The organism is Pseudooceanicola sp. NS-SX9 (assembly GCF_057380705.1).
Genome location: NZ_JBXXRN010000006.1, coordinates 171,664 through 227,442, shown reverse-complemented (window position 1 = coordinate 227,442; position 55,779 = coordinate 171,664). Strand labels below are relative to the sequence as shown.

At 67.4% G+C, this 55,779-nt stretch carries 51 protein-coding genes (2 of these 51 cut by a window edge); 25 read left to right on the top strand and 26 right to left on the bottom strand.

The annotated features are described in order from the left end of the window. The 3 genes in view from AC2ITM_RS23030 to AC2ITM_RS23020 are tightly spaced (at most 24 nt apart) and all read left to right on the top strand, a layout consistent with a single transcriptional unit that may run on beyond the window. Positions 1-170, top strand: the final stretch of a protein-coding gene (locus AC2ITM_RS23030; RefSeq protein WP_486470547.1) for an ABC transporter permease. 850 nt of this gene lie to the left of the window's left edge; 170 of the gene's 1,020 nt are visible here — the last part of the coding sequence; its start codon lies off the left edge, out of view; its stop codon occupies positions 168-170. Beyond that, the gene (locus tag AC2ITM_RS23025) at positions 167-1,066 is read left to right on the top strand and encodes an ABC transporter permease (RefSeq protein ID WP_486470546.1); all 900 of its coding nucleotides are present in this window, start codon (positions 167-169) and stop codon (positions 1,064-1,066) included. Before AC2ITM_RS23030 ends, AC2ITM_RS23025 begins: the two co-directional genes overlap by 4 nt. Positions 1,067-1,090: 24 nt before the next feature. Further along, positions 1,091-2,038 (top strand): nucleoside hydrolase, encoded by a 948-nt coding sequence (locus tag AC2ITM_RS23020; RefSeq protein ID WP_486470545.1) that lies wholly within the window; start codon positions 1,091-1,093, stop codon positions 2,036-2,038. Positions 2,039-2,080: 42 nt separating this feature from the next. Here AC2ITM_RS23020 and AC2ITM_RS23015 read toward each other — a convergent pair whose 3' ends face one another. Beyond that, positions 2,081-3,211 carry an aromatic ring-hydroxylating oxygenase subunit alpha gene (locus AC2ITM_RS23015; RefSeq protein ID WP_486470544.1) on the bottom strand — a complete coding sequence of 377 codons (1,131 nt, stop codon included), beginning with the start codon at positions 3,209-3,211 and terminating at the stop codon, positions 2,081-2,083. Between the two features lie 269 nt (positions 3,212-3,480). On the opposite strand from AC2ITM_RS23015, the gene AC2ITM_RS23010 reads away from it, so the two are divergent. Next, a complete protein-coding gene (locus tag AC2ITM_RS23010; RefSeq protein WP_486470543.1) occupies positions 3,481-4,224 on the top strand; it encodes a class II aldolase/adducin family protein in 744 nt (247 codons plus the stop codon). Positions 4,225-4,254: 30 nt separating this feature from the next. Here the strand turns inward: AC2ITM_RS23010 and AC2ITM_RS23005 are convergent, their stop codons facing one another. The 4 genes from AC2ITM_RS23005 to AC2ITM_RS22990 all read right to left on the bottom strand — a co-directional run bounded on the left by AC2ITM_RS23005 (position 4,255) and on the right by AC2ITM_RS22990 (position 7,741). Then, positions 4,255-5,181: a LysR substrate-binding domain-containing protein gene (locus AC2ITM_RS23005; protein WP_486470542.1), complete on the bottom strand. Its 927-nt coding sequence runs from the start codon at positions 5,179-5,181 to the stop codon at positions 4,255-4,257. 77 nt (positions 5,182-5,258) lie between these two features. Beyond that, positions 5,259-5,936, bottom strand: a complete 678-nt coding sequence (locus tag AC2ITM_RS23000; protein ID WP_486470541.1) for a DUF1028 domain-containing protein — start codon at positions 5,934-5,936, stop codon at positions 5,259-5,261. A gap of 82 nt (positions 5,937-6,018) precedes the next feature. After that, positions 6,019-6,432: a RidA family protein gene (locus AC2ITM_RS22995; protein ID WP_486470540.1), complete on the bottom strand. Its 414-nt coding sequence runs from the start codon at positions 6,430-6,432 to the stop codon at positions 6,019-6,021. A gap of 25 nt (positions 6,433-6,457) precedes the next feature. Further along, positions 6,458-7,741, bottom strand: coding sequence for a flavin-containing monooxygenase (locus AC2ITM_RS22990; protein ID WP_486470648.1), 1,284 nt, complete (start codon positions 7,739-7,741; stop codon positions 6,458-6,460). Positions 7,742-7,976: 235 nt separating this feature from the next. Between AC2ITM_RS22990 and argE (AC2ITM_RS22985) the strand changes: the two genes are divergently transcribed. The 12 genes from argE (AC2ITM_RS22985) to fsa all read left to right on the top strand — a co-directional run bounded on the left by argE (AC2ITM_RS22985) (position 7,977) and on the right by fsa (position 22,618). After that, positions 7,977-9,095 (top strand): acetylornithine deacetylase, encoded by a 1,119-nt coding sequence (argE, locus tag AC2ITM_RS22985; RefSeq protein ID WP_486470539.1) that lies wholly within the window; start codon positions 7,977-7,979, stop codon positions 9,093-9,095. 185 nt (positions 9,096-9,280) lie between these two features. Continuing rightward, positions 9,281-10,621, top strand: coding sequence for an LLM class flavin-dependent oxidoreductase (locus AC2ITM_RS22980; RefSeq protein ID WP_486470538.1), 1,341 nt, complete (start codon positions 9,281-9,283; stop codon positions 10,619-10,621). A 228-nt stretch (positions 10,622-10,849) separates the two neighbouring features. Further along, a complete protein-coding gene (locus AC2ITM_RS22975) occupies positions 10,850-11,887 on the top strand; it encodes an NAD(P)-dependent alcohol dehydrogenase (protein ID WP_486470537.1) in 1,038 nt (345 codons plus the stop codon). 367 nt (positions 11,888-12,254) lie between these two features. Next, complete coding sequence (locus AC2ITM_RS22970; protein ID WP_486470536.1) at positions 12,255-13,139, top strand: AraC family transcriptional regulator; 885 nt, start codon at positions 12,255-12,257, stop codon at positions 13,137-13,139. Positions 13,140-13,233: 94 nt separating this feature from the next. After that, on the top strand, positions 13,234-14,145 hold the full coding sequence (locus AC2ITM_RS22965) for an ABC transporter substrate-binding protein (RefSeq protein WP_486470535.1): 912 nt from the start codon (positions 13,234-13,236) through the stop codon (positions 14,143-14,145). Positions 14,146-14,209: 64 nt separating this feature from the next. Beyond that, positions 14,210-15,712 (top strand): sugar ABC transporter ATP-binding protein, encoded by a 1,503-nt coding sequence (locus tag AC2ITM_RS22960; protein ID WP_486470534.1) that lies wholly within the window; start codon positions 14,210-14,212, stop codon positions 15,710-15,712. Beyond that, positions 15,702-16,679, top strand: coding sequence for an ABC transporter permease (locus AC2ITM_RS22955; protein ID WP_486470533.1), 978 nt, complete (start codon positions 15,702-15,704; stop codon positions 16,677-16,679). The genes AC2ITM_RS22960 and AC2ITM_RS22955 overlap by 11 nt, the downstream gene beginning before the upstream one ends. 81 nt (positions 16,680-16,760) lie before the next feature. After that, positions 16,761-17,492 carry an SDR family oxidoreductase gene (locus tag AC2ITM_RS22950; protein ID WP_486470532.1) on the top strand — a complete coding sequence of 244 codons (732 nt, stop codon included), beginning with the start codon at positions 16,761-16,763 and terminating at the stop codon, positions 17,490-17,492. 54 nt (positions 17,493-17,546) lie between these two features. After that, positions 17,547-19,166, top strand: coding sequence for an FGGY-family carbohydrate kinase (locus AC2ITM_RS22945; RefSeq protein WP_486470531.1), 1,620 nt, complete (start codon positions 17,547-17,549; stop codon positions 19,164-19,166). Continuing rightward, a complete protein-coding gene (gene tkt, locus AC2ITM_RS22940) occupies positions 19,163-21,169 on the top strand; it encodes a transketolase (protein WP_486470530.1) in 2,007 nt (668 codons plus the stop codon). Before AC2ITM_RS22945 ends, tkt begins: the two co-directional genes overlap by 4 nt. Positions 21,170-21,179: 10 nt before the next feature. Further along, positions 21,180-21,905 carry an SDR family oxidoreductase gene (locus tag AC2ITM_RS22935; RefSeq protein WP_486470529.1) on the top strand — a complete coding sequence of 242 codons (726 nt, stop codon included), beginning with the start codon at positions 21,180-21,182 and terminating at the stop codon, positions 21,903-21,905. Between the two features lie 59 nt (positions 21,906-21,964). Then, the gene (fsa, locus tag AC2ITM_RS22930; protein WP_486470528.1) at positions 21,965-22,618 is read left to right on the top strand and encodes a fructose-6-phosphate aldolase; all 654 of its coding nucleotides are present in this window, start codon (positions 21,965-21,967) and stop codon (positions 22,616-22,618) included. A gap of 155 nt (positions 22,619-22,773) precedes the next feature. Here fsa and AC2ITM_RS22925 read toward each other — a convergent pair whose 3' ends face one another. Further along, on the bottom strand, positions 22,774-24,102 hold the full coding sequence (locus AC2ITM_RS22925; RefSeq protein WP_486470527.1) for a dicarboxylate/amino acid:cation symporter: 1,329 nt from the start codon (positions 24,100-24,102) through the stop codon (positions 22,774-22,776). A gap of 196 nt (positions 24,103-24,298) precedes the next feature. Here AC2ITM_RS22925 and AC2ITM_RS22920 point away from each other — a divergent pair, with 196 nt between their 5' ends. Further along, positions 24,299-25,936 carry an ATP-binding protein gene (locus AC2ITM_RS22920; protein ID WP_486470526.1) on the top strand — a complete coding sequence of 546 codons (1,638 nt, stop codon included), beginning with the start codon at positions 24,299-24,301 and terminating at the stop codon, positions 25,934-25,936. Further along, positions 25,933-27,255: a sigma-54-dependent transcriptional regulator gene (locus AC2ITM_RS22915; RefSeq protein WP_486470525.1), complete on the top strand. Its 1,323-nt coding sequence runs from the start codon at positions 25,933-25,935 to the stop codon at positions 27,253-27,255. Before AC2ITM_RS22920 ends, AC2ITM_RS22915 begins: the two co-directional genes overlap by 4 nt. 677 nt (positions 27,256-27,932) lie before the next feature. On the opposite strand, the gene AC2ITM_RS22910 is transcribed toward AC2ITM_RS22915, so the two are convergent. The 3 genes from AC2ITM_RS22910 to AC2ITM_RS22900 are packed head-to-tail and all read right to left on the bottom strand — an operon-like array spanning position 27,933 to position 32,199. Continuing rightward, complete coding sequence (locus AC2ITM_RS22910) at positions 27,933-29,114, bottom strand: M20 aminoacylase family protein (protein ID WP_486470524.1); 1,182 nt, start codon at positions 29,112-29,114, stop codon at positions 27,933-27,935. 33 nt (positions 29,115-29,147) lie between these two features. Continuing rightward, on the bottom strand, positions 29,148-30,311 hold the full coding sequence (gene argE, locus AC2ITM_RS22905; RefSeq protein WP_486470523.1) for an acetylornithine deacetylase: 1,164 nt from the start codon (positions 30,309-30,311) through the stop codon (positions 29,148-29,150). A gap of 25 nt (positions 30,312-30,336) precedes the next feature. Then, the gene (locus tag AC2ITM_RS22900) at positions 30,337-32,199 is read right to left on the bottom strand and encodes an ABC transporter ATP-binding protein (protein WP_486470522.1); all 1,863 of its coding nucleotides are present in this window, start codon (positions 32,197-32,199) and stop codon (positions 30,337-30,339) included. Between the two features lie 438 nt (positions 32,200-32,637). Between AC2ITM_RS22900 and AC2ITM_RS22895 the strand changes: the two genes are divergently transcribed. From AC2ITM_RS22895 to AC2ITM_RS22885, 3 genes are all read left to right on the top strand, one after another. Next, positions 32,638-34,341 (top strand): peptide ABC transporter substrate-binding protein, encoded by a 1,704-nt coding sequence (locus AC2ITM_RS22895; protein ID WP_486470521.1) that lies wholly within the window; start codon positions 32,638-32,640, stop codon positions 34,339-34,341. Between the two features lie 100 nt (positions 34,342-34,441). After that, positions 34,442-35,449: an ABC transporter permease gene (locus AC2ITM_RS22890; protein WP_486470520.1), complete on the top strand. Its 1,008-nt coding sequence runs from the start codon at positions 34,442-34,444 to the stop codon at positions 35,447-35,449. Beyond that, positions 35,442-36,359 carry an ABC transporter permease gene (locus AC2ITM_RS22885; protein WP_486470519.1) on the top strand — a complete coding sequence of 306 codons (918 nt, stop codon included), beginning with the start codon at positions 35,442-35,444 and terminating at the stop codon, positions 36,357-36,359. The genes AC2ITM_RS22890 and AC2ITM_RS22885 overlap by 8 nt, the downstream gene beginning before the upstream one ends. A 51-nt stretch (positions 36,360-36,410) precedes the next feature. Here AC2ITM_RS22885 and AC2ITM_RS22880 read toward each other — a convergent pair whose 3' ends face one another. The 9 genes from AC2ITM_RS22880 to AC2ITM_RS22840 all read right to left on the bottom strand — a co-directional run bounded on the left by AC2ITM_RS22880 (position 36,411) and on the right by AC2ITM_RS22840 (position 44,578). Further along, positions 36,411-37,082 (bottom strand): amino acid ABC transporter permease, encoded by a 672-nt coding sequence (locus AC2ITM_RS22880; protein WP_486470518.1) that lies wholly within the window; start codon positions 37,080-37,082, stop codon positions 36,411-36,413. Beyond that, positions 37,079-37,762 carry an amino acid ABC transporter permease gene (locus AC2ITM_RS22875; protein ID WP_486470517.1) on the bottom strand — a complete coding sequence of 228 codons (684 nt, stop codon included), beginning with the start codon at positions 37,760-37,762 and terminating at the stop codon, positions 37,079-37,081. The genes AC2ITM_RS22880 and AC2ITM_RS22875 overlap by 4 nt, the downstream gene beginning before the upstream one ends. 3 nt (positions 37,763-37,765) lie before the next feature. Continuing rightward, positions 37,766-38,494 (bottom strand): amino acid ABC transporter ATP-binding protein, encoded by a 729-nt coding sequence (locus AC2ITM_RS22870; protein WP_486470516.1) that lies wholly within the window; start codon positions 38,492-38,494, stop codon positions 37,766-37,768. Positions 38,495-38,548: 54 nt separating this feature from the next. After that, positions 38,549-39,388 carry a transporter substrate-binding domain-containing protein gene (locus AC2ITM_RS22865; protein ID WP_486470515.1) on the bottom strand — a complete coding sequence of 280 codons (840 nt, stop codon included), beginning with the start codon at positions 39,386-39,388 and terminating at the stop codon, positions 38,549-38,551. A 117-nt stretch (positions 39,389-39,505) separates the two neighbouring features. After that, on the bottom strand, positions 39,506-39,718 hold the full coding sequence (locus tag AC2ITM_RS22860) for a hypothetical protein (protein ID WP_486470514.1): 213 nt from the start codon (positions 39,716-39,718) through the stop codon (positions 39,506-39,508). A gap of 2 nt (positions 39,719-39,720) precedes the next feature. After that, a complete protein-coding gene (locus AC2ITM_RS22855) occupies positions 39,721-41,196 on the bottom strand; it encodes an amidase (RefSeq protein WP_486470513.1) in 1,476 nt (491 codons plus the stop codon). A 19-nt stretch (positions 41,197-41,215) separates the two neighbouring features. Beyond that, on the bottom strand, positions 41,216-42,631 hold the full coding sequence (locus AC2ITM_RS22850; protein WP_486470512.1) for an MFS transporter: 1,416 nt from the start codon (positions 42,629-42,631) through the stop codon (positions 41,216-41,218). Positions 42,632-42,686: 55 nt separating this feature from the next. Continuing rightward, positions 42,687-43,637 (bottom strand): polysaccharide deacetylase family protein, encoded by a 951-nt coding sequence (locus tag AC2ITM_RS22845; protein WP_486470511.1) that lies wholly within the window; start codon positions 43,635-43,637, stop codon positions 42,687-42,689. After that, positions 43,637-44,578, bottom strand: coding sequence for a polysaccharide deacetylase family protein (locus AC2ITM_RS22840; protein WP_486470510.1), 942 nt, complete (start codon positions 44,576-44,578; stop codon positions 43,637-43,639). The genes AC2ITM_RS22845 and AC2ITM_RS22840 overlap by 1 nt, the downstream gene beginning before the upstream one ends. Before the next feature lie 120 nt (positions 44,579-44,698). On the opposite strand from AC2ITM_RS22840, the gene AC2ITM_RS22835 reads away from it, so the two are divergent. Continuing rightward, the gene (locus AC2ITM_RS22835) at positions 44,699-45,394 is read left to right on the top strand and encodes a TetR/AcrR family transcriptional regulator (RefSeq protein WP_486470509.1); all 696 of its coding nucleotides are present in this window, start codon (positions 44,699-44,701) and stop codon (positions 45,392-45,394) included. Positions 45,395-45,458: 64 nt separating this feature from the next. Here AC2ITM_RS22835 and AC2ITM_RS22830 read toward each other — a convergent pair whose 3' ends face one another. The 5 genes from AC2ITM_RS22830 to AC2ITM_RS22810 all read right to left on the bottom strand — a co-directional run bounded on the left by AC2ITM_RS22830 (position 45,459) and on the right by AC2ITM_RS22810 (position 50,094). Beyond that, positions 45,459-46,715, bottom strand: coding sequence for an FAD-dependent oxidoreductase (locus tag AC2ITM_RS22830; RefSeq protein WP_486470508.1), 1,257 nt, complete (start codon positions 46,713-46,715; stop codon positions 45,459-45,461). Further along, positions 46,712-47,524 (bottom strand): ABC transporter permease, encoded by an 813-nt coding sequence (locus tag AC2ITM_RS22825; RefSeq protein ID WP_486470507.1) that lies wholly within the window; start codon positions 47,522-47,524, stop codon positions 46,712-46,714. Before AC2ITM_RS22825 ends, AC2ITM_RS22830 begins: the two co-directional genes overlap by 4 nt. Next, complete coding sequence (locus AC2ITM_RS22820; protein ID WP_486470506.1) at positions 47,517-48,284, bottom strand: ABC transporter ATP-binding protein; 768 nt, start codon at positions 48,282-48,284, stop codon at positions 47,517-47,519. Before AC2ITM_RS22820 ends, AC2ITM_RS22825 begins: the two co-directional genes overlap by 8 nt. Before the next feature lie 54 nt (positions 48,285-48,338). Next, the gene (locus AC2ITM_RS22815; protein WP_486470505.1) at positions 48,339-49,355 is read right to left on the bottom strand and encodes an ABC transporter substrate-binding protein; all 1,017 of its coding nucleotides are present in this window, start codon (positions 49,353-49,355) and stop codon (positions 48,339-48,341) included. A 61-nt stretch (positions 49,356-49,416) separates the two neighbouring features. Beyond that, positions 49,417-50,094 carry a GntR family transcriptional regulator gene (locus AC2ITM_RS22810; RefSeq protein WP_486470504.1) on the bottom strand — a complete coding sequence of 226 codons (678 nt, stop codon included), beginning with the start codon at positions 50,092-50,094 and terminating at the stop codon, positions 49,417-49,419. Between the two features lie 103 nt (positions 50,095-50,197). Here AC2ITM_RS22810 and AC2ITM_RS22805 point away from each other — a divergent pair, with 103 nt between their 5' ends. Next, on the top strand, positions 50,198-50,989 hold the full coding sequence (locus AC2ITM_RS22805; RefSeq protein ID WP_486470503.1) for a shikimate dehydrogenase family protein: 792 nt from the start codon (positions 50,198-50,200) through the stop codon (positions 50,987-50,989). Between the two features lie 94 nt (positions 50,990-51,083). On the opposite strand, the gene AC2ITM_RS22800 is transcribed toward AC2ITM_RS22805, so the two are convergent. The 3 genes from AC2ITM_RS22800 to AC2ITM_RS22790 are packed head-to-tail and all read right to left on the bottom strand — an operon-like array spanning position 51,084 to position 54,293. Beyond that, positions 51,084-52,430, bottom strand: a complete 1,347-nt coding sequence (locus AC2ITM_RS22800) for an NAD(P)/FAD-dependent oxidoreductase (RefSeq protein WP_486470502.1) — start codon at positions 52,428-52,430, stop codon at positions 51,084-51,086. Further along, positions 52,427-53,614, bottom strand: a complete 1,188-nt coding sequence (locus AC2ITM_RS22795; protein WP_486470501.1) for a pyridoxal phosphate-dependent aminotransferase — start codon at positions 53,612-53,614, stop codon at positions 52,427-52,429. Before AC2ITM_RS22795 ends, AC2ITM_RS22800 begins: the two co-directional genes overlap by 4 nt. A gap of 19 nt (positions 53,615-53,633) precedes the next feature. Beyond that, positions 53,634-54,293, bottom strand: coding sequence for a TetR family transcriptional regulator C-terminal domain-containing protein (locus AC2ITM_RS22790; RefSeq protein ID WP_486470500.1), 660 nt, complete (start codon positions 54,291-54,293; stop codon positions 53,634-53,636). Positions 54,294-54,557: 264 nt separating this feature from the next. On the opposite strand from AC2ITM_RS22790, the gene AC2ITM_RS22785 reads away from it, so the two are divergent. Then, positions 54,558-55,328, top strand: a complete 771-nt coding sequence (locus tag AC2ITM_RS22785; protein ID WP_486470499.1) for an ABC transporter ATP-binding protein — start codon at positions 54,558-54,560, stop codon at positions 55,326-55,328. A gap of 50 nt (positions 55,329-55,378) precedes the next feature. Continuing rightward, a protein-coding gene (locus AC2ITM_RS22780; RefSeq protein WP_486470498.1) for a transporter substrate-binding domain-containing protein crosses the window boundary here: on the top strand, positions 55,379-55,779 show its 5' portion. The gene runs 385 nt beyond the window's last position; the window shows 401 of its 786 coding nt (coding positions 1-401); it begins with the start codon at positions 55,379-55,381; the stop codon falls past the right edge of the window.

Sequence of the window (55,779 nt, the reverse complement as noted above, 5' to 3'; positions counted from 1 at the left end):
CGGCGATCCTGGCGGGCTTCTTCTTTGCGGCGTTGCAGACGGGCGGCTTTGCCATGCAGCGCGACACCCAGATCCCCCGGGTGCTGGCCATGGTGCTGCAATCGGTGATCATCCTGTTCGTGGCGCTGCGCCACGGCATCCGCCCCGGACGTCAGGGGGACCGGACATGAGCCTGATCAACGCCTTCACCGTCAATTCCACCATCGCCGGGATGACGCCGATCCTGCTGGCCGCGCAGGCAGGCGTGCTGTGCAATCGCGTGGGGATCTTCAACATCGCGCTGGAAGGGCAGATCCTGGTCGGGGCCTTTGCCGCCGTGGCGGGCAGCTATTTCACCGGCAGCGCCGGGCTGGGGGTGGCCTCGGCCGTGGTCTTCAGCATGCTCTTCTCGGCCATCCTGGCGCTTGGGACGACGCGGCTGAAGGGCGATCCCATCGTGATCTCGGTCGGGATGAACCTGCTGGCGGGCGGCCTGACCGCCTACCTGCTGAGAGAGCTGTTCGGCACCGCGGGCACGTTCTCGTCGCCGCAGATCGCCGAGGTGCCGCGGATCGTGCTGCGCTCGATCAACACCACGCCCTGGCTGGGCTGGATCCTGTCGCGGCAGACGGCGATCACCTGGGCAGCCTGGGCGATTGTGGTGGCGGTGACGGTGGTGCTGTTCCGCACGCCTCTGGGGCTGCGGCTGCGCGGCATCGGCCAGAACCCGCAGGCGGCGCGCACGCTTGGCGTCGATGTCGACCGGCTGCGCATCGCGACGGTGCTGGCGGCGGGCGGGCTGACGGGGCTTGCCGGTGCGCAGCTCTCGATCGGGACGGTCGGCGTCTTTGCCGAGGGCATGAGCGCCGGGCGCGGCTGGATCGCGGTTGTCGCCGTCATGCTGGCACGCGACCATCCGGCCTGGGCGGCGCTGGTCTGCCTGGTCTTCGCCATGGCCGACACGGCCTCGGTCCAGTTGCAGGCGCAGGGGCTGCCGAACCAGCTGACCGATGCGCTGCCCTATGTGATCACATTGCTGGCCCTGGTGCTGGGGGCGCTGCGCACGCGCCGCCGGGCGCTGGCCTGACCCCCCTTCGCGAAAGGATATCCCATGCCCAAGGCCCGCATCATCCTGGATGTCGATACCGGCGTCGACGACGCCCTGGCCATCTATTATGCGCTGCGCCACCCGGAGGTGCAGCTTGAGGCCCTGACCTGCGTCTTCGGCAATACCGACGTGACGATCGCCACCGACAACACCCTGAAGGTGCTGGAACTGGCGGGGCGCCCGGATGTGCCGGTGGCGATGGGGGCGGCCAGGTCGCTTCTCTATCCCTTCACGCGCGAGGCCGATTATGTCCATGGTACCAATGGTCTGGGCGACGTGGACCTGCCCGCGCCCCGGATCCGCCCGGTGGCGGAACATGCCAGCGACCTGATCATCCGCCTGGTCAGGGAAAACCCCGGCCAGATCACCCTGTGTCCCGTGGGGCCGATGACCAACGTGGGCCTGGCGCTGGCCAAGGCACCCGACATCGCCCCCTTGATCCGAGAGATCGTCGTCATGGGATCGACCTTCCAGCACCCGGGGATCCACGGCGTGGCGCGTCCCATGGTCGATGCCAATATCCACAACGACCCCGAGGCCGCGCATATCATGATGACCTCGGGGGCGAAGATCACCCTGATCGGCATGGATGTGACGATGAAGACGCTGATGTCGCGGGCGATGATGGCGCAGATCACCTCGCAGGGCAGCGCCGCCGGCGCCACGCTGATGCAGATCGCCGATTTCTACGTCCGCAGCTACGAGGCGATGCATCCCGGCATCGACGGCTGCCCGCTGCATGATCCGCTGGCGGTGGCGGCCTGCCATGCGCCCGATATCGTCACCCGAGAGGCGATGCGCGTGGATATCGAGCTGTCGGGCCCTCTGACCCGGGGCCAGTGCATTCCCGACCGCCGCCCGATGGGCCTGGCGCGCGCCAATTGCGAGGTGGCGGTGGATGTCGAACGCGCCCGCTTCGAGGCGATGTTCCGCGATACGATGCTGCTTTAGGGCAGGGGGCCCGGGGGGGGATCGTCCCCCGGGCGCGGACCTTCAGGCGGCCTGGATCTTGTCCAGGATCCAGCGGGCGAATTCGTAGTTCGGCCGCTCCAGATGCGACAGCGCGCCGGGGGCGGCGAACTTGCTTTGCATGCCTTTCCAGACCTTTTCGGTGCAGCCCTTGTCCTCTTCGTTGACATGGTCCAGCAGACCCTTCAGCGCCTCGAAATACTCGGGCGCCTTCGGATCGGCGATGAATTCGGGCGAGAGGCCGCCACCATAGAGGATCTTCACGTGGTCGGGCCCGTCCGGCATCAGCGACAGGTACCAGAAATAGCCCGGCGTCAGCGTGATCAGCAGCGACGGATAGATCGCCAGCAGCCAGGTGCGCTTGCGGTCATCGCCCTCCAGCACCGTGTTGGTGGGATGCGCCAGCGCCAGCGGTACCGTCTCGTCCTTGAGGATGTGGTGGTAGTTGAAGGTCTCGAACCCCTCGGGGCAGACCATGTCCTTCAGCTTGGACGCCCCGCCGATGGTGCCCGAATGGCAGACCGGCAGGTGGTAGCTTTCCATGAAGTTCTCGGCCAGGATCTTCCAGTTGGTGTTCCAGCGGTGCTCTTCGCGGAACAGTTCGGTGTAGCGCCCCATGTCCAGATAGCCGACCAGGGTGTCGACATCCTTCAGCGCTTCGGCCGGTTCCGGCAGCGTGGGGTCCAGTGTCACCATGATCCAGCCGTTCCAGTCGACGCAGCGGATCTGCGGCAGGGCGATGTGCTCTTTGCAGAAGGACCCGTTCAGCTCCATCGCGGGGGCGCCGCGCAGGCTGCCGTCCAGCGAATAGGTCCAGGCATGGTAGGGGCAGACGATGGCGCGGGCATTGCCGCGGCCTTCCAGCAGCGTCGACATGCGGTGACGGCAGACGTTCGACAGTGCCCGCAGCACGCCCTCGCGGTCGCGCAGCACGATCACCGGTTCGCCCGAGATCTCCATCGTCAGATAATCGCCCTTGGCCTTCAGCCCGTCGGCGCGGCCGGCGCAGACCCAGCTTTTGGCAAAGACCTTCTCTTCTTCGGCGGCCAGGAAATCGGCCGAGGTATAGACCGATTTCGGCATCGCCTGTGCCTGTTCGAACGGCGCCGCCATCGTCGTGGCGAGCTCTGCCAGGGGGGGGGAAAGCTCTGTCATCTGGGATCTGTCCTGTAGCAGTGATGCGCAGATCCTGCGCCGCAGCGGGCGCTTGCGAAAGTACGTTCTGTCTCAGCATGAGGTAGGACAGGGCTAACCAAAGGGCATCTGGCTTCGGCAATTCTGAAACTGCCCGGGTTTGCAGCCTTAGCCATGGACTAAGCAAAGCTGCGATAGATTGTTATTTACCCTAACCCGGAACCCTTTCAGTCTGCCGTCAAGAATGCTGGCCCGCAGCCCCGCGCGGGCAGACACAGGAAGGAAGAAGAATGCTGGATCAAGACGTGCTGGACGAACAGCAGGCGCGCATCGACCTTGCGGCGGCGCTGCGCATGACCGCGCGCGAGAACATGCACGAGGCGGTCGCGAACCACTATTCCGTCGCGCTGAGCGCCGATGGCAAGCGGTTCCTGATCAACCCGAAATGGATGCATTTCAGCCGGGTGAAGGCGTCTGACCTGATCCTGGTCGACATGAACGACCCCGAAGCCACCGCCCGGCGCCCCGATCTGGACACCACCGCACGGGTGATCCATGGCCAGGTGCACAGCCTGTGCCCGGCGGCGCGGGTGATCATGCATCTGCATCCGATCTCGACCACGGCGCTGGCCTCGCTCGATCCGCCGGAACTGCCGGCGATCGACCAGAACTCGGCGCGCTACTACAACCGCGTGGCGGTCGACACCCATTACGGCGGCATGGCCAATTCCGACGAGGAAGGCCGCCGTCTGGCCGGTCTTCTGGGCAATCATTCGCGGCTGCTGATGGGCAACCACGGCGTGATGATCACCGCCCCCACCATGGGCGAGGCCTGGGACGACATCTATACCTTCGACCGCGCCGCGCAGATCGTCGTGGCGGCGATGGCGACGGGCCGGCCGCTCAAGCATCTGTCGGCGGAAGCGGCCGAACAGACCGCGCAGGACTGGGAAGGCATCACCGATTTCTCGATCCGCCATTTCGAGGAGATGAAGTTGATCCTCGATCAGGAATGCCCCGACTACCGGGACTGATCCCACAGCCGTGGCCCGCCCTGCGGCGGGTCACGCCTGCAGGGCAAAGGCGGTGTCGGGGGTGACCTGGTGCTGCACATGGGCGACGAAGGCCGACACGTTGCGAGAGGTCTCGGCGCCGACGGTCATCAAAAGCCCCAGCTTCAGCGCCCGCACCGGCGCGGCCACCGGCACGTAGCGCAGCCGCCCGCCATCGGGGGCCCGGTCGCTGAGCGGGCGGATATTGGCGATGGAATAGCCGAAATCATTGGCCACGAGCGAGCGCATGACGGCAATGTCGCGGGTGCGTTCGACGATGTTGGGATGGATGCCACGATCGGTCAGCAGCGACAGGAAGTATTCCGAACTCATCGGCAGGTCCAGCAGCACCATCGGATGGACTGCCAGCTCTTCCGGGGTGACGGTCTTGTTGTTGGCCAGCGGATGCTGTTCGCCGAACAGGGCAAAGGGCGGCAGGTCGATCAGCGGAATGAAGGTGAAATCCGACGGGATGTTCAGATCATAGGTCAGCGCCACATCCAGACGTGCCGCGCGCAGGTCGTCGAACAGTTCGGACTGGTCGCGCTCGTACTGGAAGAAGGTCACCTCGGGGTACATGTCGACGAAGCCGCGGCGCAGGCGCGGCAGCAGGATCTGCGCGAAGGTCAGCAGGCAGCCGACGCGGAAGGTGCCGCGGACATTGCCGGCGATGTCATTGGCCAGCTCGGTGATGGCGCGGGCCTTGTCGAGGGCCTCTCGCGCGCCGACCAGAAAGCGTTCCCCCACCTGGCTGAGCGACAGCCCCTGGGCATGGCGGCGCACGAACAGCTGCAGGCCGAATTCGGCCTCCAGCTGGCCGATCGCGGCCGAGATCGTCGGCGAGGACACGTTCACCTTCTGCGCGGCCAGCGCGATAGAGCCGCATTCGCAGACGGCGACGAAATATTCCAGCTGGCGCAGGGTGAACCTGAGGGGCATCGGGGGCTCCGGGGGCGGTGTGGTCCGGTTCTAGCGGGGCAGGCGGGGGCGGGCAATGATCCCGCACCCCCCGGGGCCTATTCGTCGCCCGGCACCCCGTAGGAGGGGGCGGCGGCGGGATCGAGCGCGCGGGTGACGTAATCGTCGGCCTGGGGGCGATAGACCTGCCAGGCACGGGCGAGCGCTGCGATGGGGCAGGCATCGTCCAGCCAGTCGATGCGCAGCTCGGCATAGGGCCAGGCCTGGGCATCGACCACCAGAAGGCCCGCGGAATGCACGGGCCCGGCTTCGCCGCCGGCGGCGATGGCGGCCTGCATGGCGGCGATCAGCCGGTCGCCCAGGCTGCCGGTGGCGGTCTCGAAGGCCTTCACCATGGTGGCGGGGATCTGGTCATTGGCCAGCAGGTTGCCGCCCGAGGCACAGTCGATCCCCTGGGCCTGGGTCCAGATGCCCAGGGCGCGGGCGCCGGAATGGATGGCGCTGCGGCCGTGGGCGTCGATGGCGATCAGCTGGCGGAAATCGGCAAAGCCGTCGGCATCGCGGGCGCGCGCCACGGCTTCGGGGGCCGAGGCACCGGCGGCCATGGCATCCAGCATCGCGGGCCCGAGCGCGGGATTGGTGATGTTTTGCGAAGAGGCCGCGCCAACGCCTGCGCGGGCAAAGGCGCAGCGCGCCGCAACCGCGGGCGAGGACGAGGAAATCGCCATGCCGAACTGGCCGGTCCGGGCGCAGCGCGCCACGATGGAAAAGGTCATGCGGGGGCTCCGGGTGACATGGAAAGGGCCCGGGCGGTGGCCGCCCGGGCAGGTTGGATCGCGCAGGGGAGAGAACGCGCGATCAGTCGGGAATGACGGCGGTGGCCTCGATCTCGACCAGCCAGTCGGGGCGGGCCAGCGCGGTGATCACCAGCCCGGTCGAGACCGGATGCACGCCCTTGATGTATTCGCCCATCACGCGATAGACGGCCTCGCGGTGGCGCACGTCGGTCAGAAAGACCTGCACCCGGCAGACATGTTCCATGCCGCCGCCGCATTCTTCCATCAGCTGCTTGATGTTTTGCATGACCTTGTGGGCCTGCTCGGTCGGGTCGTGGCTGTCGATGTTCTTGGCGTCATCGAGGTTCTGCGGGCACTGGCCGCGCAGGAACACCATGCGGCCGCGCGCCACGACCGCCTGGCACAGGTCATTGTCGAGGTTCTGCTCGGGGTAGGTGTCCTTGGTGTTGAACGGGCGGATGCGGGTATGGGCCATCTTCGTTAGCTTTCGAGAGGAAGGGTCAGGCGTTGCTGGCGGCGGGCGTGCTGTCCGCGGCATCGGGGGTATAGGCGTTGTAGCCGGCACGGATCTGGATATGGTCCGCGATATAGCGCGCGTCGTGCCAGCAGCCCCAGATGAAGCTGGAGCCACGGCCCGACAGCCACGGCAGGCCGACAAAGTAGATGCCGGTTTCCGCCGAGACGCCGCGCTGGTGCCTGGGGCGGCCGGCCTCGTCGAAGGCGTTCACGTGCATCCAGCTGTAATCGTTGCTGAAACCCGTGGCCCAGATGATCGTGCCGATGCCGGCGGCCTTCAGGTCAAGGGTCTTCAGCGGGTCGGTGACGCAGGCGGGCATCTGGCCCAGGTCGCGGGCGGTGGGGTCCTGGGGCAGATCCAGCCCGTTGCGGGCGATATAGGCGTCGGCCTCGTCCAGCAACGACAGGTAGTTGTCGTCGCCGCGCAGGATGTTGCGCTCCAGATCACCCGAGAAGGTCAGCACGCCGTCACTGCAGCTTTCGGTGCGCCCCACCAGGGTGATGCCTTCGCGGCCGAGCCGCCGGAAGCTCATGGTTTCGCCGCCATGGGCGCCCGAGACGGCAATGGTGACATGTTCGGTGCCCGGGGCGGCGGCCTGCTTGTCCCATTTGCCCAGCACGCCCAGCCACCAGACGAAATCGCGGCCACGGTAGCTGCGCGGCGGCCGGTCATGCGGCCCGACGGAAAGGTAGACCTTGCGGCCCGCGCGGCCCAGTTCCTCGGCGATCTGCGCCCCGGACGAGCCCGCGCCCACCACCATCACCGCGCCCATCGGCAGCGCGTCGGGGTTGCGATAGGCGCTGGAATGGATCTGCCGGATGCCGGGGGTCTCGGGGACGATGGGCGGGATCACCGGGGTCTGGAAGGCGCCGGTCGCCACCACCACGCTGCGCGCCTCGATCGCACCGGCCGAGGTCGTGACCAGAAAGCCCGGCCGCCCGGAAAGCGGCTCAAGCCCGGTCACCTCGACGCCGCAGCGCACCGGGGCATCGACCATCCGGGCATAGGCTTCGAAATAGGCGGCGATCTCTTCCTTGGGGGGGAAGCCGTCGCCGGGGGTCTCGGGGAATTCCATGTTGGGGAAACGGTCATGCCAGGCCGGGCCGTTCGCCACCAGCGAATCCCAGCGGCGGCTGCGCCAGCTTTCCGCGATGCGGTCCTTCTCGAGCACGATATGGGGGATGTTGTTGCGCCCCAGATGCTCGCTCATCGCCACGCCGGCCTGCCCTGCGCCGATGACCAGCGTATCGATCGTTTCAACCGGCATCATGCCAACCCTTTCTGAAGTCTCGTTCCGGGGCCGTGGCCCTCTGTTGCGAAAACCTTAGAGCGCGCCTGGCTTCGGGAAAATTATGATTTGATGTAGCATTGGTTAGGATTTGTCTTTGTCATCAACGGCGGTCTTCTTCGGATCAGGCTAAGCGTGGCTGCTGGAAATCCTGCTGGCGGGGCTGCGGCCCGGCTTGCTAGGCCGGGGGGATCGCAGCGGCAGGAGCAGGCGCATGACCGACAGGCTAACCGAAATCCTTCGTACCCTGGTGGCCTTTCCCACGGTGACGCAGGGGCCGAACGGGGCCCTCGTGGACTGGTGTGCCGCGCTTCTGGGCACGGCGGGCTTTGCGGTTCACAAGGTGGCTGCGGCCTCGGGCGACCGGTTCGGCCTGCTGGCGCGGTTCGGCGCGGGGCCGGGGGGGCTGCTGCTGTCGGCCCATACGGATGTGGTGCCGGTGGCGGGCCAGGACTGGAGCCTCGATCCCTTCAGGCTGACGGAACGCGGCGACCGGTTGCACGGGCGCGGCACCACCGACATGAAGGGCTTTATCGCCTGCGTTCTGGCCATGGCCGAGGGGCTGCGTGCCGCACCGCCCGCCCAGCCGGTGATGATCGCGCTCAGCTGGGACGAAGAGGTCGGCTGTCGGGGCATCCCCGAGATGATCGACCAGGTGATCCCGGTGCTGGGGCGGCCGGCGCTGTGCGTGGTGGGGGAACCGACGCTGTTGCGGCTGGGCACCGGTCACAAGGGCAAGGCCAGCTTTCGCGCGGTCTCGACGGGGCAGGCCGGGCATTCCGCCATGGCGCCGTATTTCGTCAACGCGCTGCATGGCGCGGCGGCGCTGATCACCGACATGGCGCGGCTGCAGGCTGATCTGATGGCCCACGGCGCGCAGGATCCGGCGCAGGATCCGGCGTGCTCGACCATCCATGCGGGGGTCATGCAGGGGGGGGTGGCGCTGAACATCGTGCCCGACCGCGCCGAGGTCCAGTTCGAGATCCGCCACCTGGCCGCCGAGACCCCCGAAGGCATCCTGGCACAGCTGAACGTCCCCGAGGGGGTCTCGATCACCCGCACCGGCCACTATCCGGGGCTGGGCACGCAGGCCGATCACCCGGCGGTGCAGGCCTTTGCCGCGCTGTTGCCCGATGGCGGCGCGGCGCCGGTGAAGCTCGCGTTTGGGACCGAGGCGGGCTATTTCGCGGCGCTTGGCCTGCCCACGGTGGTCTGCGGCCCCGGAACCATGCAGGACGGTCACCAGCCGGACGAGGGCATCGACATCGCCCAGTTGCAGGCCGGGCTGGCGTTGTTGCAGCGCGCGGTGCGCATGCCTCTGCCCATCGAATAGGCTGCCTCTTTGCAAGGTGACCCGGGATTAGGCCAGACCTAACCCGGTACGCGGAAATTCGTAATTTACCGCCCCCCCCTACTGCGGCCTAGTCTGCCCCAGCCGCGGCGGATCCCCCTGCCGCCCCCCGATTTTCAACGGGCGACCCTCCTCCATGATCGCCCGGCCCAGACGGAGTATGAAGCGTGAGCAAACCGCAGATCGTCCTTGCCTGCCTGTTCCAGGCCAACGGCTATCACAACGGCGCCTGGCGGATGCCGGGGGCCGAACCCGGCGCCGATACCGACATCGACCATTACATCCGCTATGCGCAGAAGCTGGAAGAGGCCAAGTTTGACCTGTTCTTCCTGGCCGACACCCCCGCAACCCGCACCGACAACCTGGACATCTGGACGAAATCGCCGATCTACCAGAACGGGCTGGAACCGATCACCGTGCTGACGGCCCTGGCCATGCACACGAAACACATCGGTCTGGGCGGCACCATGTCGACCAGCTTTGCCGAACCCTTCAACATTGCCCGCCAGTTCGCCGCGCTCGATCATATCTCGCGCGGGCGGGCGGCGTGGAACGTGGTGACCTCGGCCAATGACTATGCGGCGCGCAACTTTGGTCTGGACCGGCTGCCGCCCCATGCCCGGCGCTACGAGAAGGCCAGCGAATGCGTCGAGGTGGTGCAGAAATACTGGGACACCTGGGAAGATGACGCCTTTATCTTCGACAAGGAGGCCGGCCGCCAGTTCGATCCGGCGAAATACCACGTGGTCGATCACAAGGGCGAATTCTTTCAGGTCTACGGTGGCCTGAACGTGGCGCGCAGCCCGCAGGGCCATCCGGTGATCATCCAGGCCGGGGCCTCGGATGCCGGCAAGGAGCTGGCCGCGCGCACCGCCCAGGTGGTCTTTGGCACCGGTGGCAGCAAGGCGGCGGCGCGGGCCTTCTACACCGACCTGAAGGGCCGGATGGCGAAATACGGCCGCGCCCAGGACCAGCTGAAGGTGCTGTCGGGCCTCAATGTGGTGGTCGGCGATACCGTCGAGGAGGCCGAGGCCAAATACGACTACCTCAAGTCCTTCATCCCGGTCGAGCTGTCGGTCCTTTATCTGTCGATGGATCTTGAGACACAGCTGCTGGACCTGCCGCTGGATGCGCCGATCCCGGCCGAGCGCGTGCCCGCGGTGTCGAACCACCACACCGCCTATTTCAACCAGATCGTCGAGCAGATCAACGCGGGCAAGACCCTGCGCGAGATCGCCATGGGCTACAAGCGCGGCAACCGCTTCATGTGCGGCACCCCCGAGATGATCGCCGACTGGATGGAGGAATGGATCGCCGAGGGCTGCGGCGACGGTTTCATGGTGCCGCTGGCCTATCTGCCCGGGGCGCTGGACGACTTTGCCGGCAAGGTGATCCCGATCCTGCAGGCGCGCGGCCTTTACAAGACCGATTACGCGCCCGGTACGCTGCGCGATGGCATGGGCCTGGCGCGCCCGGCCAACCGGCATCTGGTGGTGGAACCGGCCTGAACCGGTCTGAACCGGGCATCTGCCCCTGTCGAATCGTATCAGCGCGGCTGCGGATCTTCCGTGGCCGCGCCGCGCCTTTCCGGGGGCTTTCCGCAGTTCCCGCGAGGCCGCTGATACGATTTTTCCGGGCTGGGCGAAATTTCGCGGCCGCCTTCGGGTTTCGATTTACAACCGCCGCGCCGCGCGCCAGCACTTTCGCCAACGTCCCGGAACTCAGGAGGAATTCGGATGAAGGCGCTGGTATTGGAAAAAAAGGGCAAACTCTCGCTGAGAGAGTTCGACATCCCGGGAGAGATGGGCCCCAAGGACGTTCGCATCCGCACACACACCGTCGGCATCTGTGGCTCGGACGTGCATTACTATACCCATGGCAAGATCGGCCATTTCGTCGTCAACGAACCGATGGTGCTGGGCCATGAGGCCGCCGGCACCGTGATCGCCGTCGGCGCCGAGGTCACCCATCTGGCCCCCGGCGACCGCGTCTGCATGGAGCCGGGCATCCCCGATCCGACCTCGCGCGCCTCCAAGATGGGCATCTACAACGTTGATCCCTCGGTTCGTTTCTGGGCGACGCCGCCGGTGCATGGCTGCCTGACGCCGGAGGTGATCCACCCCGCCGCCTTCACCTACAAGCTGCCCGAAACCGTCAGCTTTGCCGAAGGTGCCATGGTCGAACCCTTTGCCATCGGGATGCAGGCGGCGCTGCGCGCGCGCATCCAGCCCGGTGACGTGGCGGTGGTGACGGGCGCGGGTCCCATCGGCATGATGACGGCGCTGGCGGCGCTGGCGGGCGGCTGCGCCAAGGTGCTGGTGGCCGATCTGGCGCAGCCCAAGCTGGACATCATCGGCGCCTATGACGGCATCGAAACGGTCAACATCCGGGAAAAATCCGCGGCCCAGGCCGTGGCCGAGATGACCGATGGCTGGGGCGCCGACGTGGTCTTCGAATGCTCGGGGGCTGCGCCCGCGATCCTTGGCGTGCCGCAGCTGGCGCGGCCCGGCGGCGCGGTGGTGCTGGTGGGGATGCCCGTCGATCCGGTGCCCGTCGACATCGTCGGCCTGCAGGCCAAGGAACTGCGCATCGAGACCGTCTTCCGCTATGCCAACGTCTATGACCGGGCGATTGCGCTGATGGCCTCGGGCAAGGTGGACCTCAAGCCGCTGATCTCGGCGACGCTGCCCTTCGATCAGGCCATCGCCGGTTTCGACCGCGCCGTCGAGGCCCGCGAGACCGACGTCAAGCTGCAGATCACCCTGGCCGACTGAGGCTTTTGCCGCCGTGAAAAACAGATCTGCCCGACATGTTTTCGTCGGGCAGGCTGCTGAAAAGTACAAGGTCCCCATGTGCAGCCGCCGCTCTGTTAGCGGTATCAATGCATCCTGTAACCTTGTTCATCCCCCAGAATCACCAGGAAAAATTGACCTCTCGCGCTGCATTGCGGCGCGAACATGCGCTGCCCTGCGGCGTTCAGGTCAGTCATTCTGCCCATATCCCGTGGCGTCAGCCGCAAAAAAGTATCGGTTAAAATTCGGATCTGAGGTAGAGGCCGTTGCCGCCCGGGGCTACCTTCCCGGCAACCCCGATGGGACCGGTAGAGGAGCCGGGCCCGCAGGGAGAGGAGGAGGACCCCAGATGCAACCCGACCTGGAACTGGTGCACATCCGCAAGGGCGAAAGCTTTGCCTCGTGGATGCATGGCTACCCGTTCCGGACCGTGCGCTGGCATTATCACCCCGAATACGAGATCCACCTGGTGGTGGACACCCACGGCACCTTCTACATCGGCGACCACATCGGCGAATTCGGCCCCGGCCAGCTGATCATGACCGGGCCGAACCTGCCGCAGAACTGGATTTCCGACATCGCCCCCGGGCAGGTGGTTCCGGCGCGCTCTTTCGTGATCCAGTTCCCCGAATGCTTCATCGCCGACGCGCTGGAAACCATGCCCGAGATGGAGCTGGTGCGCCCGCTTCTGGAACGCAGCCACCGTGGCCTGCTGTTCGATGCCGCCACCAGCCGCGCGGTGGAACCGCTGATGCGCGCCCTGGTCGAGGCCCGCGGCCTGAAGCGGCTGGCGCTGTTCTGGGAGGTCCTCGACATCCTGTCGCTGGCTCCCGACCCCGAGGTCCTGGCCAGCCTCAGCTATGAGCTGGACCTGCAGGAGATCAACCAGAGCGGCGTCAACCGCGCCATCGCCCATCTGCGCGAACACCTCTCGGAAGACATCGACGAACGCGAGCTGGCGGACCTGGTGGGCCAAAGCCCCTCGGCCTTTTCGCGGGCGTTCAAGCGGCACACCGGATCGACCCTGGTGCGCTACAAGAACCAGCTTCGGGTGGATCTGGCCTGCCAGATCCTGCTGACCCACCCCGAGGCCCGCGTGGCCGACATCTGTTTCGACGTCGGCTTTTCCAACCTGTCCAACTTCAACCGCCATTTCCTGAAACTGAAAGGAATGTCGCCCTCGCAATTCCGGGCGACCTTCGCTGCCAACGGGGCGTTCGCCGCCGCCAAGTAGCCGTCACCACATCGCTTTTTCACGAATTCGGATGACCCCCGTCGTCCGGAACAGGACGGGCCTTGCCCGTCGCATCCCAGGGAGGACTGACACCATGAAGAAACTGCTTTGCGCGGCCTCGGCCGCAGCCCTTGCGCTTGCCGCCACCAGCCCGGCCTTCGCCGCCGACAAGCTAAAGATCGGCATGACGTTCCAGGAGCTGAACAACCCCTATTTCGTCTCGATGAAAGAGGCGCTGCAACAGGCCGCCGCCAGCATCGGCGCCGATGTGGTCTTTACCGATGCGGGCCATGACGTGGCCAAGCAGATCTCGGATGTCGAGGACATGCTGCAGCAGAACATCAAGATCCTGCTGCTGAACCCCACCGACAGCGCCGGCATCGAAAGCGCCGTGACCATGGCCAAGCAGCAGGGCGTGATCGTGGTGGCGGTGGATGCCAATGCCAACGGCCCCGTCGACAGCTTCGTGGGATCGAAGAACAAGGACGCGGGCTACAAGTCGTGCAAGTACCTGGCCGACTCCTTGGGTGGCAAGGGCGAGGTCGCGATCCTGGACGGCATCCCCGTCGTGCCGATCCTGCAGCGCGTCGAGGGCTGCAAGGAAGCCCTGGCCGAATATAGCGACATCAAGCTGGTCGATACCCAGAACGGCCGTCAGGACCGGTCCGTCGCCATGGGCGTGGTCGAGAACATGATCCAGTCGCATCCGAACCTCGCCGGCCTCTTCTCGGTCAACGACGGCGGTGCGATGGGCGCGCTCGCCGCCATCCAGGGCTCGGGCAAGGACATCAAGCTGACCTCGGTCGACGGCGCCCCCGAAGCGGTTGATGCCATCGCCAAGGGCACCCCCTTCATCGAGACCACCGCGCAATTCCCGCGCGATCAGGTCCGCGTGGGCCTGGGCATTGCACTGGCCAAATACTGGGGCGCGCAGGTGGTGCCGAAAGAGGTCCCGATCGACGTCGAGGTCGTGGACCAGAAGAACGCCGAAGGCTTCAGCTGGTAAGCCCGCCGCCGTCCCCGGATCCCTCCGGGGGCGGCCTTCCCCTTCCTTCAACGAGGAGCACGCGATGCTGGAACTGCAAGGGATCCGCAAGAGCTTCGGCAAGATCGAGGTCCTGCACGGGGTGAACCTGAGCATCCGCGGCGGCGAGGTCCACGCCCTTCTGGGCGAGAACGGCGCCGGCAAGTCGACGCTGATGAAGATCCTCAGCGGCATTCTTCAGCCCACCGCCGGTCAGATCGTCCTGGACGGCAAGCCCTGCCATTTCGCCGATTACGATGCCGCCATCGCCGCGGGCATCGGCATCGTCTTCCAGGAATTCAGCCTGATCCCCTACCTGACGGCGGTGGAAAACATGTTCCTGGCGCGCGAGATGAAGACGCGCCTTGGTCTGCTGGACCGCCGCGCCATGGCTGCGCGGGCCCGGGAAATCCTTGCGCTGCTGGATGTGGATCTGCCGCTGGACGTGCCGGTCAGCCGCCTGTCGGTCGCCGAACAGCAGTTCGTCGAGATCGCCAAGGCGCTGTCATTGGACGCGCGGATCCTGATCCTGGACGAACCCACCGCGACCCTGACCCCCTCGGAGGTCGAGCATCTTTTCAAGGTGATGCGCCAGCTGCGTTCCAAGGGTGTGGCGGTCGTCTTCATCTCGCACCACCTGGACGAGATCTTCGAGATCTGCGACCGCATCACCGTGCTGCGCGACGGCGAATTCATCGGCGATTGCGCGGTCAAGGACACCGACACCGACCGCCTGGTCGAGATGATGGTGGGCCGCCGGATCGAGAACAGCTTTCCCGACAAGCCCGCGATCCCCGCCGATGCCCCAGTGGTGCTGCATTGCGAGGAAGTCCAGCTGCGCAAGGGCGGCCCGGTGTCGTCCTTCCGCCTGCGCGCGGGCGAGATCCTGGGCTTTGCGGGCCTCGTCGGATCGGGGCGCACGGAAACCGCGCTGGCGATGCTGGGCGCCTATCCGGCAGCGCGCTGCAAGGTGCTGGTCGACGGCGCCGAGACGCGCTTTCGCGAACCGGCCGACGGGCTGATGCACGGCATCGGCCTGCTGCCCGAAAGCCGCAAGGAACAGGGGCTGATCACCAGCTTCCCGATCCTGCAGAACATCTCGATCAACAATTACGGCAAGTACCGCAAGAACCACTGGTTCATCGACATGAAGCAGGAACTGGCCGCCACCGAAGAGGCGATGCGCAAGGTCCGCGTCAAGGCCCAGGGGCCCCATGCGCGCGTCGACACGCTGTCGGGCGGCAACCAGCAGAAGGTGGTGATCGCGCGCTGGCTGAACCACCAGATGAAGGTGCTGATCTTCGACGAGCCCACCCGCGGCATCGACGTCGGTGCCAAGGCCGAGATCTACGCCCTGATGCGCGAATTCACCGCCCAGGGCTATTCCATCATCATGATTTCCTCCGAACTGCCCGAAGTCATCGGCATGTCGGACCGCGTCTGCGTCTTCCGCTCGGGCGGGATCGTCGCGACGGTCGAGGGCGAGCAGATCACCTCGGAGCAGATCATGACCCATGCCACGACCGGGAGGGTCCAGAATGTCGCATGATGCCAACACCGCACCGTCGCAGAACCGCAGCACGGGATTTTCCGTCGCGGGGATGCTGAAATCGCCGCTGGCGCTGCCGCTGGTCGGGCTGATCGTTGTTTCGGTCCTGATGGGCTTTGCCTCGGACAACTTCTTTTCCGTCAACAACATCCTGAACGTGCTGCGGCAGGTGTCGATCGTCGGCATCATCGCGGTCGGCATGACCTTCGTGATCCTGACCGGCGGCATCGACCTGTCGGTGGGCGCGGTGATGGCGCTGGCGGGCACGATTGCGGCGGGGCTGATGGTCAACTTCGGGATGCCGGGCTTTGTCGGGCTGCTGGCGGGGCTGGTGATCGGCGTGCTGCTGGGGCTGTTCAACGGCGCGCTGGTGGCCTGGGGGCGGATGCCCGCGATCATCGTGACGCTGGCGACCATGGGCATGGCGCGCGGCTTTGGCCTGCTGTATTCGGGCGGCTACCCGATCTCGGGGCTGCCGTCATGGATCTCGTGGTTCGGGATCGGCCGCATCGGCATCATCCCGGTGCCCGTCATCATCATGTTCGTGATCTATGCCCTGGCCTGGGTGCTGCTGCAGCGCACGCCCTTCGGCCGCCATGTCTATGCGATCGGCGGCAATGAACTGGCGGCAAAGCTGTCGGGCGTGAAGACCCAGCGGGTCAAGCTGGCGGTCTACGGCATCTCGGGGCTGACCTCGGCCTTCGCGGCGATCATCCTGACCGGCCGCCTGATGTCGGGCCAGCCCAATGCGGGCGTGGGGTTCGAGCTGGATGCCATCGCCGCCGTCGTGCTGGGCGGCACCGCGATTGCCGGTGGCCGCGGGTTGATCCTGGGCACGCTGATCGGGGCGATCCTGCTGGGGATCCTCAACAACGGTCTGAACCTGATGGGCATCAACCCCTATCTTCAGGACGTCATCAAGGGCGCCATCATCCTGCTGGCGATCTACATCGGCCGCGAATGGTGATCCTTGGCGCGCGCCCCCGCCCTCCCGCTTCGGGGCGCGCGCATCAATTCTTTCCCCTTTGAAATCCTTTGGAGAACATGCATGTCTCAATCGCTGGAAGGCAAGATTGCCGTCGTCACCGGCGCGGCCTCGGGCATCGGGCTGGCCACCACCAAGATGCTTCTGGGCAATGGTGTGACCGTGGTCATGGCTGACTGGAACGAGGCCGCCCTGGCGGCCCTGACCGCCGAGCTGGGCGAGAAGGCCATCCCCCAGGTCACCAACCTGCTGGACCCCGATAGCTGCAAGGCCATGGTCCCCGAGGTGCTGGAGAAGGTCGGCCATGTCGACATCCTGTACTGCAACGCCGGCACCTATATCGGCGGTGACCTGTGGGACACCGATGCCGACACGATCGACCGGATGCTGAACCTCAACGTCAATGCGGCGATCAAGAACATCCAGGCCGTCGTGCCCCACATGATGGACCGCAAGAGCGGCGACATCATCGTCACCTGCTCGATCTCGGGTCACTTCCCCGCGGAATGGGAGCCGGTCTATTCGGCCTCGAAATGGGCGATCACCAGCTTCGTGCAGGGCGTGCGGCGGCAGATGATCCCCTATGGCGTGCGCGTGGCGCAGGTGTCGCCGGGTCCGGTGATCAGCGCCCTGCTGGCCGACTGGCCCGAGGAAAACCTGCGCAAGGCCAAGGAAGAAGGCGCCCTGATGGATGCCGAAGAGGTCGCCGAGGCGGTCGAATTCATGCTGACCCGCCGCCGTCAGGTGACGGTGCGCGATCTGGTGGTCCTGCCCACCGCCTTCGCCCGTATGTGATCCCCGCTGCGGGGGGCCATCCCCCCGCAGCCCCAACGCCCCAAAGGAAGTCCCATGTCCCAGCATTTCATCGGCGTGGATGTCGGCACGGGATCGGCCCGTGCGGGTGTCTTCGATGCCACCGGCCAGCTGCTGGCCACCGCGAAACGCCCCCTCACCCTGCACCGCACCGACGCCGGCCATGTCGAGCAATCCAGCACCCAGGTCTGGAACGCCGTCTGCGAGAGCGTCTCGGACGCCGTGCGGGGATCGGGCGTGGCGCCCGGCTCCATCACCGGGATCGGCTTTGACGCCACCTGTTCGCTGGTGGTGCAGGGGCCCGAAGGCGGCCTGCCGGTGGGCGAACCCGACCATCCCGAACGCGACATCATCGTCTGGATGGACCACCGCGCGCTGGATCAGGCGGCGCGGATCAACGCCGGATCCCATGACGTGCTGAAATACGTGGGCGGCGTGATCTCGCCCGAGATGGAAACGCCCAAGCTGCTGTGGCTGAAGGAAAACCGCCCCGAGGTCTATGACAGTGCGCAGCATTTCTTCGACCTGACCGATTTTCTGACCTGGAAGGCCACCGGCGCCACGGAGCGCTCGTCCTGCACCGTCACCTGCAAATGGACCTACCTTGCCCATGAGGATCGCTGGGATCCGGCGTATTTCCACGCCATCGGGCTGGGGGATCTGGCGGATCAGGGCTTTGCGCGCATCGGGGCAAGGGTGGTGCATCCGGGAACCGCCCTCGGCCAGGGGCTGACCGAAGCGGCCGCCCTTGCCATGGGTCTGCGCCCCGGCACCGCCGTTGCCGCCGGGCTGATCGACGCCCATGCGGGCGGCATCGGCACGGTCGCGGCCAAGGGCGGCGCCGAGGATGCCACGGCCTGCCTCGGCTATGTCTTCGGCACCTCCTCCTGCACCATGACGACCACCGCCGAACCCGCCTTCGTGCCGGGCGTCTGGGGGCCCTACTATTCCGCCATGGTCCCCGGCATGTGGCTGAACGAGGGCGGCCAGTCCGCCGCCGGTGCCGCCATCGCGCAACTGGTGCAGCTGCACCCCGCCACTGCCGCGGCCACCGAAGCGGCGGGCGACAAGGGGCTGGTCCCCTATCTGGCAGATCGCGCGCTGGCGCGGGCGGGCAGCGCCTCGGCCGCCGTGCGGCTGGCCGATCATCTGCATGTGGTGCCGGAATTTCTGGGCAACCGCGCCCCCTTCGCCGATCCCCATGCCCGCGCCGTGATCGCGGGGCAGGGGATGGAGGAAGGCACCGACAGCCTTGTCGCGCTCTATGTCGCCGGGGTCTGCGGGCTGGGCTACGGCCTGCGCCAGATCATCGAGACGCAATCCGCCCATGGCGCGCCCATTCGCACCATCTCGGTCTCGGGGGGGGCGGGGGCGCATCCGCTGACCCGCCAGATCCTGGCTGATGCCACGGGCCTCCCGGTCGAGGTCACGGCCTGCGAGGAACCGGTGCTGCTGGGCTCGGCCATGCTGGGGGCGGTGGCGGCGGGGGCCTTCCCGGACCTGCCCGCCGCCATGCCCGCCCTGTCGCGCGTCGCCACCCTGTGCCAGCCCGACACGGGGCTGAAGGCGCTGCATGACGCCCGTTACCGCGCCTTCCTGGCGCTGCAATCCACCGCGCGGGACATCCGCCACGCCCTCGAGAAGGTTACCACATGAACGTGATTTCCACCGCCCTCGCCACGGCCCGCGAGGATGCCCATGCCTTTGCCCTGGCGAACTGCCTGCGCGGGCTGGCCATTGACGGGGTCGAGGCCGCCAATTCCGGCCATCCCGGCGCCCCCATGGGCATGGCCGAGGCCGCAACCGCCCTGTGGATGCGGCATCTGAAGTTCGATGCTTCCAGCCCCGACTGGCCCGACCGAGACCGCTTCGTGCTGTCGAACGGGCATGGCTCCATGCTGCTCTATGCGCTGCTGCACCTTTCGGGCTATCAGGACATGCCGCTGGAACAGCTGAAGAATTTTCGCCAGTGGGGGGCAAAGACCGCAGGCCACCCGGAATACGGCCACGCCAAGGGGATCGAGGTCACCACCGGCCCGCTGGGGCAGGGCCTCGCATCTGCCGTGGGCATGGCGCTGGCCGAACGCAAGCTGAATGCCGAATTCGGCGATGAGCTGGTGGACCACCGCACCTGGGTCTTTGCCGGTGACGGCTGCCTGATGGAGGGGATCAGCCAGGAGGCGATTTCGCTCGCCGGACACCTGCGGCTGGACCGGCTGACGGTGCTTTATGACGACAACGGGATTTCCATCGACGGGCCGACCTCGAAGGCCTTCACCGAGGACGTGACCGGCCGGTTCGAGGCCGCGGGCTGGGCGGTGCTGTCCTGCGACGGTCATTCGGTGGCGCAGGTTGATGCGGCCATCGCGCAGGCCAAGGGGATCGACCGCCCGGTGCTGATCCGCATGCGCACGGTGATCGGGCTGGGGGCGCCGCACAAGGCGGGGACGGCGGGCGTGCATGGCTCGCCCCTGGGCGACGCGGAACGTGCCATGGCGCGCGAGGCGCTTGGGCTGGGGCCGCAGGATTTCACCATCCCCGCCGATCTGCTGGCCGAATGGCGCGCGGCGGGCATCCGCGCGCAGGCGGATCGCATCGCATGGCAGGGGCGGCTTGCGGCCTCGGACAAGGGGGGCGAATTCACCCGCCGCATGGCAGGCGATCTGCCCGCAGGGTTCGACGCCGCCGTGGCAGAGGCCCGGCAGGCGCTGTTCGAGGCGCCGCAGAGCGTTGCCACCCGCAAGGCCAGCCAGCTGGCCCTTGCCCCCCTGACCGCAGCCTGCCCCGAGATGATCGGCGGTTCCGCCGACCTGACCGGATCGAACCTGACGCGGGTGCCGGCGGTCGACAGCGATTTCCAGCCCGGCGCCTATGGTGGGCGCTATGTCTCTTACGGCGTGCGGGAATTCGGCATGGCGGCGGCGATGAACGGCATCGCCTGCCATGGCGGGCTGATCCCCTATGGCGGCACCTTCCTGGTGTTCTCGGACTATGCGCGCAACGCCATCCGGCTGTCGGCGCTGATGGGGGTGGGCGTGGTCTATGTGATGACCCACGATTCCATCGGGCTGGGGGAAGACGGGCCCACCCACCAGCCGGTCGAACACCTGGCCTCGCTGCGGGCCATGCCCAACCTCAACGTCATGCGCCCCGCCGATGCGGTCGAGGCGCTGGAATGCTGGGAGATCGCGCTGCGCACGCGCAAGACGCCCTCGCTGCTGGCGCTGTCGCGTCAGGCGGTGCCGCAGCTGCGGGGGCCGGGGGCCGAAAACCTTTCCGCCAAGGGCGCCTATGTCATCCGCGAGACCGACGCCCCCCGCGACGCGACGATCCTTGCCACCGGCACCGAGGTCGCCATCGCGGTCGAGGCGGCAGAGGCGCTGGCGGCTCAGGGCATTCACGCCGCCGTCGTCTCGATGCCCTGCTGGGAGCTGTTCGAAGCCCAGCCCGCCGCCTATCGCACAGCCGTTCTGGGCAGCGCCCCCCGCGTCGCCATCGAGGCCGCCGGGACCTTCGGCTGGACCCGCTATGTCGCGTCCGAGGACGACGTGCTGGGCCTTCGCGGCTTTGGCGCCTCGGCCCCGGCCGAACGACTTTACGCCGAATTCGGCATCACCGCCGCGGGTCTGATCGCCCGCGTCAAACATCACCTGGCCTGAGAGAGGCACAATGCAGTTTTCCGGAAAATCCGTCATCATCACCGGCGCGGGCAAGGGGATCGGGCGTGCCTGTGCCCTTGCCATGGCCGCCCGCGGCGCCGAGGTCATCGCCATGACCCGCACCGCCGCCGACCTAGAAACCCTGCGCGCCGAGATCGGCGGGCGCTCGATCGCGGTGGATCTGCAGGATCCCGCCGCCACCCGCGCCGCCATGGCCGAGGCGGGGCCTGCCGACTTCCTGATCAACTCGGCCGGGATCAACATCCTTGAGAGCAGCTTTGACGTGACCGAGGCCAGCTATGAGGCGGTGCTGGGCATCAACCTGCGCGCCGCCCTGATCACCTGCCAGGAGTTCGCCCGGGCGCGGGTGGCGGCGGGCGGCGGCGGCGCCATCGTCAACATCACTTCGATTGCCGGGCATCGCGGCTTCACCGAACACCTGTGCTATGCGGCCTCGAAGGCGGGGCTGGAGGGCGCAAGCCGCGTCATGGCGAAGGAATTCGGGCCTCATGGCATTCGGGTGAACTGCGTGGCGCCGACGATCACCCTGACGGAACTGGCGGCCGAGGCCTGGTCGGATCCGGTGAAATCCCAGCCGATGATGGTGCGCCACCCGATGAACCGCTTTGCCGAAGCGGACGAGGTCGCCGACAGCATCGCCATGCTGCTGTCGCAGGAGGCGCGCATGATCACCGGCGCGGTGCTGCCGGTGGACGGCGGTTTCCTTTCGGTGTGATCCACGCGGCCCCTTCGGGGGCCGTTGCCTTTCCCCCAAGCCCTTTTCAGGAGAACGAGATGAAATTCTTTGTCGATACCGCCATCGTGGCCGAGATCCGCGAGCTGAACGATTACGGTCTGCTGGATGGCGTGACCACCAATCCGACGCTGATCGCGAAATCGGGCCGCGATTTCCGCGAGGTGATCGCCGAGATCTGCGAGGTGGTCGAGGGGCCGGTTTCGGCCGAGGTGGCGGCGATGGAGGCGGGCGCGATGATCGCCGAGGGCGAGAGCCTGGCGCAGATCGCGGACAATGTGGTCATCAAGCTGCCGCTGACGCTGGACGGGCTGAAGGCGTGCCGGCATTTCTCGGGCAAGGGGATCGCGACGAACGTGACGCTGTGCTTCTCGGCCAACCAGGCGCTGCTGGCGGCGAAGGCGGGGGCTTCGTTCATCAGCCCCTTTGTCGGGCGGCTGGACGACATCAACCTGGACGGCATGGAGCTGATCCGCGAGATCCGCGAGATCTACGACAATTACGCCTTCGCAACCGAGATCCTGGCGGCTTCGGTGCGCACGGCGAACCATGTGAAGGAGGCGGCGCTGGCGGGCGCCGACGTGGCGACGATCCCGGCGAAGGTGATCAAGGGCCTGGCCGCGCATCCGCTGACCGACAAGGGGCTGGAGCAGTTCGCGAAGGACTGGGCGGCGACGGGCCAGTCGATCCTGTAAGCGCTTGTGGCGGGGAGCGTCGCCGGGCCCGTCGAGGGCCCCGCGACGCTGGTGCGCGGTGCCCGCGCACCACGCGCCCCGCGCCCCAAGCGGGGTCCCTGAATGCAAAAGGCCCGCAGCGGGTGCTGCGGGCCTTTGTCATCTTGGGGGGCGGATCATTCCGCCGGTTTCATCGCCGGTTCCACGCCAACGGGCGGCAGTTCGCCGTTCAGCGCCCGGGTCAGCTGTTCGTGGTCCAGCTTGCCTTCCCACTTGCTGACCACGATCGTGGCCACGGCATTGCCGATGAAATTCGTCAGCGAGCGGCATTCCGACATGAAGCGGTCGACGCCCAGGATCAGCGCCATGCCGGCGACGGGAACGGTGGGGACCACCGAAAGCGTCGCGGCCAGGGTGATGAAGCCCGCACCCGTCACGCCTGCCGCGCCTTTCGACGACAGCATCGCCACCAGCAGCAGCAGGATCTGGTCGCCCAGCCCGATGTGGATGTCCATCGACTGCGCGATGAAGAGCGCGGCCAGCGTCATGTAGATGTTGGTGCCATCAAGGTTGAACGAATAGCCGGTCGGCACGACCAGACCCACGACGGGACGGGGGCAGCCGGCGCGCTCCATCTTCTGCATGAGCGCGGGCAGCGCGGATTCCGAGGAGGACGTGCCCAGCACCAGCAGCAGTTCCGCCTTGAGGTAGCTGATCAGCTTGAGGATCGAGAAACCGCAGAGCTTACCGACGATGCCAAGCACGCCCAGCACGAAGATCAGCGCGGTCAGGTAGAAGGTGCCCACCAGCATCGCCAGGTTGGCGATCGAACCGATGCCGTATTTGCCGATGGTGAAGGCGAAGGCGCCGAAGGCCCCGATCGGTGCGGCTTTCATCAGGATCGCCACCAGGCGGAACATGATGATCGAGGTCTTTTCGCAGAAGTTGACGACGGGGGCGGCGTGATCACCCACCAGGATGCACGAGACGCCGAACAGGATCGCCACGAACAGCACCTGCAGGATGTTGCCATCGGTGAAGGCCGAGAAGATCGTCGTCGGGATGATCCCCATCAGGAAGCCCTGCAGCGAGGTCTCATGCGCCTTCGAGGCATAGCTGGCGACGGCGTCGCTGTTCAGCGAGGCCGGGTCGATATGCATCCCCGCGCCGGGCTGCACCACGTTGGCAATGATCATGCCGATGATCAGCGCCAGCGTCGAGAAGAACAGGAAGTAGCCGAAGGCCTTGGCCGCGACCGAGCCCACCTGCTTGAGGTTGCCCATGCCCGCAAGGCCGGTGACGATGGTCAGGAAGATCACCGGCGCGATGATCATCTTCACCAGCTTGATGAAGGCATCGCCCAGCGGCTTCATCGCCTCGCCGGTCTGCGGATAGAAATGCCCCAGAAGGGCGCCGATGGTGATCGCCACCAGCACCTGGACATAAAGGTGACGGTAGAAGGGAATGGGCTTGCGCGCAGCGGCCGCGCCGGGTTCGAAGTGCATCTGCTCCTCCACAGGCTGAAGATTGCGCACAGGATAGAAAGCCCTGCGGTTTCATGCCAATTCGATGACAAATCTGGCAAATTACCGATTTCACTGATGATTTGTCAGCGAGGGGGTGGAAATGTGTTTCGATTTCCACACAGATATATTTCTGCTAGTGTGGGAACCGAAACACCCTGGAACCCGGACCGCTGCCATGCGCCTGCCCCTTGTCGAGTCCCGCCTGCCCCGATGGTTGCTGCCCCTGGCGGCTGCGCTGGCCGTGCTGGGTCTGGTCTGGCTGCTGGCCTTCGACCTGGCGCTTGCGGGCCAGCGCAAGGCGGCGCTGATCGACGGCCGCGCCCGGGTGCTGGCGATCGCCTCGGAACTGTCGCGCCAGCAGGCGGTGGGGGCGGTGCTGGCCAGCGATCCGCAGGTGGTGGCGGCGCAGGCGCATCCTTCGGCCGCCGCCCATCTGGCGCTGTCGCAGCGGCTGGAGGCGCTGAATACCGACATCGGCGCCAGCGTGCTTTACGTCACCGATGCGGCGGGGCGGGCGACCTCGGCCTCGAACTGGAACGAGGACAGCAGCTTTGTCGGCAGCGACTATGGCTTTCGCGCCTATGTCGGGGATGCGGTGCGCACCGGCGAGGGGCGGGAATATGCGCTTGGCTCGGTCAGCCATCGGCCCGGGCTTTACCTGTCGCGGCGCATCGGCACCGCCGCAGCGCCGCTGGGCGTTGTCGTCGTCAAGCTGGAGTTCGATGATCTGGAGGCCAACTGGCGGGCGTCTGCCCGTCCGGCCTGGGTGACCGATCCGCTGGGTTTCGTGACGCTGACCTCGGATGCGGCACTGCGCTTTCATCATGCCCCCGCGGCGGGGCGGTGGACGGTCAGCCTGCCGGTGCCGCGCTCGGACTGGCGGCTGGACTTGCGGATGCAGCGGGCGCCGGTCTATGTGCCCGCAGCCCTGGCGGTGACGCTGGTGGCGCTGCTGCTGGCGGGCGGGATGCTGCTGGCCCAGACGATCCGCCGCCGTCAGAGCGAGGCCGCGCGCTACCGCGTCCGGCTGGAACGCGCCGTTGCCACCCGCACCCGCGCCCTGTCCCGGCAGATCCATGAACGCGAAGAGGCCGAGGCGCAGCTTGCCGGCATGCAGGCGGCGCTGGTGCAGGCCAACAAGCTGGCTTCGCTGGGGCAGATCTCGGCCGGGGTGGCGCACGAGATCAACCAGCCCCTGTCGACGATCCGGCTGCTGGCGGAATACGGCCAGGACCTGCTGCCGGGCGATGCCGCCCCCGTGCAGGAGAACCTGCGCCAGATCGTCGAGATGTCGCATCGGATCGAGACCATCACCTCGGATCTGAAGGGCTTTGCCCGCAAGGCGCGCGGCGTGCAGGGGGCGGTGTCGCTGGCCGAGGCCTGGCAGGCCTCGCTGCGACTGGCGGCCAGCCGCCGCGCCAGCGAGGCGGTCGAGGTCCGATCCGACGTGATCCCCGCCGATCTGCGGGTGGTGGCGGAAACCGTGCGGCTGGAACAGGTGCTGGTGAACCTGGTGCAGAACGCCCAGGAGGCGCTGGCGGGCCGTCCCGACGGGCGCATCCACATGCGGCTGGAGGTGGCCGAGGATCACGTGCGGCTGTGGATTTCCGACAATGGCCCGGGGCTGGCACCGCAGGTGGCGCAGGCGCCCTTCACCCCCTTCCAGACCACCAAGGCCACCGGGCTGGGGCTGGGGTTGGTGATCTGCCAGGGCATCATGCGCGATTTCGGCGGCGATCTGCGCCCCGATCCCCACCCCGACCTGCCGGGCGCGCGCTTCCGCCTGACCCTGAAACGATGGAGAGACGCATGACCGAGCTTGTCCGCCTGGTCGAGGACGACGCGCCGCTGCTGGCCGCCCAGGTGCAGGGGCTGCGGCTGGCGGGGTTCACGCCCGAACCCTTCGCCGTCTCGGCCGAGGCGCTGCAGGGGCTTGGGCCCGACTGGCCGGGGGTGGTGCTGTCGGACGTGCGGATGCCGGGGATCGACGGGCTGGAACTGGCGGCGCGCATCCGCGCCATCGACCCGGACCTGCCGGTGATCCTGCTGACCGGCCATGGCGACGTGGAAATGGCGGTGCAGGCGCTGCATGACGGGGTCTATGATTTCCTGACCAAGCCGGTCAGCCGCGGCCCGCTGGAGGCCGTGTTGCGCCGCGCCCTGGCGGCCCGCAGGCTGGTGCTGGAAAACCGCCGCCTGCGCGCCGCCCAGGCCGAGGCGCCGCTACCCGTCGACGGGCTGGTCGGCCAAAGCCCCGCCATCCGCCACATGCGCGAAACCGCCGACCACATCGCCGGTGCCGGGATCAACGCGCTGTTTCTGGGCGAGGCGGGCGTCGGCAAGGAACGCCTGGCACGCCATATCCACTCGATCTCGCCCCGCAGGGCGCGGCCCTTCGTGACGGTGAACTGCGCCGCCATCGCGCCGGAACGCTTTGACGCGGAATATCTGGGCAGCGTCGCCAGCGGCGGCCCGCATCTGCGCAGCTACGGCCGCATCGAAAGCGCCTCGCGCGGGATGCTGTACCTCGCCGGGATCGAGAGCCTGCCCGAGGGCCTGCAGGCGCGGATGCTGGAGGTGATCGAAACGGGCTCGGTCTGGCCCACCGGCGCCGCCGGGCCGCGGCCGGTGGATCTGTGGGTGATCGCCTCGTCGCGCACGGATCTCGCGACCGAGGTCGCGGCCGGACGGTTCCGCGCCGATCTTTACTATCGCTTGTCGGGGCTGACGCTGACCCTGCCGCCGCTGCGCGCCCGCCGCGAGGACGTGCCGCTGCTGTTCCGCCATTTCATCCAGCGCTTTGCCGAGCGCACCGGCCGCCGTGCGCCGCCCCTGACCGAGGTCGACCAGGCGCATCTGGACACCCACGACTGGCCCGGCAACCTGCGCGAGCTGGAGCAATATGCCGAGGCCTTCTGCCTGGGGCTGGAAGCGATGCCGGAAGAGGCGGGCCAGGGGGCTTCGCTGTCGGAACTGGTCGGGCGCTACGAGGCGGCGCTGCTGCGCAACGCCCTGCGCCAGGCGGGCGGCAATGCGACCGAGGCGATGGCGCGGCTGCAGATCCCGCGCAAGACCTTCTACGACAAGCTGGCCAAGCACGGCATCCGCAGCGGCGATTTCCGCGCCGGGTAAGGGGCGGGCAGACAACGGGATCAAAGGATCCAAGGCGCCTTCAGGCACAGCTGCGACTGCGGGATATGGCCAGAAGGCGGGGGCAACGGGTATGGTCGGGAAGGTCAGCACCGGGACATGCGCGGTCAAGGGGCGCGCGCCCGGCCCCCTTGTGGAACAGGGCTCAGTGGCCCAAAGGACGACGCTGCGGGCCTGCCTTTGCCCCGCGAGCGTCCCCTCGGGCCTGTCCGGTCCGGTGGATGGCGCGATGCGGCCCGCCACCGGGCGGGGCTTCGGGATCGGGGTGTCGCGGGCCCGGCAGGCGATGCCGCGCCCGGGATCCCGGCCTGTCGGACGTGGCGGGATCGGCCGGGCGCTAGGCCGGATGTCCTGACATCGCGCGGAACGATGTCCCGGTTCGGCTGCCCGCGCTTGCCAGCATCAGACCAGGGCGCCCAAAGACCGCCGGCGGGCAAACATGCTGCCGACGGCCGTGTCCCATCGGGTCTGTGCGCAGCTTCGGCCCGTCGCGGCCGGTCAGGCGCCCCCGGCCGCAGGAGGCTGCGTCGGGCCTGTCCCAAGCCATCGGGCCCGCGCCCCGGGTCCCGTCAGGTCAGGCGCACCGGCATCCGGGCCTGCGCCAAGGCGTCGGGCCGGGACCTGGGGGCCCGACCCGCGCCGCGCCCCATCAGGTCATGTCAGGCGGGCACCGGCATCCGGGACTCGGCCAGACCGGCCAGCCAGCCCGAGCCATAGGGGATCGCCTCGTCGTCGAAATCATATTCCGGCGAATGCAGCCCGGCGGTATCGCCATTGCCCAGGAAGATGAACGAGGCCGGGACCTTCTCGCCGTAGTACGAGAAATCCTCGGCGCCCATCATCGGCTCGACGGCGGTTTCGACGCCACCCGGGCCGGCATGGTCGCGGGCCACGGCAATGGCGTGTTCGGTGGCGGCGGGATCGTTCATCGTCACCGGATAGCCGCGGTTGTAGTCGATGGCGATGCGGGCGCCGCTGGCTTCGGCGATGGCGGTGGCGATGGTGGTCAGGCGCGCCTGCACCTGGTCGCGCAGGGCAGGCGACATGGTGCGCACCGTGCCGCCCAGCGTCACCACCTGCGGGATCACGTTGGTGGCGGGGCTGTCGGTCTGGCAGGTACAGACCGACAACACGGCCGAATCCCGCGGGTTCACCGTGCGCGATACGATCCCCTGCAGTGCCTGGATGATCTGCGCCGCGATCAGCATCGGGTCGATGCAGTCATGCGGGCGCGCCGCATGGCCGCCCCGGCCGGTGATGGTGATCCCGAAGGTGTCGGCCGCCGCCATGATCGGCCCCGGGCGCGTGGCATATTGGCCGACCGGCAGGCCGGGGTGGTTGTGCAGGCCGTAGACCTCTTCGATGGCGAAACGGTCGAACAGGCCATCGTCGATCATCGCCTTGGCCCCGGCGCCGCCTTCCTCGGCGGGCTGGAAGATCAGCACCACCTTTCCAGCAAAGTTGCGCGTCTCGGAGAGGTATTTCGCAGCCCCCAGCAGCATCGCGGTATGGCCGTCATGGCCGCAGGCATGCATCACGCCCGGCGTCTTCGAGGCATGGGGCTTGCCGGTGATCTCGGTCAGGGGCAGGGCGTCCATGTCGGCGCGCAGGCCGATGACCTTGGGGCCCGCGCCGGGGGCGGCACGGCCCTCGATCACGCCCACCACGCCGGTGCGGCCAAAGCCCTCGTGGACCTCGTCGACACCGAAGCTGCGCAGCAGTTCGGCGACGCGCGCCGCAGTGCGGACCTCCTGGTAGAGCAGTTCGGGATGTTCATGGAAATCGTGCCGCCAGGCGGTGATCTCGGGCAGCAGTTCGGCAAAGCGGTTCTTGACGGGCATGGGGGCTCCGGGAGGTGTCTTGAAAGGGGGGGATCAGGCGGCCAGCTGCACCAGCAGCTTTTCCATGAAGGCCCAGCCGGCGTCGAATTCCGAGACCTCGATGAATTCGTCAGGCGTATGGGCCTGGGCAATGTCGCCGGGGCCGCAGACCACCGCCGAATAGCCGTGGATCTGGAAATGCCCGGCCTCGGTACCGTAGCTGACCACGTTGGTCGAGTTGTCGCCCGTCAGGCCGCGGGCCAGCGCCTCGGCGGCGCCATCGGTTTCAGGGGTCAGGGCGGGGACGGAGAAGCCGTCCTGGACCTCGATTGCGGCGTCGGGGGACACGGCCTTCATGCCGGCCTCGACCTCGGCCACGCAGGCAAGGTAGCGCTGCCGCCAGGTGTCGGGATCCTCGCCCGCGACGACGCGGAAGCCCAGGGTGAAGACGCATTCCCCGGCGGTGATGTTATGCGCCGTGCCGCCATGGATCTGCCCGACGGAGACGGTGGTGAAGGGCGGATCGAACATCGCGGCCATCGGAACGGGCGGCGTCGTCATCAGCTCTGCATTGGTCTGGTTCAGCCAGTTCAGGATGCGGCCCGCCTCGTGGATGGCCGAGACGCCCGCGTGCTGGCGCGAGGAATGCACCGGCACGCCGATGATGCGGGTGGGGAAATTGACGCCGCCCTTGTGACCGGTCACGACCTTCATGCGGCTGGGTTCGCCCACGATGACGGCTCTGGCGCGCGGCAGGGTGGCGGCCATTTCCTCGACCATGCCGACGCAGCCGGTGCAGCCGACCTCCTCGTCATAAGAGAGCGCGATCTGCAGCGGGCGCTTCAGATCGCTTTGCGCGGCGCGGGCGGCGGCGGCGATGGCCAGGGCGTCGAACCCCTTCATGTCGCAGGCGCCGCGGCCATAGAGCTTGCCGTCACGTTCCGTCAGGGTCCAGGGATCGCTGGTCCAGTCCTGGCCATCGACGGGCACCACATCGGTATGGCCCGACAGCACCACGCCGCCTTCGACCGCGGGGCCGATGCTGGCGTAAAGGTTACACTTGTCGCCCTCGGGGTTGTAGACGCGATGGCAGGTCACGCCCCACTGGCCAAGGTAATCCTGCACCCAGTCCATCAGCGGCACGTTGGTGGAATGGCTGACAGAGGGGAACGAGACGATTTTCGCGAGGACCTCTCGCGGGGAAAGTTCGGTGGGCATTTCAGTTGGCTTTCTGGAAACGGGATCAGTCCTGCAGGACGTAGTGACCGGGCACGACCTGGGTGTAGACCGAGGCGGCAGGGTCATGGCCGACCGGGAAGATGGGCGAGGGGATGGGTTTGTATTCCACGTCGCCGCCCAGTTTGCGCTGCCCGGGATCGGCCACCGGCACCGCCGACAGCAGCGCGCGGGTATAGGGGTGGCGCGGGGTCTCAAAGATCTGGCGGCGGGTGCCCATCTCGACGATGCGGCCCAGGTACATGACGCCGACATGGTGGCTGACGCGCTCGACCACGGCCATGTCGTGGCTGATGAACAGGAACGACAGGCCCAGGTCGGTCTGCAGTTCCATCATCAGGTTCAGCACCTGCGCCTGCACCGAGACATCAAGGGCACTGACCGCCTCGTCCGCGATGATCAGCTTTGGGTTCAGGGCCAGGGCGCGGGCGATGGCGATGCGCTGGCGCTGGCCGCCCGACAGCTCGTGCGGGTAGCGGCGCATGAAGCCGCGCGGCAGTTCCACCCGGTCGAACAGGCCCGCCACCCGGTCCTGCAGTTCCGATCCCGCGCAGATGTTGAAGTTGCGCAGCGGTTCCGCGACCTGTTCGAACAGGCGCATCTGGGGGTTCAGGCTGGCGAAGGGATCCTGGAAGACCATCTGCATGTCGCGCCGTGCGCGCCGCATCTTGCCCTCGTCGAAGGTCATCACGTCCTTGCCTTCCAGCCAGACCTGACCCGAGGTCGGCTGCACCAGCCGCAGGATCGACCGCCCGCAGGAGGATTTTCCGCAGCCCGATTCGCCCACCAGGCTGAGGGTCTGGCCCTGACGGATCTGGAAGCTGACGTCCTCGACCGCATGCACGTTCGAGATCGTCTTGCGCATCAGACCCCCCTTGACCGGGAACCGCGTCGTCAGGTGCTTGACGTCCAGCAGCACCGGCGGTTCCGCCTCCGCCTTCGGCGCCCGGGGCGCATGGACCACCTCGGTGCCGTCGCGCGCCAGCAGGCGCATCGGTTCGGGGGCATCCTTGCCGCGCATCTCGCCCAGGCGCGGCACGGCCGCCAGAAGCGCCTTGGTATAGGGGTGCTGGGGCACGGCGAAGATCTGTTCGACCGGGCCTTCCTCGACCTTGTTGCCGCGGTACATGACCACCACGCGGTCGGCCATCTGCGCCACCACCGACATGTCGTGGGTGATGAACATGACGGCGGTGCCCTTCTCGGACTTCAGCCGGTTGATCAGCGACAGGATCTCGGCCTGGATCGTCACGTCGAGCGCGGTCGTCGGCTCGTCGCAGATCAGCAGGCGCGGCTCGCAGGCCATGGCCATGGCGATCACGACCCGCTGGCGCATGCCCCCCGACAGCTCGTGCGGGTACTGGCGCAGGCGGCGTTCGGGTTCGTTGATGCGCACCATCCGCAGCAGCTCAAGCGCCCGTTCATCGGCCTGCGCGCGGTTCAGCCCCTTGTGCACGCGCAGCCCCTCGGTCAGCTGGCGGCCGACGGTGAAGACCGGGTTCAGCGTCGTCATCGGCTCCTGGAAGATCATGCCGATCTCGTTGCCGCGGATGTGACGCATCGTGTCCTTGTCGGCGGTCGCAAGGTCGATCGTGTCGCCCCGGGCGCGGTCGAACAGCAGCTTGCCGCCGGCGATCTCTCCGCCGCCGAATTCCACCAGCCGCATCAGCGACAGCGACGATACCGACTTGCCCGAGCCGCTTTCGCCCACCACGCAGACGCATTCACCGGGGGCGATCTGGAAACTGACGTCCTCGACGCCCAGCACGGGCCCGTCATGGGTCTGGAAGGCAACACGCAGGTTGCGGATGTCTACCAGAGGCGCTCGGGGGGCCTCTCCGTCTACTGAATCTGTATTCTGATCAAGCACTTGCGCCGTCCTGTTGGTTCCGGTGCAGGCAGGGCGGGCGCGTCTGGCGGCACCTCGGATCCCCGTCTGTCACCTCAGCCTGTCGTGCGGACGGGGCAGGGGGGAAGCCGAATTTGCCAATTTCGGGCGATATTTCCTCGGCCGGCCCGGCGGGCTGCATTGTTTGCTCGCGAATTATACACGACCGTAGCTTACCGGGCGGAATGCAAAGGTTTGCACCGTCCGGGCCGCGATCGGCTATTGCGTTTTGCAAGCTGATCGGCGGAACCTTCACGTGACCGGGACGTCAAGATCCCGGCATGAACCGGGAGCGTTCGCCGAAACGGCGGGCCCATCAAGATAATAAAGAACCGAAGCATTCCAGGGGGATGCGAGCGGGCCCCTGGCCCGTGCCGCCCCCTTGCGCGCTGCGCTCGGTCCGTCCTGCAAGGAGTTTCCATGTCCCTCAAGACCCTGCTACTGGGCGCCGGTGCCGTAATGGCCCTTGCCCCCGCCGCCTTTGCCGAACGCGGTGACAGCGGACACCTGAACCTGATCTATTATCAGGCGCCTTCGATCATGAACCCGTACCTGTCGGGCGGGACCAAGGACCTGGAGGCCAGCAGCCTGGTGCTGGAGCCGCTGATCCGCTTCAACCCCAAGGGCGAGATGGTGCCGTGGCTGGTGACCGAGATCCCGACGGTGGAAAACGGCGGCGTCAGCAAGGACCTGACCAGCATCACCTACAAGCTGAAGCCGGGTCTGAAATGGTCGGACGGCAGCGATCTGACCGCCGATGACGTGGTCTTTACCGGCCAGTACTGCATGGATCCGCAAGGCGGCTGCGCGCAGCTGGCGCATTTCCAGGGCGTCGACAAGATCGAGGCGGTGGACCCGCTGACGGTCAAGATCACCTTCAAGGAACCCAAGCCCTATCCCTATCTGGCCTTCGTGACCTACGAATCGCCGATCCTGCAGAAGAAGCAGTTCGAGAACTGCACCGGCACCAAGGCGCCGACCTGCACCACGCAGAACTTCAACCCGATCGGCACCGGCGCCTTCAAGGTGGATGAATTCCGCCCCAACGACGTGATCAGCCTGTCGGCGAACCCGAACTACCGCGATGCGAACCTGCCGCATTTCGCCAGCGTCACGCTGAAGGGCGGCGGCGATGCGGCGGCGGCGGCGCGCTCGGTTCTGGAAACCGGCGAATATGATTACGCCTGGAACACCCAGCTGGCCCCCGAGGTCCTGGCCAAGATGGTCAAGGCCGGCAAGGGCGAGACGATCCAGGCCTTCGGCTCGCTGGTGGAACGGATCGAGATGAACATGACCGATCCCTCGCCCGATCTGCCCGATGGCGAACGTTCGACCGCCAAGCATCCGCACCCGATCCTGAGCGACATCAAGGTCCGCGAGGCCCTGTCGATGGCGATCGACCGCCAGATGCTGTCGGACATCGGCTATGGCCCCGCCGGCCAGCCGACCTGCAACCTGGTGCCCGCGCCTGCGGCCTATGCCGACGAAACCAACACCGGCTGCTTGAAGCAGGACATCGACGGCGCCAAGAAGCTGCTGGATGAAGACGGCTGGAAGGTCGGATCCGACGGCATCCGCGAAAAGGACGGCCGCAAGCTGCACCTGCTGTTCCAGTCCTCGACCAATGCCGTGCGTCAGGACTTCCAGTCGATCATCAAGCAGTGGTGGCAGGAAATCGGCGTCGATACCGAGCTGAAGAACGTCGATGGCTCGGTCTTCTTCGGCGGCGACCCGGGCAGCCCGGATACCTTCCAGAAGTTCTATGCCGACGTGGAAATGTACGCCAACAACTTTGCCGGCACCGACCCCGAGCAGTACCTGGCCATGTACACCTGCGACAAGGCCCCCCGCCCCGCGACCGGCTGGCAGGGCGAGAACATCAACCGCTACTGCGATCCCAAGTATGACGAGCTGGTCACCGAACTGGGCAAGACCGCCGATATGGACAAGCGTCACGCCCTGGCCAAGCAGCTGAACGACATGCTGACCAAGGACACGATGACCATCGTGCCGCTGGTCTACCGCGGCACCGCCTCGGCCAAGTCGAAGACCCTGGGCGGCGTCGAGATCAACGCCTGGGACAGCCAGCTTTGGAACATCGCGGACTGGTACCGGATCAAGTGATCCCGCGGCGGGTGGCCTGACCGCCCGCCTCTCAGCCCGTGACCGGGGCCGGTTCCGACCGGCCCCGTGCGACCTTTCCAAGGCCCCGAGGTCCCCTCTCATGTTCACTTTCACCATACGCCGGCTCGTGATTGCGGTGCCGACGCTTCTTTTCATCTCTCTCGTCATTTTCCTGCTGCTGGATCTGGCGCCGGGCGATCCGCTGGCCAGCCTGCCGCTGACCATCCCGCCCGAGGTGCGCGACAAGATGCGCGCGGCCATGGGCCTCGATCAGCCGCTGTGGATCCGCTACCTGTTGTGGGTCAAGCAGTTCTTCTGGGTCGAACCGCTGAACATCCTAGACACGATGATGGGCACCCACCTGGCGGGCGACGCACAGCGCGTGATCTCGTGGCAGACCCGCTCGCCCGTGGCAGACATCATTGCCCAGCGGCTGCCGCAGACCCTGTGGGTGGTCGGTCTGTCCTATGTGGTGGGCGTGCTGATCGCCGTGCCGATCGGGGTGATTTCCGCCTACAAGCAATATTCGATCTTCGATCAGGCCGGCACCTTCGTGTCGATGGTGGGCTTCTCGGTGCCGCCGTTCTTCACCGGCGTTCTGGTCATCATCATCTTCTCGGTGCATCTGGGCTGGCTGCCCTCGATCTACGACACCACGCTGAAGGTGCATGACTGGGCCACCTTCACCACGCAGCTCAAGCAGATGGTGATGCCGGTCATGGTGCTGGCGCTGCAGACCACGGCACAGATCAGCCGCTTCATGCGGGCCTCGATGCTGGACAACCTGCGCCAGGACTATGTGCGCACCGCCCGCGCCAAGGGCCTGAAAGAGCAGACCGTGCTGATGGTGCACGTGCTGCGCAACTCGATGATCCCGGTGATCACGGTGATCGCGCTTGGCGTGCCGTCGATCTTCGGTGGCGCCATCATCACGGAACAGGTCTTCAAGGTGAACGGCATCGGCCAGCTTCTGATCACCGCCATCCAGGCCAATGACGTGCCGATGGTGCAGACGCTGACCTTCATCTTCGCGGTGCTGATCGTGCTGTTCAACCTGATCGCCGACATCCTGTACGGCATCTTCGATCCGAGGATCCGCTATGACTGAGGCCGTCCATTCCTCGAACATGACCGATGCGCCGCCGTCGTCGCAGCTGCGCGACGTGTGGCGGCAGTTCCGCTCGCACCGGGGCGCGATGGCGGGGCTGATCGTCTTCGTCATCATCCTGCTGGGAGTGCTGGTGGGGCCGCATGTCTGGACCGTCGATCCGACCAAGTTCGACATCCGGGCGCGCAATTCCGGGCCGATGCTGGGCCATCCCTTCGGCACCGACCAGCTGGGGCGTGACCTGATGGCGCGGATGATGGCGGGCGGCAAGGTGTCGCTGGCGGTGGGCATGACGGCGATGCTGATCGCGCTGGCGCTTGGCACGCTGATCGGCGTCTGCGCGGGCTTCTTCAGGCGTCTGGATGGCGTGCTGATGCGGCTGACCGACCTGTTCCTGGCGCTGCCGCTGCTGCCGTTGCTGCTGGTCATGGTGATGCTGTTCCGTGAACCGCTGTCGCGGGCCTTCGGGCCGGAACACGGCATCTTCCTGCTGATGGTCACCGCCATCGGCCTGACCAGCTGGATGCACACCGCCCGCGTGGTGCGCGGCGACGTGCTGGCGCTGAAGGAACGCGAATTCATCCTGGCCGCGCGTTCGATCGGGACGACGCCCACCAAGATGATCCTGCGCCACGTGCTGCCCAACGTCCTGAGCCCGCTGATGGTGTCGGCGACGCTGGGGATCGCGACGGCGATCATCACCGAAAGCTCGCTGTCGTTCCTGGGGCTGGGCTTTCCGCCGGATTATCCGACCTGGGGACGGCTGCTGTACGATGCGGTGGACCAGATCCAGCTGTATCCGCTGCGGGTGATCCTGCCGGGGGTGGCGATCTCGCTCACGGTGCTGTCGGTCAACTACATCGGCGACGGCTTGCGCGATGCGCTGGATCCACGGATCCGCGGGCGCTAGAGGCAGAAAGGGCCGCCCCGGGGGCGGCCCTTTTTCTTAGGCCGGGGGCTGTCAGCGGCTGGGCCGCTGGCGCCGTTCCAGCCAGCCGGTCAGCCGGACCGAGGGCAGCAGGAACGCCAGGTAGATCAGCGCCGCCAGCGTGATCGGCGTGGCGTTGTAGGTGACGGAGCGCGCATTTCCCGCCACATGCAGCAGTTCGTTCACCCCGATGATCGAGGCCAGGGACGTGCCCTTCACCAGCTCGATCGTGTTCGACAGCAGGTCGGGCAGCACGTTGCGCACCGCCTGCGGCAGCACCACGTCGCGCAGGGCCTGGGCGCGCGACAGGCCGGTCGCCCGCGCCGCCTCCATCTGGCCGGGGGCCACCGATCCAAGACCGGCGCGCAGGATCTCGCAATAGTAGCTGGAGGCATTCAGCAGCAGCGCGATCACCACCGCGGCCATCGGCGGCGGCCGCAGCCCCAGGAAGGGCAGGGCCGAATAGACGATGATGATCAGCACCAGCGGCGGCAGGCCGCGAAAGCCGTTGACCCAGATCCGCACCGGCCGCCGCAGCCAGGCGCGCCGCGCCCCCGACAGCAGCGCCAGCGACAGGCCCATCCCCACGCCCAGCGGCGTCAGGATGACGGTCAGCAGCACCGTGATGCCCAGCCCCTTCAGCAGGAAGGGAAAGGCCTGGGCCATGATCTCGGGGTTGAAGAACTGGTCGATCAGCGTGTTCATGTGCGTTTGCCCCAGCTCATGGTGCGTTCCAGGTGACCGGCCAGCGCCATCAGCGGCAGGAAGATGATCAGATAGCCCACCGCCGCCATGATCAGCGGCGTCGCATTGCCGGAAAAGCTCTGGGCTGTCTGGGCCTCGTTCAGCAGTTCGGGCAGGCCGATCGCGGTGCCCAGGGCGGTGTTCTTGGTGATGCCGATGGTGCGGTTGGTCAGCTGCGGCACGCAGATCTTCAGCGCCTGCGGCAGCACCACGTCACGCAGCGTCTGCGATTGCGTCATCCCGGTGGATCGCGCGGCCTCCCACTGGCCGGGGGGAATGGCCTCGAGCCCCGCCCAGAAGATCTCTTCCGAGAAGGCCGACAGGATCAGCGTCAGGGTGATCCAGATCACCCAATAGGCCGAAAGCGTCACGCCCACGCTGGGCAGGCCGAAGAACAGCAGCAGGATCACCGCCAGCGGCGGCACCGCGCGCAGGCAATCGACCCAGAGCCGCAGCACCTCGACGATCCAGCGCGCCGAGACCAGCCGCAGCAGCGCCAGCGCCAGACCCAGCACCAGCCCCGCCACGATCACGCACAGCGACAGCGAAATCGTCACCCAGGCGGCATGCAGCAGGTCGGGCAGGTATTCGCGCGCGACCTTGGCGTTGAAATAGACCTCGGCGAGGCGGTTCAGATCCATCGTTCAGTGCCCCTCGCCCAGGAAGGCGCGGGCGCGGCCGCCCTCGTTCGCCATCAGCTCGGCCGGGGTGCCGTATTCGACGATCTCGCCCGATTGCATGAAGGCCACGCGGTCGGCGGCCTCGCGGGCAAAGCGCATCTCGTGGCTGACGACCAGCATGGTCATGCCGGCCTCTTTCATCTCGCGCATGGCCTGAAGGACGCCGCCCACCAGTTCCGGGTCCAGCGCCGAGGTCGGTTCATCCATCAGCATGACGCGGGGGCCAAGCGCCAGCGACCGCGCGATGGCGACCCGCTGCTGCTGGCCGCCCGACAGTTGCGCGGGATAGTGGCCGGTGCGCTCGCCCAGGCCCATGCGGTGCAGTTCGCGCTGCGCGATCTCGCGGGCTTCGGCGGCGGATTTCTTCTGCACCCGCTTCAGCGCCAGCATGACGTTCTGCTCGGCGGTCATGTGGGGGTACAGGTTGAAGGACTGGAACACCATGCCGATGCGCTGGCGCATCTGGTTGATGTCGGTGTCCTTGGCCATGATGTTGGTGTTGTCGACGTAGATCGCCCCCGAGGACGGTTCTTCCAGACGGTTGCAGCAGCGCAGCAGCGTCGACTTGCCCGAGCCCGACGGCCCGATCAGGAAGACCATCTCGCCCTCCCGGACCTTGAGGTTGATGTTCTTCAGCACCTCGGTGTCGCCATAGGCCTTATAGAGCGCCTGGATGTCGAGGATGGGTCGCATGGGGGATACTCCGTCGGGAGGCGCGCGCCAAAGGAGCGGCGCGCGCGGGAAGGCTTACTTGCAGTGCAGCTCGTGCGGGGTGGCGTCGTAGCCGTCAAAGCCCTCGGGGCCGTAGCCGGGCTGCGGCGTCACGTCGAGCGAGCCCTTCGGCGGCTCGACACCCAGCCATTTCTTGTAGATCTTGGCGGCGGTGCCGTCGGCCTTGATGCATTCGATCGCATCCTCGACCTCGTCGCGCAGCTTCTCGGAGCCCTTGGGGAAGGGGTAGGTGAAGTAGACGCCCTTGTCGACGTGGTAGGTGGCCATCTTCAGCCCGCCGGATTTCTTGGCGATGGTCAGGCCGGTGACGGTGTTGACCACGGCGGCATCGGCGCGGCCCGCCTTCACGGCCTGCGCCGCATCGGTCAGCGAACCATAGGATTCAACGGTATAGCCGTATTTCTCGGCATCTTCGCGGGCCCATTTGTCGCCGATGTTGCCCTTGTTGGTGGCCAGCACCTTGCCCTTCAGGTCTTCAGGCTTGGTCCAGTCGGCGGATTTGTCGGACATCAGATAGGCCATGTCCGAGGACCAGATGCCCTCGGTCAGCAGGAAGGACTGCGCCCGTTCCGGCGTCGCGGTGAACGGCACCGAGAGCATGTCGAACGTGCCCGCCTGCAGCGCCGGGATCAGCGCCGAAAAGCTCATGGCCTCGATGGTGATCTTGCGGCCCAGGCGCTTGGCGATCTCGTTGGTCATGTCGACGGTCATGCCCTCGACCGAGCCATCCATCTTGGGCATGGCAAAGGGCGGCGCATTGCCGTCCAGCGCCGATTTCAGCGCGTCAGCCGCGAAGGCCGGGGTGGAAAGCGCGCCGGCCATCAGGGCCATTGCAACAAGAAGAGGGCGTTTCATGAGAGGAATCCTCGATGTTGGATGCAGTCAGGTTCTCAGTTTCAAACCGATGTTTCAATTGATTGATTTGTTTCTTTCGGTCGCATCGGTGACGGTGCCGAAATTTTGAGCAATTTCCTATTCGATGTCGCGGCGGGCGCCGTACATCGGCATCCGGGTCTTGTCGGTCTGGCGCGGCACGGCGGCGCCCATCGCCATCGTATCACGCAGCACGGCTACGGCGCGCTCCATGGCGGGGCCTTCGGGGGCCGCGCGGCCCTGGCCCAGCCAGACGCTGGCAACGGCGGCGCGCAGGCGGGCGTCCTGCTGTTCGGGGGTTTCCGGGGTCATGATCAGGCCTTTTCGGACAGGGAAGAAACGGGCTGGGAGGGATCGGAGGGCGCCAGCATCCGCGCGGGATCGGCGCGGCGGGGGGCATCGCCGCTCAGCGCCTGTTCCAGCGCATGGGCGGCGCGCAGCAGCGTGGCTTCCTGCAGGAAGCCCGCCGCCAGCTGCACCGCCACCGGCACGCCCGCCGCGTCAAATCCCGCCGGAAGCGACAGCGCCGGATGCCCCGAGAGCGAGAAGGGCGTCGCCCCCGAAGTGGCGGTGAAGGCCATCACGGTCGCGTCGTCCTCGATCCGCGGCGCGGTGACATAGGTCATCGGCAGCAGCAGCACGTCGACCTCGGCAAAGACGGCATCGGTCAGCGCCACCAGCCGCGCGCGTTCGCGCAGCGCCGCCAGGTAATCGGCGGCGCGGGTGTACATGCCGGTTTCCATCTTGGTGCGCAGGGCGGCCCCCATCAGGTCGCGGTGCTCCAGGTAGTCGCGTTCGTGGATGGAAAAGCTTTCGCTGCGGTTGATCGGCCCGCTGATGCGGCGGTATTCGGCCGGGGCGACGGGCAGGGCGATGTCCTGGACGCTGGCGCCCAGGGCGCGCAGCGTGTCGGCGGCCGTCTTCAGCGCGTCGATGATGGCGGGCTGGGGCTCGACCCCGGCGGCGGAGAGGTTGGTGACAAAGCCCACCCGCAGCCCCTGCACGCCGTCGCGCAGCGTCGGCAGCACCGGCGCCACCGGGCTGCGCAGGCAGCTTTCGTCGCGCGGGTCATGGCCCGACAGCAGTTCATAGAGCAGCGCCGCGTCCTCCACGCTGGCGGTCAGCGGGCCCACGGTGTCGAAGCTCCAGCAATTGGGGATCATGCCGTGGCGGCTCATCCGGCCGAAGGTGGGTTTCAGCCCGACGGTGCCGCAACCGGCGGCGGGCAGGCGGACGGACCCGCCGGTATCGGTGCCAAGCGCGAAACAGGCCATGCCCGCGGCGACCGCCGCCCCCGAGCCAGAGGACGACCCGCCGGTATAATGCGCCGGGTTCCAGGGGTTGCGGGCGGGGGGCGCGGGCAGGTCGAAACTGGCCGCGCCGGTGCCGGTGCCGTATTCCCAGGTGTTCAGCTTGCCCATCAGGATCGCGCCGCCCTGTTCCAGTGTCTCGATCACTCCGGCGTTCATGTCGGGATCATAGGTCTGGGGAACGCGGGATCCGGCGGTAGTCTCGAATGCGCGGGTGTAGAAATTGTCCTTGACGCCGAAGGGGATGCCATCCAGCGGGCCCAGCCGCCGGCCGGCCGCCGCGCGGCCATCCGCCTGCGCCGCCAGGGCGCGGGCGCGGGCGAAATCGTGGCGCAGGTAGGCGTGGATCACCGCGTCGGCGGCCTGGATGCGGGCGATGGTGGCCTCGACCAGCGCCGAGGGCGTCAGGGTGCCGGTCTCGATCCGGGCGATGGCCTCGGACAGGGTCAGCGCGGCCGGGTCGGTCTGGGGATGGGTCATGGTCAGGTCCTTCGGATCGTCAGGCGGCGCGGGCGCGCCCGGAGGTGACGGCCAGGCCGTCCTCGCGTGTCAGGGAAAGGTGGAACAGCAGCCCCGAGACGGCGGTCAACGCCGCCACCGCCAGCAGGGCCGCGGAAATCGCGTGATGGGGGGGTGCCAGGCCTGCGGCCTCGAAGCGGGCGACGAAGATCGCCCCCAGCGAGATGCCAAGTGCCATCGACAGTTGCTGGCCCACGCCGCCAAGCGCGGTCGAGGCGCTCTGGCGGGGTTTCGGCACCTCGGCAAAGAGCAACGTGTTGATGGCATTGAATTGCAGCGAGCGGCTGACGCCATAGGCCAGCACGACGACCAGCAGCAGCGCCTGCGGGGTCTGCGGGCCCAGCATCGCCAGCGCGGCGGTCAGGGCACCGCCCAGCCAGCCGTTCCAGCCCAGCGTGCGCCGGAAGCCGAGCGCCCCCATGGTGCGCCGCATCAGCGGTTTCAGCACCATCGCCCCGGCGGCCACGGCAAAGACCGTGGTGCCCGCCTTGGCGGCGGTCCAGCCAAAGCCCAGCTGCAACTGGATCTGCAACAGGAAGGGCACGGCGTTCAGCCCCATCCGCGACAGGCCCCCGGCGAAGAAACCGATGCGGAACAGGCGCAGCTTCCACAGGCTCAGGTCCAGCACCGGGGCCCCGTGGCGGCGGCTGTGCAGCAGGAAACCGATGGCCGCCACCGGCACGGCCGCCGCCAGCCCCAGGCTGACCCAGAGCGGCACGAAGGGATGCACCAGCTGATCCAGCCCCAGCTGCAGCGCCGCCAGCGCCACGGCGCACAGCACGAAGCCGCGGCCGTCGAAGCTGCGCCGGGGTTCCGGCATGTCGGCGGGCAGCAGGCGGGGCACGGCCAGCAGGGCAATCGCGCCGATGGGCAGGTTGACGATGAAGATCCAGGGCCAGCTGGCATAGGTGACGATCCAGCCGCCCAGCATCGGTGCCACCACCGGGCCGATCAGCGCGGGCATCGACATCCAGGCGATGGCATTGGCCAGCTCTTCCTTGGGTGCGGCGCGGATCAGCAGCAGGCGGCCGACCGGGGTCATCATCGCCCCGGCGATGGCCTGCAACACCCGCATCGACACCAGCATCGGCAGGGATGTGGACAGCGCCGCGCCGACCGAGGTGACGATGAACCCCCCGATGGCCCACAGGAACACCCGCCGCGCGCCGAAGCGGTCGGCGAACCAGGCCGAGGCCGGGATCATCGCCGCCACCGTCACCAGATAGATCGTCACCGCCAGGTTCACCCGCAGCGGCGCCACGCCGAAGTCCTTCGCGATGGCGGGCAGCGCCGAGACCAGGATCGTGCTATCCAGGCTTTCCATCAGGAAGGCGCAGGAGATGACAAGGGCGGTCAGCAGCAGGCTGCCGCCCTGCGTGGTGCGGGGCGAGGGCATGGGAACCTCAGATGTCGGAAGGGGGAGGCGGGCGCGGAGACAGGCGCCCGCCCGTTCAGGCCTGGACGGCCAGGTCCGTCGTGGCCTGAAGGATCTCGGGGGTGGTGACGAACGAGACACCCTCCATCCCCGCGATCCCGTCAAGGATCCGGGCAAAAAGCTCGGACCGGTAGGGTTGGCCCATGATCCAGGGCGACAGGTTGATCGGCAGCAGGCGACCCTGACCGGTCTCGGTGGCCTCGCGCAGCAGGCGACGGGCCGAGCGGATCAGCGCGCCTTCGTATTCGTCCTGGCGGTGCTTCCACTGGTGGATCGCGTCGCGGTCCGACAATTCCGACAGCAGCGGCAGCGATGCGATGGGGCCGTTCGCGGTGGCGAAATCATAGGGCACCTCGTCATTGCCCCAATCGGCCATGGCGGTGAAACCGGCCTGTTTCAGCAGCGCGGGCGTGCGCGAGGACTGGCTCCAGCCCGGGGAATGCCAGGTTTTCGGCGTGACGCCGAAGCCCTTGAAGATGGAGAGCGTTTCGGCGATCACCGCGCGCTCTTCTTCCTCGGACATGCCCTCGTGGTGGATGACACCGGCATCGAGACCCGCGGCCACCATGTCATAGCCGGCGGCCAGAAGGTGGGTCATCAGGATCGGATAGCGCTGCGCCACCCGGGCGTTCAGGAAGGCCGATACATTGATGCCGCGCGCCGAGAGCGCATCCATCATGCGATAGATGCCGACGCGGTTGCCGTAGTCGCGCTGCGTGTAGACCTCGCTGTCGGGCCAGGCGCGGTAGGGCGCGCCATGGGGCAGGAAGGGCTTGGGCTCGATGTTCATCGGGAACCATTCCACCGCCAGCTGGATCCAGACGCCCAGCTTGGCGCCGTCCTTCCAGACCAGATGGTTGGTGGCATGGGTGTCGCGCCAGTTGTAGAAATCATGCTCCATCTGCGCGGTGCGGCGCAGCGGCGTTTGCAGATAGGCGGGGCCGGTGGGGGTGATGGGGGCGGGCATCAGTGATCTCCCTCAAGGGTATCCAGCCAGGCGGTCATGCGGTCGTACTGGGTTTCATAGTACCAGTCGGCGATTTCGCGCCCCGTCGGGTACCAGACATCCTGATGCGATTTCACATAGTCGAGGAATTCCGCGAACAGGTCGATGCGCTGCGGCTGGCCCAGCAGGAAGGGGTGGATGGCAAAGCACATCACCTTCGGGTTCTCGGCGCCCTCGGCATACATCCGGTCGAACTGCGCCTTCAGCGACACGAAGATCTCCTCCATCGGCATCCGGTGCCAATGGGCCAGGGGGGTGTCGTTCATCTCGATCGAATAGGGCACGGAAATCAGCTTGCCGGTCTTCAGCTTCAGCGGCATCGGCTGATCGTCGTGGAAGTAGTCGAGCGTGTAGCGCACGCCTTCCTGCGCCAGGATCTCTTGGGTTTCCAGGCTGGGCGTGATCGCCGGGGTCAGCCAGCCGTCCAGCGTCTGGCCGACGCGGGCCAGCGTTTCGCGGCTGTCGATGACGACCTGGCGCTGTTCTTCCAGCGACATGCCGTAGAAGTAGCGGGTGTTGTAGACGCCGTGGCTGAACAGCTCCCATCCCAGGTCGTTGCAGCGGGAGATGATGTCGGGGAAGTGGTCCACCACGCTGATCGACAGCGAAACCGTGCCGCGGATGTCGCGCTTGGCCATTTCGTCCGCCACCCGGCGGAAGCCGACGCGGTTGCCATAGTCGCGCATGGAATAGTTCAGCACGTCGGGCATGACGCGCGGCCAGGGATGCCGGTTCGGGTTCACCGGGGGCATCCATTCGTAATGCTCGATGTTGGGGGCGATCCAGAAGGCGATGCGGGCCTTGCCGGGCATCTCCATCTTCGGGCGCCCGCGCGAGGGTGCATAGCGGTATTGTCCGGTGTCCACCGGCCGGTTTTCATGAAGGAAGGAGGTTTCCTGCATCGTCTGCCCCGTTTCAATCGAGTATTTCAAACATTTGCTTCGTAAACGGTATTGAAACTGCTGTTCGAATGCAAGAGACTTTCCGCAAGGCGGCGGTACAGCCGCACGAGAGGAGACTGCATGACCAACCCCAGACCCGCCGCCGAGAAGACGCGCGGCCGTCGCAAGCAGACCCGGGAAAGCATCCTGGACGCCACCAAGGAACTGGTGGCCCGCAAGGGGCCCCATGCGACGACGGTGCGCGACATCACCCAGGCCTCGGGGGCGAATGTCGCGGCGGTGAACTATTATTTTCAGAGCAAGGACAACCTGGTCGAGGCTGCGGCCCGGGAAATCACCCATGCCATCAACGACGAACGCGAAGCCCGGCTGGAGGCGATGCTGCAGCAGGCCGGGGGGGCACCGCTCAGCGCCCGGCAGATCCTGACCGCGCTTCTGGCGCCGATCACCGACGTGTCGCGGGCGGCCGATGGCGGCAGCCTTTACGTGCGCAACGTCTACCAGATGCGCACCGTCCCCTATGCGGCCGACAACCGCGAAACGCTGGGCCGGCTGGACCGGGTTGCCCAGAAATTCATCACCGAGATCGGCCGCAGCTTTCCCGCGCTGACCCGCAAGGAGGCGATCTGGCGCTACGAGCTGGTCCGGGGCGCAGCCCTGCACATGGTGGCCAACGTCGACCCGCTGTGGCGACGCTTTGAACTGCTGGAGAAGGGATCGGGCCAGCCCTTGCCCGAGGTGCAGGAGCTGGCGCTGGACGAGAGCTTTATCACCCGCGTCATCGACACGCTGGAGCCGTTGCTGGGCACCCCCTGAACCAAACCGCCCGCCCGGGGGATGGATCCCGGGCGGGCGGCAAGGATCGCGGCGGCAGGCGGGATCAGGTCAGCCCGCCCAGCCTGCGGATCGTGGCGCCAACCTCTTCGCCGGTCGGGTCTTCGGTCAGGGCGGCGATGCCCGCGGCCTCGCCGGTGGCGAAGGCCGTGCCCATGACCCGGACCGAGCCATAGGCCACCGGATCGGCACCGATCACCCGCCCCGCCAGCATCAGGTTGTCGAGGCCCCGCACCCGCAGACTGTCAAGCGGCACCGAGGCAAAGCCCGGCCCCCCGACGGAATGATAGACCGGCTTGCCCGCCTGCCCGTGCAGTTCGGCGGGCCATGCGGCACGCGCCACGCTGTCGGGGCGCTGACGGCCGCTGATCAGGTCCTGCGCCGTCATCTCGTAGCGCGCGGCCGGGTGGCGGCTTTCGCGGATACCGATCTGCGGCCCGCTTTGCGCCAGGAAGCAGTGTTCAAAGCCCGGCACATGGGCGCGCAGCATCTCGACATAGTCATGCGCCATGGCGCGGGCCTGCTGTTCAGCCCAGGTAAAGCTGGCGGACCCCAGATCCTTCAGCGGCAGGTCGATCACCATCCACCACAGCTCTCCGGTGCCGGGGATGATGGAATAGATCCCGCCGTCCGCGCGCGAGATCGGGTAGCGGCCGGTCTGGTTGTAGCGCGCGATGGCAGCCTTGATGGCCTCGCGGTCGATGGGGACGGCGGGGTTCAGCCCGCCCACCCTGATCGGCGCAGACACAGCCTGAAGGTGGCCCTGGTCATCACCCTCGCGCATCGGAACGCCCGCGACCAGCGACAGGTTGGCATCACCCGTGGCATCGACAAAGCCTTCGGCGGCGATGCGGCGGCGGCCCTCCATCCCCGCAACGGTGACGGATTCGATGCGGCTGGCCGTGCGGGTGGCGGCGGCGACGCGCGAATGCAGCAGCACGTCGACGCCATGATCCGCCAGCACCCGGTCCAGCGCCAGCTTCAGCCCCTCGGGGTTCAGCAGCACGATCCAGTTGCCGGTGGTTTCCGAACAATGCGCCTGGCCGTCCATGCCAAGGCCCCGCATCGCCTCCAGCACCAGTTCGCCCGCGCCGGTGACGGCGCGCACGGGCGTCCGGCCCTGCTGGAAGAACCCGCAATAGGCCAGCACCTGAGAGGTCGTGGCAGCGCCCCCCAGAAAGCCGTATTTCTCGACCAGGCAGACCTTGGCCCCGGCCCGGGCGGCACCTAGCGCCGCCCCGATGCCCCCCGCACCGCCACCCGCGACGATGACGTCATATTCGCTTTCGATCTTGCGGCTCATGCGCGCCACCCGAGCAGGCGTTTTTCCACCAGTCCGACGATGCCCGACAGCACCACGCCAAGCGCCGACAGGATCGTCACCCCGGCGAACAGCCGTTCCAGATCATAAAGCGACCCGGCTTGCAGGATATAGGCGCCGATGCCGTATTCCGCGCCCAGCATCTCGGCCGCGACCAGCAGGATGATGGCGATGGCCAGGCTGACACGCAGGCCCGACAGGATCCCCGGCATGGCCCCCGGCAGCACGATGCGCAGCACGATGGTCGACCATTTCAGGCCGAAACTCTGGCCCATGCGGATCAACGAGCGGTCCACGTTGTCGACCGCGCCATAGGTCGCGACGACGGTGGGGGTGAAGGTGCCGAAGGCGATCAGCGCGTATTTCGAGGATTCGTCGATGCCGAACCAGATCACGAACAGCGGCAGCAGCGCAATCTTGGGGATCGGGAACAGCGCCGCCACCAGCGGCACCAGCCCGGCCCGCACGACCGAGAACAGCCCGATCATCACGCCCACGGCAATGCCCACGATGGCGCCCAGCGTGCCGCCCACGAACAGCCGCATCAGCGACGGCCCGAGGTTCTTCCACAGGTTCCCCGACACGGCGAAATCGTAAAGCGTCATCGCCACGGCCGAGGGGCGCGGCACCGTCAGTTCGGAAATGAAGCCCGCACGGGTGCCCCATTCCAGGAAGGCGATCAGCACGACGAAGACCAGCGCGCCGACCCAGCGGGGCGAGGTGGGCCTGAAGCCGCCGCCGCGGAATTTCACCGGTTTGGCGGAAACGGATGCAGAGGTAATGTCAGTCATCGACCAGCTCCATGTCGGCGGCCTCGGCCTCGGCGCGCATCAGGCCCCAGAGGTGTTTCTGAATCTGTTCCAGCTCGGGGTCGGCCGAGCTGCGCTGATCGAGGGGCTTGTCCAGCGTCACCACCTCGCGGACCTGGCCGGGACGGCGCGACAGCACCACGATCCGGTGGCCCAGGCGGACGGCCTCGTTCAGGTTGTGGGTGACGTAGACGGCGGTGAAGGGCTGGCGCGTCCACAGCGTCACCAGATCGTCCATCAGCAGTTCCCGCGTCTGGCTGTCGAGCGCGGAAAGCGGCTCGTCCATCAGCAGCACGGCCGGGTTCACCGCCAGCGCCCGCGCGATCGCCACGCGCTGCTTCATGCCCCCCGACAACTGCCGCGGCAGCGCGTTGCGGAAATCCGACAGCCTTGTGCGCGCCAGAACGTCGGTGATGATCGCATCGGCCCGCGCGCCCTTCACCCCGTGGTCCTTCAGGATCAACGAGATATTGCCCTCGACCGAGCGCCAAGGCAGCAGGGCGAAGTCCTGAAAGACATAGGTCAGCGGGTTGATGCTGTCGGCAGGCGGTTCGCCCAGTTGCAGCACCTGACCGCCCGTTGGGCGCTCCAGCCCGCCGAGAAAGCGCAGCAGCGTGGACTTGCCGCAACCCGAGGGGCCGACGATGCAGACGATTTGACCCTTCGGGATCGACAGGTCGATATTGCGGAGCACCTCGACATCACCATAGCGATGCGAGACCCCTTCGAGCTTGAGTTCCATGGGAATGTCCTATCTCGGGGGCGCGCGCGCCGCAGCGCCCGCGCCCGCCCTGGATCAGGAAAGGATGTCGACGTAGCTGTCGTCGACAAGCGTTTCATAGGTCACGTCGCCCTTGACCAGGTCCTCGGACTTGAACCAGTCCAGCTGATCCATGACCGAGGCCTTGTTCAGCGCCATGCCCTTGTTGATGCGCATCGACCCGTCGAGGATCGGCGCGCGGGCCTCCTCCAGCTTGCGGTCGGGGAAGACGTATTTGGCCAGCAGCTGGACCAGCGCCTCCTTCTCGTCATCGCCGGCGGTGGCATCGACGAAGGCGGCGTTGTAATCGGCCGTCCCGCGCGACAGCGCCTGCAGGAAGGCCTTGGTCTGGTCCTTTTCCTGGGCGGCATTCTTGGCCGAGGTGAAGACCGTGGTGACCTGGTAGTTGGGGATGTAATCCGCCACCTCGCCGATGATCTTGACGGCGCCGGCCTCGGCCAGGGGCTTGGCGATGTGGGGCACGATGGACCAGGCGTCGATCTGGCCGGACTTGATCGCCCCGATCACCGCGCCGGTCTTCTGCAGCGGCTTGTAATGCAGCGTCACGCCTTCCTTCTGGGCGATCTTGGCGCCCATGTACTGGAACGAGGACCCCGCCTGGGTGATGCCGAAGGTCTTGCCGTCCAGCTTCGAGGGATCGGTCAGCCCGGCGTCATAGGCCTTGTTCGAGGCCAGGATCTTCTGGCCGGAAATGCCTTTTTCCTCGCTCAGCGCGCCGCCGATGACCTTGGCCACGCCCTTGTCCGCAAGCGAGATCAGCCCGCCCGAGATCGCCGTCATCGCATAGCCCGTGTCGCCCGAGGCAATCGCCACCGCCATCGGCTGTGCCGCCTCGAACCAGTCAAAGCTGACATCCAGACCCGCATCGGAGAAATAGCCGCGCTCGAAGGCGATGAAGCTTGGGGCGTGGCTGACCAGGCGCATCGCGCCCAGGTGCAGCGCCGTGCCCGCGCGCGCGCCCTGCGACAGGAACGGCGTGGCCAGCGTGGCGCCCATCAGGCCCAGTGCGGACCGACGTGTGAAAGTGCTCATTGGATCTCCTCCCCCGTTGAGCCGGCCCCCTTGGGGGCCCTGTTGGGATGACCGCCGCCCCCTAGCGGGACGGCTGCAGGTCATCCCGGATATCTGCCAGCAATGCGGCAGTTGCAGCGGTGACGTCGCGTTCCAGAATGGCACGCACCATCGCCGCCCGGTGCCCTGCAATCGCCTGCGGATCGCAGACCCCCTCGCGCAGGGCGGCCAGCCGGAAACGTCTCGACTGGTCGAACAGCTGTCCCAGCATTCGGATCATCCGGGGCGAGCCGCAGCCCGACACCACCGCCGCATGCAATGCCCGTCCGGCCTCGTCCCATTCCATCGCCGCCGCATCGGGATCGTGCAGCAGCGCCGTCAGCGCCCGCTCGGCCCGGTGCTGGGCGGCAACCACGCGGGCCTCCCAGTCCACGTCGGAATGTTTCATCGACCAGGCCAGGGCCAGGGGCTCCAGCTCGGCGCGCAGGCGGATGATGTCGCGCAGGTCGGCCTCGGTCGCCGAGGCCACGCGGAAGCCGCGTTGCGCCGTCGCCTCGACCAGCCCCTCCGAGGACAGCATCGTCAGCGCCTCGCGCACCGAATGGTTCGAACCGCCGTACTGTGCCCGCAGGGCCTCGATCTTCAGCTTGGCGTCGGGCGCCAGATCGCCAAAGGAAATGTCCCGCCTGAGGGCAGCAGCGATCACGGAAACAACGGTGTCGGACGAGCTGTCGCCCTTCGGCGACCGGCGGCTGAACATCACGACGGACCTCCCCTTCCGTGTGGCGTCTTTCATGACGCGATTGCCAAAACGTGTAATATTTTTAAAAGTACCGAAGATTATCTGTCAAGGAGGAGACAGCATGAAAACCGAGCGCGTGGCGACACGGGTGGTTCCGATCCTGGGGCATCCGGTGGCGCAGGTGGCGACGCCGCCCTTGTGGAACGCGCTGTTCCGCAAGCGGGGCCAGGATGCGGTCTGCGTGCCGCTGGATCTGCCGCCCGAGGGGCTGGGGGCCTTCCTGGACCTGCTGCGACAGGCCGGGAACATGCCGGGGGCGCTGACCACCGTGCCGCACAAGGTGGCCCTGCACGATCTGTGCGACCGGCTGGAACCCGACGCGGCCTTCCTGGGGGCAGTCAACACGATCCGTCGCGCGAGCGACGGCACCCTGATCGGAGAGATGTTCGACGGTCACGGCATGATGGATGCGATCGAGGCCACGGGCCAGGGCCTGGCGGGCGCACGGGTGCAGCTGTGCGGCGCCGGGGCGGCGGGCAGCGCCATCGCCCTGCAGGCGGTGCGGCGCGGCGTGGCACGGCTGGTGATCCATGATGCCGACGGCACGCGCGCTGCGGATCTGGCGGCGCGGCTGGCGGGAATGGGGGCCACAAGCGTGGTGGCGGGGCTGGAGGCCGGGGCGGATGTGCTGATCAACGCCTCGCCCGCCGGCAGCCCGGGAGAGGCCCCGCCCCCCTTCAGCGAGGCGATGATCGCCCAGGCCGCCTGCGTCGCCGATGCGCTGACCGACCCCGAGGAAACCGCGCTGATTGCCCGCGCCGCCGCCGCCGGATGCCGGGTGGTGCGCGGCACCGCGATGGCCGATCAGCAGGGCGTCCGCATGCGCGCCTTCCTGGGGCTGGAACCCGGCTGATCCCCCGCCGATGCCGGGACCCCGGCCACCGGGACGCCGCGCGGGATCGTTTCAAGGAACCCGGGCCCCCGGCCCCTGCGCCGGGGGCCGGGATCTACAGCGCCGGGCCGGGGCGGATCGGGCTGCCGTCGGTGAAGCGGTCGAAGCGGAAGCGCGTCAGGTCATGGGCCGAAGCCTCCCCCAAGACCAGCCCCGCCAGCACCCGCCCGAAGGCCGGGCCGATGCCGAAGCCATGCGCCGACATGCCGGTGCCGATGGTCAGCCCCGGCAGCAGGCGGCAGCGGTCGGCAATCGGCACCACGTCGGGCATGGCGTCGATCATTCCGGCCCAGGCGGCTTTCAGGCGCACCTCTCCCAGCCCCGGCAGCAGGTCCTGGAAATTGCGCCGCATCGCCTCGACCGCGCGGCGGTTCGGGGCGGGGTTCAGTATCCGCATCCTCTCGAAGGGGGATACCTGGTCGGGCGCAAAGCGCCGCGGCGTGCCCCAGGCATCGGGATAGCCCGCCGGCGCCCCGATCCGCAGCCGCGTGCCGAATGGATCCTCGCGCCAGGCGGGCAGGTACTTCGGCAGATGGCGAAAGACATCGGGGCCCAGGTACAGCTCGTGAAAGCCCGCAGGCCCAAGGGTATAGCCGCCGTCCTGGCGGCGGCGGAAGGCGATGCGCTCGTCGGTATTGGCGCCGGGGTGGACCTCGGGCAGGGGTTCGGTGGCGCAGACGGTGCCGCGCACGGTCAGCTGCGGAATGCGGATCCCGGCCTGACGCAGCAGCAGGGCGCTCCAGGCGCCGCCGGTGACCAGGACCTCGGGGGCGCGCAGGGGGCCGTCCTCGGTGATCACGCCGCTGATGCGGCCCGCGGCCACGTCCAGCGCCCGCACGGCACAGTTTTCCCGGATCAGCACGCCCTCGCGCGCGGCCATCCGGGCCAGGGCGGGCACGGCCTTCCAGGGCTCGCCGCGCATGTCCGAGGGCGTCACCATCGCCCCCAGCGGACGGCGCGACATGCCGGGGATCAGGGCGTCGGTCTCGGCCGCGCCCAGCATCCGGGTGTCAAGGTGATGGGCCTCGGCCAGGCGGGTCCAGGCGGTGTAGCTTTCCATCTCGGCCGCGGTGCGGGCGATATAAAGGGTGCCGCCCGGTTGCAGGCCGATATCCTCGCCGCATTGCAGGGCCAGCTGCTGCCACAGGCTGACGGCCTCGATGGCCAGCGGCAGTTCGTCCGGGTCGCGGCCCTGCTGGCGGATCCAGCCCCAGTTGCGCGACGACTGCTCGCCCGCGACGCGGCCCTTTTCCAGCAGCACCACGTTCAGGCCGCGGCGGCGCAGGAACAGCGCCGCCGTCACCCCCAGCACGCCCGCGCCCACGATCACCACGTCGCAGGCCGCGGGCAGGGACGCACGATGCGCCGCCGGTTGGTCGATCGACAGCGGGAAGGCGATCATGCCGCCCCCACGCGCTCCGCCAGCGCCGAGCTGAGCTGCGTCATCCGTTCCATCGCCGTGCGCAGATCCGCATCCGGCACCGTCAGCGCCACCCGGATCAGCCCAGGCGCATTGGCCCCGAACGAAGACCCCGGCATGACCGCGACCTCGTGCTCGCGCAGCAGACGCCAGGCGAAGGTTTCCCCGTCAAGACCGGTGGCCGAGATGTCGATCATCGCGAACATGCCGCCTTCGGGCATCGGGCACGAGAGCGCCGGGGCGGCCTGCGCCAGATCATGCACCAGCCGGGCGCGGCGGCCAAGCGCGGTGCGCAGCAGCTCGGACGTGGGATAGTCGCGGGTCAGCGCCGCTTCGGTCATGTCGGCGATGAAGGGCTGGTTGCCGAACAGCATGGTTTCCGAGATCGGCAGCAACCGGGTGCAGAACTCGGCCGGGCCGATGGCCCAGCCGCTGCGGAACCCCGTCGCCGCATGGCTTTTCGAGATCGACGAGACCACGACCGTGCGTTCGCGCAGCGCCTCGATCTGCAGCGGAGAGGCGAATTCGCCCTCGAAGATCAGCGCCGCATAGACCTCGTCGCAGACGATCCACAGATCATGGGTGATCGCCAGATCGCCGAGCGCCTCGATGGTGGCCAGGTCCAGCACGGCGCCGGTGGGGTTGTGGGGGGTATTGAGCAGCAGCACCCGGCTATCGGCGGTGATGGCGCGCGCCAGATCGGCCGGTTGCAGCACAAAGCCCTTTTCGATGCGCAGCGGCACCGGCTGGACATGGGCGCCGGTGGCCTGCACCACGCCTTCGTAGGTGGCATAGTAGGGGTCGCCGATCAGCACGCCGTCACCGGTCTGCGAAAGCGCCGTGAAGACGGCATAAAGCGCGGTCTGCGTGCCCGGGAAGCACAGCACGTTGGCGCCGGTGATCTCGGGCCAGACGGGACGGTAGTAGTCGGCCAGCGCCGCCACCAGGTTTTCCTCGCCCCGGCCTTCGGAATAGCGGGTGCGCCCGGCGCGCAGCGAGGCGATGCATTCCTCGACCAGCGCCGGATCGGGGGTGATGTCGGGCTCGCCGATGGTCAGGTCGATGATGCTGCCGCCGGCGGCATTGGCAGCATAGGCGGCATTGTGCAGCGCCCATTTGTCTCCGCCGAGGTCCTGAAGGCGGTCGGTGATGGCGGCATAGCGCATGGCGGCTCCTTTCGAATGGTCAGGCCCCTGCCGGGACGGGCAGGTGGCGAAGCAGGGTGGTGTCGGGCAGCCGCAGCAACCCTTCGGCAGCCGACAGCGCGATGCGCGGCAGCCGGGATATGTCGTAAAGGCCGTGACCCAGGGACCCTTCCAGCCACAGCCCGTCGATCAGACCGTTCAGCGCCACCGCCAGCCCCTGGCAGGTGGCGGGATCGGCGGGCCGGTCGTGGGCCTCCAGCACCGGGTGGATCAGCGTTTCCAGGATCTCGAGGAAGTCGCGGTAGCTGTCGCGGTGGATCTCGGAATAGCCGGGCTCGGTCTCGACCAGGCTGATGAAGCTGGCCCAGACCGACACCTTGCGCGCCGAGAGGTTGGGCGCGGTGACATTGGCGGCAATGAAACAGGCCAGGGCCTCGGCGGGGGTGGCGCCCGCGGCCTCGGCGGCCTCGGCGGCGCGGCCGGTCAGCTGGCCCATCAGATAGCCATAGGCCGCCCGCACCATCGCATCCTTCGAGCCGAAGTGGTGCCGGATCAGCCCGGCGGTGACACCGGCGCGATCAGCGATGCGGCGGGCGCTGGCGGCATGCAGGCCCTCGTCGCCGATGGCCTCCAGCGTCGCCTCCAGCAAGCCGCGGCGGCGGTCGTCCTCGGACAGTCTCTGGAAGGTCTTGCGGGTCATTGGCGGCTCGGGTGGGGACGGCTGCCCCCAGCGGGGCTGCTGCGGCGACCGATGGCAAGGGCAAACCCGGCGACAGCGGCACGGGCGGCCGGGCGGGGTGCTGCAATATTGGTCATCGGGTGCGTCCTTCTGCGGGCTGCGGGGGCCTTGCGGGGGGCCTGGTTTGCTTTCCCTATCGTCACTGTTATACATTTGTATAGCAAAACCGGAAACACAAGAGGGGGCAGGCGCCGACAGGCTCCGCACCCCCCGGGAAGGGACGAAATGGCCGAAGAACCGGCAATCCTGGTCGAGGACCTGCACAAGAGCTTTGGCGCCAACGAGGTTCTGAAGGGGGTTTCGCTGCAGGCCAGGCCCGGCGACGTGGTGGCGGTGATCGGCGGATCGGGGTCCGGCAAGTCGACGATGCTGCGCTGCATCAACCTGCTGGAGCGCCCGACCGCGGGGCGGATCAGCATCCGCGGCGAGGATTACGCCCTGCGCCGCGGCCGCTCGGGCGATCTGGAGCCTGCCGACCCGAAGCAGGTCCAGCGGATCCGGGCGCATCTGGGGATGGTGTTCCAGAACTTCAACCTGTGGCAGCACCGCACCGTGCTGGGCAACGTGACCGAGGTGCCGGTGCATGTGCTGGGCCAGTCCCGCGCCGAGGCCGAGGCCCGCGCCCGCCAGGTGCTGGAGCGCGTGGGCCTGGGGGCCAAGCTGGATGCCTATCCGGCGCAGCTGTCGGGCGGCCAGCAGCAGCGCGCCGCGATCGCGCGGGTGCTGGCGGTCGACCCCCTGGCGATGCTCTTCGACGAGCCGACCTCGGCGCTGGACCCGGAGCTGGTCGGAGAGGTCCTGTCGGTCATCCGCGACCTGGCCGACGAGGGGCGCACGATGATCCTGGTCACCCACGAGATGGCTTTTGCCCGTGACGTCGCCAGCCACGTCATATACTTGCGCGACGGCCGGATCGAGGAACAGGGCCCGCCGGAACAGATCTTTGGCGATCCCCGTTCGCCGCACTTGCAGCAATTCATCCGTTCGGTCGCCTGACCGGGCCAATCACGCGGGGACCATCCGGCCCCGACAACAGAGGACAGTCCATGATCAAGAAACTTGCCCTTGCCGTGACCGCCGCGGCGGCCTTTGCAGCGCCCGCCATGGCCGAACCCACCTACAAGGTCGGCGTCTCGGCCGAACCCTATCCGCCCTTCTACACCCCCGATGCCGCAGGCAACTGGAGCGGCTGGGAAATCGACTTCATGCATGAGGTCTGCAAGCGGATCGAGGCCAACTGCGTCGTCACCCCGATCGCCTGGGACGGCATCATCCCGGCGCTGAAGACCGGCAAGATCGACATGATCATGGGCTCGATGGGGATCACCCCGGAACGCGCCAAGCAGATCGCCTTCTCGGACAGCTATTACCACACGCCGACCGATCTGGTCGTGGCCAAGGGCAGCAAGTACAAGCCCACCGCCGAGGGCATCAAAGGGGCCTATAT

What these genes read in the sequence shown, in the direction of transcription:
- AC2ITM_RS22825 (WP_486470507.1), bottom strand. Translation starts at nt 47,524, where the DNA reads ATGACTGACATTACCTCTGCATCCGTTTCCGCCAAACCGGTGAAATTC.
- AC2ITM_RS22885 (WP_486470519.1), top strand. Translation starts at nt 35,442, where the DNA reads ATGACTGAGGCCGTCCATTCCTCGAACATGACCGATGCGCCGCCGTCG.
- AC2ITM_RS22965 (WP_486470535.1), top strand. Translation starts at nt 13,234, where the DNA reads ATGAAGAAACTGCTTTGCGCGGCCTCGGCCGCAGCCCTTGCGCTTGCC.
- AC2ITM_RS22935 (WP_486470529.1), top strand. Translation starts at nt 21,180, where the DNA reads ATGCAGTTTTCCGGAAAATCCGTCATCATCACCGGCGCGGGCAAGGGG.
- AC2ITM_RS22840 (WP_486470510.1), bottom strand. Translation starts at nt 44,578, where the DNA reads ATGCAGGAAACCTCCTTCCTTCATGAAAACCGGCCGGTGGACACCGGA.
- argE (WP_486470539.1), top strand. Translation starts at nt 7,977, where the DNA reads ATGACCGACAGGCTAACCGAAATCCTTCGTACCCTGGTGGCCTTTCCC.
- AC2ITM_RS22850 (WP_486470512.1), bottom strand. Translation starts at nt 42,631, where the DNA reads ATGCCCTCGCCCCGCACCACGCAGGGCGGCAGCCTGCTGCTGACCGCC.
- AC2ITM_RS23010 (WP_486470543.1), top strand. Translation starts at nt 3,481, where the DNA reads ATGCTGGATCAAGACGTGCTGGACGAACAGCAGGCGCGCATCGACCTT.
- AC2ITM_RS22995 (WP_486470540.1), bottom strand. Translation starts at nt 6,432, where the DNA reads ATGGCCCATACCCGCATCCGCCCGTTCAACACCAAGGACACCTACCCC.
- AC2ITM_RS22925 (WP_486470527.1), bottom strand. Translation starts at nt 24,102, where the DNA reads ATGCACTTCGAACCCGGCGCGGCCGCTGCGCGCAAGCCCATTCCCTTC.
- argE (WP_486470523.1), bottom strand. Translation starts at nt 30,311, where the DNA reads ATGCCCACCGAACTTTCCCCGCGAGAGGTCCTCGCGAAAATCGTCTCG.
- AC2ITM_RS23000 (WP_486470541.1), bottom strand. Translation starts at nt 5,936, where the DNA reads ATGACCTTTTCCATCGTGGCGCGCTGCGCCCGGACCGGCCAGTTCGGC.
- AC2ITM_RS22820 (WP_486470506.1), bottom strand. Translation starts at nt 48,284, where the DNA reads ATGGAACTCAAGCTCGAAGGGGTCTCGCATCGCTATGGTGATGTCGAG.
- AC2ITM_RS22950 (WP_486470532.1), top strand. Translation starts at nt 16,761, where the DNA reads ATGTCTCAATCGCTGGAAGGCAAGATTGCCGTCGTCACCGGCGCGGCC.
- AC2ITM_RS22990 (WP_486470648.1), bottom strand. Translation starts at nt 7,741, where the DNA reads ATGCCGGTTGAAACGATCGATACGCTGGTCATCGGCGCAGGGCAGGCC.
- AC2ITM_RS22870 (WP_486470516.1), bottom strand. Translation starts at nt 38,494, where the DNA reads ATGCGACCCATCCTCGACATCCAGGCGCTCTATAAGGCCTATGGCGAC.
- AC2ITM_RS22795 (WP_486470501.1), bottom strand. Translation starts at nt 53,614, where the DNA reads ATGCGCTATGCCGCCATCACCGACCGCCTTCAGGACCTCGGCGGAGAC.
- fsa (WP_486470528.1), top strand. Translation starts at nt 21,965, where the DNA reads ATGAAATTCTTTGTCGATACCGCCATCGTGGCCGAGATCCGCGAGCTG.
- AC2ITM_RS23015 (WP_486470544.1), bottom strand. Translation starts at nt 3,211, where the DNA reads ATGACAGAGCTTTCCCCCCCCCTGGCAGAGCTCGCCACGACGATGGCG.
- AC2ITM_RS22810 (WP_486470504.1), bottom strand. Translation starts at nt 50,094, where the DNA reads ATGTTCAGCCGCCGGTCGCCGAAGGGCGACAGCTCGTCCGACACCGTT.
- AC2ITM_RS22865 (WP_486470515.1), bottom strand. Translation starts at nt 39,388, where the DNA reads ATGAAACGCCCTCTTCTTGTTGCAATGGCCCTGATGGCCGGCGCGCTT.
- AC2ITM_RS22945 (WP_486470531.1), top strand. Translation starts at nt 17,547, where the DNA reads ATGTCCCAGCATTTCATCGGCGTGGATGTCGGCACGGGATCGGCCCGT.
- AC2ITM_RS22920 (WP_486470526.1), top strand. Translation starts at nt 24,299, where the DNA reads ATGCGCCTGCCCCTTGTCGAGTCCCGCCTGCCCCGATGGTTGCTGCCC.
- AC2ITM_RS22800 (WP_486470502.1), bottom strand. Translation starts at nt 52,430, where the DNA reads ATGATCGCCTTCCCGCTGTCGATCGACCAACCGGCGGCGCATCGTGCG.
- AC2ITM_RS22875 (WP_486470517.1), bottom strand. Translation starts at nt 37,762, where the DNA reads ATGGATCTGAACCGCCTCGCCGAGGTCTATTTCAACGCCAAGGTCGCG.
- AC2ITM_RS22830 (WP_486470508.1), bottom strand. Translation starts at nt 46,715, where the DNA reads ATGAGCCGCAAGATCGAAAGCGAATATGACGTCATCGTCGCGGGTGGC.
- AC2ITM_RS22835 (WP_486470509.1), top strand. Translation starts at nt 44,699, where the DNA reads ATGACCAACCCCAGACCCGCCGCCGAGAAGACGCGCGGCCGTCGCAAG.
- AC2ITM_RS23020 (WP_486470545.1), top strand. Translation starts at nt 1,091, where the DNA reads ATGCCCAAGGCCCGCATCATCCTGGATGTCGATACCGGCGTCGACGAC.
- AC2ITM_RS22785 (WP_486470499.1), top strand. Translation starts at nt 54,558, where the DNA reads ATGGCCGAAGAACCGGCAATCCTGGTCGAGGACCTGCACAAGAGCTTT.
- AC2ITM_RS22895 (WP_486470521.1), top strand. Translation starts at nt 32,638, where the DNA reads ATGTCCCTCAAGACCCTGCTACTGGGCGCCGGTGCCGTAATGGCCCTT.
- tkt (WP_486470530.1), top strand. Translation starts at nt 19,163, where the DNA reads ATGAACGTGATTTCCACCGCCCTCGCCACGGCCCGCGAGGATGCCCAT.
- AC2ITM_RS22960 (WP_486470534.1), top strand. Translation starts at nt 14,210, where the DNA reads ATGCTGGAACTGCAAGGGATCCGCAAGAGCTTCGGCAAGATCGAGGTC.
- AC2ITM_RS22910 (WP_486470524.1), bottom strand. Translation starts at nt 29,114, where the DNA reads ATGCCCGTCAAGAACCGCTTTGCCGAACTGCTGCCCGAGATCACCGCC.
- AC2ITM_RS22860 (WP_486470514.1), bottom strand. Translation starts at nt 39,718, where the DNA reads ATGACCCCGGAAACCCCCGAACAGCAGGACGCCCGCCTGCGCGCCGCC.
- AC2ITM_RS22855 (WP_486470513.1), bottom strand. Translation starts at nt 41,196, where the DNA reads ATGACCCATCCCCAGACCGACCCGGCCGCGCTGACCCTGTCCGAGGCC.
- AC2ITM_RS22880 (WP_486470518.1), bottom strand. Translation starts at nt 37,082, where the DNA reads ATGAACACGCTGATCGACCAGTTCTTCAACCCCGAGATCATGGCCCAG.
- AC2ITM_RS23025 (WP_486470546.1), top strand. Translation starts at nt 167, where the DNA reads ATGAGCCTGATCAACGCCTTCACCGTCAATTCCACCATCGCCGGGATG.
- AC2ITM_RS23005 (WP_486470542.1), bottom strand. Translation starts at nt 5,181, where the DNA reads ATGCCCCTCAGGTTCACCCTGCGCCAGCTGGAATATTTCGTCGCCGTC.
- AC2ITM_RS22970 (WP_486470536.1), top strand. Translation starts at nt 12,255, where the DNA reads ATGCAACCCGACCTGGAACTGGTGCACATCCGCAAGGGCGAAAGCTTT.
- AC2ITM_RS22955 (WP_486470533.1), top strand. Translation starts at nt 15,702, where the DNA reads ATGTCGCATGATGCCAACACCGCACCGTCGCAGAACCGCAGCACGGGA.
- AC2ITM_RS22845 (WP_486470511.1), bottom strand. Translation starts at nt 43,637, where the DNA reads ATGCCCGCCCCCATCACCCCCACCGGCCCCGCCTATCTGCAAACGCCG.
- AC2ITM_RS22805 (WP_486470503.1), top strand. Translation starts at nt 50,198, where the DNA reads ATGAAAACCGAGCGCGTGGCGACACGGGTGGTTCCGATCCTGGGGCAT.
- AC2ITM_RS22915 (WP_486470525.1), top strand. Translation starts at nt 25,933, where the DNA reads ATGACCGAGCTTGTCCGCCTGGTCGAGGACGACGCGCCGCTGCTGGCC.
- AC2ITM_RS22890 (WP_486470520.1), top strand. Translation starts at nt 34,442, where the DNA reads ATGTTCACTTTCACCATACGCCGGCTCGTGATTGCGGTGCCGACGCTT.
- AC2ITM_RS22815 (WP_486470505.1), bottom strand. Translation starts at nt 49,355, where the DNA reads ATGAGCACTTTCACACGTCGGTCCGCACTGGGCCTGATGGGCGCCACG.
- AC2ITM_RS22790 (WP_486470500.1), bottom strand. Translation starts at nt 54,293, where the DNA reads ATGACCCGCAAGACCTTCCAGAGACTGTCCGAGGACGACCGCCGCCGC.
- AC2ITM_RS22975 (WP_486470537.1), top strand. Translation starts at nt 10,850, where the DNA reads ATGAAGGCGCTGGTATTGGAAAAAAAGGGCAAACTCTCGCTGAGAGAG.